The organism is Pseudomonas sp. P4_C8 (assembly GCF_056401975.1).
The window spans coordinates 167,305-211,991 of record NZ_JBFUIH010000002.1 but is presented as its reverse complement, the minus strand read 5'-3'; the positions used below and the strand labels follow the sequence as shown (position 1 = coordinate 211,991).

Below are 44,687 nucleotides of genomic sequence, written 5' to 3'. Positions count from 1 at the left end.
ATTTGAGGCGTTCTTCATAAAGCACCTGGCCCAGAGCGTCTTCGCCTGCGACCTGAAAGACCTGCTTGGCAAGATCGACCGCCACTGTCGTACAGGCCGACACATCGGTTGAAGACAGGGACTGTTTAAGCGTCGTATTCTTTTTCATGGACTCGCCCTCGCTGCCGTTGGCTTCTTAGACTGCCACCGTGGCGCATTGACGCCTCGGCGTGGGCGAGTCCATCCAATTACAAAAGGCGGTGTGAGTCAGAGACTGTCGCTGATCGGCAGCACGTAGTTCTTGAACTCGGTGTCTTCCTTGAACCCGATGGATTCGTAGGTTTTGCGCGCGACTTCGTTGTCGCTGCTGGTGGAAACACGCATGCGCACGGCATTGGTTTCCTTGGCCATTTTCTTGGCGGTGCGGATCAGATTGTCGGCCACCAATTGGCGGCGGGCGTCTTCGGCGACATAGATGTCGTTGAGGATCCACACGCGTTTAAGCGAAAGAGAGGAAAAGCTCGGGTACAACTGGCAGAAGCCCATCAGTTTGTTGTTGTCGTCGTCGGACACGGCGAGATAAATCACCGATTCCTTGCGGCGCAGGCGTTTTTCGAGGAACGCACGCGACGAGTCCGGGTAGGGCAGGGATCCATAAAACTCACGATATTTCACGAACAGTGGCGTCAGAAGGTCCAGGTGTTCGAGGGTCGCTTGAATAATCCGCATGGTAGGTCTCGACTTCAAGTGGCTGTCTTACGTGACGGCGATGGGAAACCCGTGGCGGCCGTTCGTCGATCCTGCCTGAAACCGGCGCAGAAACGCAATGCGGGAACGGTTCACGTATCTGTCTGATCCAACAGGAAGTTGCGTTTCATGTCCGCTCCTGCGTCTGAATCCAGTGTCTGAAGCTGGGCTTCGTCCTTGAGATTGACCCCTGACAACTGTCTGCGACAGGCCTCGCGCATTAAATAAAGCAAACGATGTGCCGCCATGCCGTAACTCAGGCCTTCGAGCCGGACATTGGAGATGCAATTGCGAAAAGCGTCTGTCAGGCCGATCTTTGGATTGTAAGTGAAATATAAGCCCAGACTGTCCGGGGAGCTGAGTCCAGGACGTTCGCCGATCAGGATCACCGTCATTTTTGCCCCTATCAGCTCGCCAATCTCGTCGGCCACCGCGACGCGACCCTGCTCGACCAGTATCACCGGCGACACGGACCAGCCTTCGGCCAGCACCTGTTCTTCCAGGCGCGTGAGAAATGGCAGGGTGTGGCGATGAACGGCCAGTGCCGACAGCCCATCGGCCACCACAATCACCAGATCGACGCCGTCGGGATTGGCTGAGGCATAAGTGCGCAGCCTCTGCGCCGACTCATCGCTCAATTTTCGCCCCAAATCAGGGCGCTGCAAGTAGCTGTTTCTGTCCGTGGCGGCGCTGTGCAGCAACACACTGTCGCGCCCGATCTCGGCCAGTTGCGAGCTGAGCCCTGCCGAGTCGAACGGCAGATGCACCGCATCCCGCGCCTGAGCGTGGGCGTACTGGAAATCCAGTTGGGCGCTGGTCGGCATGCTGGTGCCCGTGCGCCCCAGGGCAATTCGTGCTGGTGTCAGACGCCGCAATTCCAGCAATGGATTCTGTGGATCTACGGGTGGTTTTTCCATGAAAGCACTCATCCCAATTGCGCCATCGCCTGGCGGAAGGCCGGGGGCAGGCTGTCGCCGAAGTGAATTTTGCCGTCTGCCTGGGTAAATATGCCCATTTTTGTCAGCCACTGTTCGAATTCAGGTGCGGGTTTCAGGCCCAGGGTCTGACGGGCGTAGAGGGCATCGTGGAACGAGGTGGTCTGGTAGTTGAGCATGATGTCGTCAGAACCGGGGATGCCCATGATGAAGTTGATTCCGGCCACGCCCAGCAGGGTCAACAGGGTGTCCATATCGTCCTGGTCGGCTTCGGCGTGGTTGGTGTAACAGATGTCGCAGCCCATCGGCACGCCCAGCAATTTGCCGCAGAAGTGGTCTTCGAGGCCGGCGCGAATGATCTGTTTGCCGTTGTAGAGGTACTCCGGGCCGATGAAGCCGACAACCGTGTTCACCAGGAACGGCTTGAAATGTCGCGCCACGGCGTAGGCGCGGGTTTCACAGGTCTGTTGATCGATACCGTGGTGGGCGTTGGCCGACAGTGCGCTGCCCTGACCGGTTTCGAAATACATCAGGTTCTGACCCAACGTGCCGCGATTGAGGCTCAAACCGGCGTCATAACCTTCCTTTAAGACATTCAGGTTGATGCCGAAACTGGCATTGGCCGCTTCGGTGCCGGCAATCGACTGGAACACCAGATCCAGCGGAACCCCGCGATTGATCGCCTCGATCGACGTGGTGACGTGGGTCAGCACGCAGGCCTGGGTCGGGATTTCATAGCGCTGGATGATCGCGTCAAGCATTTCCAGCATCGCGCAGATCGACGCGATGCTGTCGGTAGCCGGGTTGATGCCGATCATCGCGTCGCCGTTTCCGTACAGCAGGCCGTCGAGGATGCTCGCCGCGATGCCGGCCGGCTCGTCGGTGGGGTGATTGGGTTGCAGGCGGGTGGATAGCCGGCCACGCAATCCCATGGTGCCGCGAAACCGGGTGACCACGCGGATTTTTTGCGCCACCAGCACCAGGTCCTGGACGCGCATGATCTTCGACACGGCGGCCGCCATTTCCGGTGTCAGGCCGGGGGCGAGCGCGCGCAGGGTCTGTTCATCGGCGGCATCGCTGAGCAGCCAGTCGCGAAACCCGCCAACGGTGAGATGGCTGACCACGGCGAAGGCGTGTTTGTCGTGAGTATCGATGATCAGTCGGGTGACCTCATCGGCCTCATAAGGAATCAGTACTTCCTGCAGGAAGTGAGTCAGCGGGATGTCAGCCAGGGCCATCTGCGCGGCCACACGCTCGCCATCATTAAGCGCAGCGACACCTGCCAGGAAATCACCGGAACGCGCTGGACTGGCCTTGGCCATGACGTCCTTGAGGCTCTCGAAGCGATAGGTCTGAGCGCCGACAGAGTGGGCAAATGTGGCCATGGGATGGTGTCCTCCTGAACCTCTGAATAACTCAAATTCATTACTAACCCCCTTGTGGGAGCAGCATGCACTTCAATATGGCAGGCGCCGGGTGATTGGCCCGGCGCCGGTGCAACTCAAATGCCTTCGAGCATCGCGTCTGCCGGCGCATCGGCACGTTGTTTGGCGGTCAACTGGAAGTACAGGTAACCGGCCGCCATAAAGCCGAGGAACACACAGCCGATCAGCGTGTTGAACCAGGCCATTGCTACCAGGCACACCACCGCCAGAAACAGCGCRATCCCCGGGACAATCGGATAGCCCGGTGCGCGGAAGGTGCGCTCCAGGTTCGGTTCGGTTTTACGCAGTTTGAACAGGCTCAGCATACTGATGATGTACATCACGATGGCACCGAATACCGACATGGTGATCATCGCCGCCGTCAGCGTCATGCCTTGCAGGTTGACCAGGCCATCGCTGTATATCGCCGCGATGCCGATCACACCACCGGCCAGAATGGCGCGGTGCGGGGTCTGGAAGCGCGAGAGTTTGGCCAGACCGCTGGGCAGGTAACCGGCACGCGCCAGGGCGAAGAACTGTCGCGAGTAGCCGAGGATGATCCCGTGAAAGCTCGCCACCAGGCCAAACAGACCAATCCAGACCAGCATGTGCATCCAGGTCGAATTGTTGCCGACCACGGCTTTCATCGCCTGGGGCAGCGGGTCGTTGATGTTCGACAGTTGACGCCAGTCACCGACGCCGCCGGCCATCACCATCACGCCGATGGCCAGGAACACCAGGGTCAGAATGCCGCTGACGTAAGCCTTGGGAATCGTGCGTTTCGGGTCCTTGGCTTCTTCAGCTGCCATCGCCGCCCCCTCAATCGCGAGGAAAAACCAGATCGCGAAGGGAATGGCGGCAAAAATTCCGGGAATGGAAGCGATGGTGAACTCATTGGAACCCGACCAGCCATTGAGTACGAAGTTACTGAAGCTAAAGCCCGGCGCAACCACGCCCATGAACACCAGCAACTCGGCGACCGCCAGCACGGTGACCACCAGTTCAAAGGTGGCGGCGATGCTGACGCCAAGGATGTTCAGGCCCATGAACACGAAATACGCGCCAACGGCGGCGATCTTGGGGTCAAGTTCCGGGTATTGCACGTTGAGGTAAGCGCCAATAGCCATCGCAATGGCCGGGGGCGCAAACACGAATTCGATCAGGGTGGCGATACCGGCGATCAATCCGCCTTTCTCACCAAACGCCCGCCGGCTGTAGGCGAATGGCCCTCCCGCGTGGGGAATCGCGGTCGTCAGTTCGGTGAAGCTGAAGATGAAGCAGGTGTACATCGTCGCCACCATCAGGGCGGTGACGAGAAAGCCCAATGTGCCTGCGGTACCCCAGCCGTAACTCCAGCCGAAGTACTCGCCAGAAATCACCAGGCCGACGGCAATACCCCATAGATGCAGGGTGCCGAGTGTGGGTTTGAGCTGTGTAGAAGAAGTCATAAGTCCTCGCTGTCTTTTTATTGTTTGATCTTTTGGACTTGCGGTACGACGTTTTAGCTGTGAAGCGGGCACGCAAAGCCCGTGCCAGAGCGGCCAGGGCGATGTTTTGGGTGCCTTCGATGACGCCATCGCGAGCAGGCTCGCTCCCACAGGGGGAACGCGGTGCAAATGTGGGAGCGAGCCTGCTCGCGATAGCTATAGAAAGGGCGATGCAGAACTCCCTGCACCGCCCCCGGTTTTTAGAAGAAGCCCAGCGGATTGATGTCGTAGCTCACCAGCAGGTTTTTGGTTTGCTGATAGTGATCGAGCATCATTTTGTGGGTTTCACGGCCGACGCCGGACTTTTTGTAGCCACCGAACGCGGCGTGCGCCGGGTACAGGTGGTAGCAGTTGGTCCACACACGACCGGCCTTGATGGCGCGGCCCATGCGATAGGCGCGGTTGATGTCGCGGGTCCAGAGGCCGGCGCCCAGGCCGAACTCGGTGTCGTTGGCGATGGCCAGGGCTTCGGCTTCGTCCTTGAAGGTGGTGATGCTCACCACCGGGCCAAAGATTTCTTCCTGGAACACGCGCATTTTGTTGGTGCCCTTGAGCAGGGTCGGCTGGATGTAATACCCGGTCGCCAGGCTGCCCTCGAGTTTTTCTACCTTGCCGCCGGTCAGCAGCTCGGCGCCTTCGCCCTTGGCGATTTCCAGGTACGAAAGAATTTTGTCGAATTGCTGTTCGGACGCCTGGGCGCCGACCATGGTGTCGGTGTCCAGCGGGTCGCCACGTTTGATCGACAGGACTTTTTTCATCACCTCTTTCATGAAGTCGTCGTAGATCGACTCTTGCACCAGCGCGCGAGACGGGCAGGTGCAGACTTCGCCTTGGTTGAAGAATGCGAGCACCAGGCCTTCAGCGGCTTTTTCGATGAAGGACGGTTCGGCCTTCATGATGTCTTCGAAGAAGATGTTCGGCGATTTGCCACCCAGCTCCACGGTGGACGGAATGATGTTTTCGGCGGCGCATTTCATGATGTGCGAGCCGACCGGGGTCGAGCCGGTGAAGGCGATTTTGGCGATGCGTTTGCTAGTGGCCAGCGCTTCGCCGGCTTCTTTGCCGAAGCCTTGCACGATGTTCAGCACGCCGGGTGGCAGCAGGTCGCCGATCAGCTCCATCAGTACCGTAATGCCCAGCGGGGTTTGCTCGGCAGGCTTGAGGACCACGCAGTTACCGGCGGCCAGGGCCGGGGCGAGTTTCCAGGCGGCCATCAGGATCGGGAAGTTCCACGGGATGATCTGCCCGACCACGCCCAGTGGCTCGTGGATGTGATAGGCGACGGTGTTGCCGTCGATCTCGGCAGCGCTGCCTTCCTGTGCGCGGATGCAACCGGCAAAGTAGCGGAAATGGTCAGCAGCCAGCGGGATGTCGGCGTTGAGGGTTTCGCGAACGGCTTTGCCGTTGTCCCAGGATTCGGTGATTGCCAGCAGTTCCAGGTTTTGCTCGATGCGGTCGGCGATTTTCAGCAGCACCAGCGAACGCGCCTGGGCGGACGTAGCGCCCCAGGCATCGGCAGCGGCGTGGGCAGCGTCCAGGGCCTTGTCGATGTCTTCGGCGGTGGAGCGCGGGAATTCGGCAATCGGTTGGCCATTCACTGGCGAGGTATTGGTGAAGTACTGACCTTTGACAGGCGCGACGAACTCGCCGCCGATGTAGTTACCGTATTTGCTCTTGAACGAAACGATAGCGCCTTCAGTACCGGGGTGAGCGTAACGCATGATGTTGTCTCCTTGGCTTTTGTATTTATAAGAAGAGGCGCATGTGCGCTTGTTATAAGCGTAGAGCAAAGGTCGGGCCACTGCCTTGCAAGTCAGGCAAATCAAGGCCTTGCGTGGTTTTTGTCGGACCGGCGGGTGTGGTCTGTGACGCTTTCGATACAGTCCCCGTGACACTTTGTACCGCTTGTGGCACAGCGCGTGACTGGCGAGTCTTGCGAGCATTGCAATGTGCGTCGGGCTGGAGGATGCTCGGAGCCCATATGACTAAGTCATAGCGATTCATGCACCTTTGATGGCTGCTGCATAACCCTGTAGGAGCTGAGCTTGCTCGCGATGACGCCTTTACAACCAACATCAACGTTGAATGTCAGGACGCCATCGCGAGCAAGCTCTGCTCCTACAAGGGGTGTAAGCCGCTCGGGGAGAATAATAAGAAATGCACGACAACCATTTGAGTCGCCATGCCCAGCAAGTCCTGACCGTGACTCAGGGCAAATCGCACCTGCACGGCCCTGGCAGCGATCCGTCCATCGCCCGATCCTGGCTGCGTTGTCTTGAGGACTATCACCTCGACCCGGCCCTGACGATGGCGCCCACCGTGTTGGAACATGGCCGCGTGCTGGAAAGCCGCGAGCGTTTGCAGCAGGTGCTGCACATCGCCGGCAATGAAATGTCCAGCCTCCACCAACAGCTCTCCGGCGCTGGTCACGCGGTGCTGCTGACGGATGCCCGTGGTGTGATCCTCAATTGCGTCACCGCTCCCGCCGAACGGAAGATTTTCGAACGCGCCGGCCTTTGGCTTGGTGCCGACTGGAGCGAAGCCTGCGAAGGCACCAACGGCATCGGCACCTGCCTGGTGGAGCGTCAGTCGCTGACCATTCATCAGGACGAACACTTTCGCGGACGCCACACCGGCCTGACCTGCTCGGCGAGCCCGGTGTTCGACCCACACGGCGAACTGCTGGCGGTGCTCGACGTGTCCTCGGCGCGCCACGATGTATCGCGCCAGAGCCAGTTCCACACCATGGCCCTGGTCAATCTGTCGGCGAAGATGATTGAGAGCTGTTATTTCCTGCGCTACTTCGACAATCAATGGTTGCTGCGTTTTCACTTGCAGGCCGAGTCCGTCGGGTTGTTCAGCGAGGGGCTGCTGGCATTCGACGGGGAAGGGCGGATTTGCGCGGTCAATCAAAGCGCACTGAACCTGCTCGGGCACATTCGCGGTGGCTTGTTGGGTAAACCGGTGGAAGCGTTTTTCGATTGTTCGCTGGATGAGTTGCTTGGCCGTGCCAGTGTGAATGCCAATGCCAGTTGGCCCCTGCGCACCCGCGACGGCCGTAGTCTGTTTGCCGTGTTGCGTGGGCAGCCGCGCAGCATTCCAGTACCCGTTGTGCAAAGCCCGACGATTGCCGAACGTCCACGGCTGTCGGGCATCTGCATCGGTGATACCGCGTTGCAGGAGGATTTTCGCAAGTCGCTGCGGGTATTCGAGCGCGATGTCCCGCTGCTGATCAACGGCGAAACCGGTTCCGGCAAAGAGGCGTTCGCCAAAGCCGTGCACCAGGCCAGTCAACGGGCGGAAAAAGCCTTCGTCGCCCTTAACTGTGCGGCCATTCCTGAAAGCCTGATCGAGAGCGAATTGTTCGGCTATCGCGGCGGCAGCTTCACCGGCGCGCGCAAGGAAGGCATGCGAGGCAAGTTGCAGCAGGCCGATGGCGGGACCCTGTTTCTCGACGAAATCGGCGACATGCCGCTGGCCTTGCAGACCCGGCTTTTAAGGGTGTTGGAAGACCGGCAGGTGGTGCCGATTGGCGGGGAGCCGGAAGCGGTCAACGTGCGAATCATCAGCGCTACTCACCGTAATCTGCTGGATCGGGTGCAGGACGGCAGCTTCCGTGAGGATTTGTATTACCGGCTCAATGGGCTGGAAGTGGCGTTGCCGGCGTTGCGCGAGCGTAGTGATAAATCCCAGCTACTCGATTTCTTGTTGGCGGAAGAGGCGGGCGGGGAAACCGTCGTGATCGACGGGCCGGCGCGGGAAGCTTTGTTGGGTTTTGCCTGGCCGGGCAACGTGCGGCAATTGCGCAATGTGCTGCGCACCTTGGCGGCATTGTGTGACGGCGGGCGGATCGGGCTGGAGGATTTGCCAGCGATGATTCGTCAGGCGCGGCCGGCGGTTGCATGGGCGGTGGAAGAGCCGTCCGAACATCCGTTGGACGATGCCGAGCGGCTGGCGTTGTTGAATGCGCTGGAGCACACGCGTTGGCATATGACCCATACCGCTGAGCGCTTGGGTGTCAGCCGTAACACGCTATACAGAAAGCTGCGTAAACACGGTATTGCCCGCTAAATTGCGTCGCGCCCCATCGCGGGCAAGCCCGCTCCCACAGGATTTTCGGTGACCTGTGGGAGCGGGCTTGCCCGCGATGGCGTCCGTGAGACCGAAACACAAGGTGCGATTTTCCCCTCCCTACGCTAACCTGCGGCCATGTTTTACGAGGTCGACTATGCACATTCATATTCTGGGTATCTGCGGCACTTTCATGGGTTCGATGGCGGTGTTGGCCAAAGAGCTGGGCCATCACGTGACCGGCTCCGATGCCAACGTCTATCCGCCGATGAGCACTCAACTTGAGGCTCAGGGCATTGAGTTGACCCAAGGCTACGACCCTTCCCAGCTCGATCCGGCACCGGACCTGGTGGTGATCGGCAACGCCATGTCGCGCGGCAACCCGGCCGTCGAATACGTGCTGAACAAAGGTCTGCCGTACGTTTCCGGCCCGCAATGGCTGGCCGATCATGTGTTGCAAGGTCGCTGGGTGCTGGCCGTCGCCGGTACTCATGGCAAAACCACCACCAGCAGCATGCTCGCCTGGGTGCTGGAGCACGCGGGCATGAGCCCGGGCTTCCTGATCGGCGGCGTGCCGCAGAATTTCTCGGTGTCGGCGCGCTTGGGCGGCACACCGTTCTTCGTGATCGAAGCCGACGAATATGACAGCGCCTTCTTCGATAAACGCTCCAAGTTCGTTCACTACCGCCCGCGCACGGCGATCCTGAATAACCTTGAGTTCGATCATGCGGACATCTTCCCTGATCTGCCGGCCATCGAGCGGCAATTCCACCATTTGGTGCGGACCATTCCAAGCGAAGGCCTGGTGATCCATCCGACCACCGAACCGGCGTTGCAACGTGTCATCGAAATGGGCTGCTGGACCCCTGTGCAGACCACCGGTGCTGGCGGTCAGTGGCAGGTCAAACTGCTCAGCGAAGACGGTTCGAAGTTTGAAGTGATGTTCGAAGGCGTCGCCCAAGGCGTGGTCGAGTGGGACATGACCGGTCAGCACAACGTCGCCAATGCCTTGGCTACATTGGCGGCCGCGCGTCATGTCGGCGTAGTGCCTTCCATGGGCATCGCCGCGTTGAGCGCGTTCAAAAGCGTGAAGCGCCGGATGGAAAAAGTCGCCGACGTACGCGGCATCACCATTTATGACGACTTCGCGCATCACCCGACCGCCATCGCCACCACCCTTGATGGCCTGCGCAAACGCATCGGCGATGCGCCATTGATCGCGATCATCGAGCCGCGCTCCAATTCCATGAAGCTCGGCGCGCACCGCGACGGCTTGCCGGAAAGCGTGGTCGATGCCGATCAGGTGATCTGGTATGGCCCGGCCAACCTCGGTTGGGACCTGGCCGGCACGGCAGCGCTGTGCACTGTGCCGTCGGTTGTCAGCGATTCGCTGGAAGGCATCATCGAACGCGTGAAGAGCCAGGCCCAGCCCGGCACCCACGTGGTGATCATGAGCAATGGCGGCTTCGGTGGCCTGCACGGCAAACTCGCCGAGGCGCTGCAATGAGCAGCGGCCCGGATCGCATCACGCTGGCCATGACCGGTGCTTCCGGCGCCCAGTACGGTTTGCGCCTGCTCGATTGCCTGGTGCGTGAAGATCGCGAAGTGCACTTCCTGATTTCCAAGGCGGCACAACTGGTGATGGCGACCGAGACGGATGTTTCGTTGCCGTCCAAACCGCAGATGATGCAGGCCTTCCTCACCGAATACACCGGCGCTGCAGCCGGGCAAATCAAGGTGTATGGCAAGGAAGACTGGATGTCGCCGGTGGCTTCGGGCTCCGGTGCGCCCGCAGCGATGGTCGTGGTGCCATGTTCCACGGGGACGCTGTCGGCTATTGCGACCGGTGCCTGCAACAACCTGATCGAACGTGCCGCCGACGTCACCTTGAAGGAGCGTCGCCAGTTGATTCTGGTCCCGCGTGAAGCGCCGTATTCGAGCATCCATCTGGAGAATATGCTCAAGCTGTCGAACATGGGCGTGACGATCATGCCGGCTTCGCCGGGCTTCTATCATCAGCCGCAGACGATTGATGACCTGATCGACTTTGTCGTGGCGCGGATTCTCAATCTGTTGAACATTCCGCAGGACATGCTGCCACGCTGGGGTGAGCACCATTTGAGCAGCGATGAATAAGCTACTGATCCTTCTGCTGGTGTTGCAACTGACAGGCTGCGCCACGGCGCGCACCCTTGATGCCGCCAAGCCTGGGGCGCCGCTGGTGTATTCCGGGACGCGTCTGGATTTGTACGCCATGAACGGTGGGTGCTGTGCCAAGGACCACTTTGGTGCAGAGGCGCCGAGTTACCCTGGCTTGGACCTGCCAGCCAGCGCGTTGCTCGACACGCTACTATTGCCGTTGTCGTTACTGACGGTGATAGGGGTGAGTTTTCAGGCGACGGGTGGGTTGTAGGAGAGCGCTTCGCGCTCTATCGCGAGCAGGTCGAATCGTCGCACCGTCGCTCCCACATTGGATTTGTGGCCCACGCGGATCAGTGTGGGAGCGAGCCTGCTCGCGAAGACGGACTTATAGGCGCCGCAGAGTTATTTGCCGAGCTTGCGCAACTCATCCGATTCAACAATCCGAACCCCATCCTGCTCTTCCAGCGCCAAGCGCCACATCGCCCGGGCCAGTTGGCAGGCTTCGATGCCGTGATATTTGCCCGGGATCAGGCGTGACAGAGGGCCGGCAATTTTCTCGCCCAGACGTGGCGTGACGCGATCACCGAGCAGCAGAGAAGGGCGGCAAATGGTCAGTTGCGGCCAGTCCTGCGCGCGCAATGCGTGTTCCATCTCGCCTTTAACCCGGTTATAGAAAATCGAGGATCTGCGATCGGCGCCCAATGCACTGATCACGATCAGGTGCCGTGCGCCCATTTCTCGCGCACGTTTGGCAAACGCCACGACCATGTCCAGGTCCACTGCACGAAATGCTTCTTCGGAGCCGGCCTGTTTGATCGTGGTGCCGAGGCAGCAGTAGGCGATGTCGACGCGGCCGTTCAGTTGCGGCAGAAACACCGTCGGGTCGCCGACCGGGTTTTCCAGGTGCGGATGTGTGGCCAATGGTCGCCGTGAAGGGGCCAATACCCTTGAAATTGTGGGCTCATTGAGCAAGCGATCAAGCAAGTGTTCACCGGTCAACCCGGTAGCTCCGGCAAGCAATACATGCTGAGGCGTCAAGTACATAGTGTTTCTCCCTTGATACTGTTCAGCTTAGTTGCTCTTTGAATCCTTGCTATTGGTAGAGCTACTTTGTAGCGCTTTTCGTGCCTGCTGCTTGCGTAACAACTGCCAGTGCGAGATCACCCCTTTAGGCGCCCACATCTGCGGCTCGGAGGCTTCGAAGCTGTCCGCCAGTTCGCGTTCGGCGACAGTAGCCTTGGCCAGTTTGAAGGCTTGCTCCAGGTCGTCGGTCTGGTTCAGTGCCTGGGTGAACAGTGCATCGCCGAAGTAGGTAGAGTTGGCTTCTTCGGAGCAACCAAAGGACACGCGGTCTGCCCGCGAGGCGGTGATGATCAAGGTGCGTTCGTCCTTGAGGGCGGGAATGAAACCACCGGAATAGCAGGCCGAAATCACAATGATCTTGTCGCGATTCTTCAAGGGTGCAAGCACCGCGGCGAGTTCATCGGCCGGTAGATCGGGCAGTTCCATTCGCGGTTGATCGAGCACCAGTTCGTGTTCGCTGGTGCCGTGGCTGGTCAGGTAAATGAAGATCAAATCTTCCGGGCCGCTGCGCTCGGCCAGCGTCAGCGCGGCGCGGCGCAGGTTTTCCCGGGTGGCCATCGGCCGGTCGACGAGGTGGTCGCGATGATTGACCAGGCGGATCTGGCCAAACGCACCGAAGCGGCTGCTGAGCATGTTGCTGACGTAATCGGATTCGCGCAGGAACACGCTTTGTTTGCCGTCACCACCGAGGGTCAGGGTGTACAACTCGACGGCCGGAGTCGAGCTCGGAACGTTAAGCAGTGCGTCGTCGAGCAAGCGGCCCTGAGCCAGCAAACCGAGCTCCAGGCTATCGGGCAGCAGCTTGCCATCGGCGTCACGCACACGTTGGCCATTGAGCCACGTGCCGCTTTGCACGGTGCCGTCAGTCAGCACCAGCGTGCCGCGTCCCGAGTAACTGTCATTGTCGAACTGGCCGGTGTAGAAGCTGCCGTCCGCCAGGTTCAGTCGCCCTTGGCCGGTGAAGCGCCAGTCGCTGAACCGGCCGACGTAGTGGCTGCCGTCGGCACCGATCAACTCGCCCTTGCCATTCAGCGAGCCTTCCTTGAACTGGCCCAGCCAGACATCGCCATCGGCATTCTCGTAGCGGCCCTTGCCGTGCAGTTGATTGTTCTTGAAGCCGCCGACGTAAATGTCGCCCTCGGCGCTGTTGAAGGTGCCGTTGCCTTCCAGTTGTCCGTTGACAAAATGTCCGGTGAATTGATTGCCGCTGGCGTCGCCGCGCTGGCCTTCACCGTTGGGTTTGCCCTGGGTGAACTGGCCCTGGTAGGAGCTGCCGTCGTCGAGTTCGAGACGACCGAGCCCTGAATATTGATCGGCCTTGAATTCGCCGCGATAGGTCATGCCGTTTTCTTTGAGCGTGCCTTCGCCATCGCGCCGACCGAGTTTGAACCCACCGGTGTAATTGCTGCCTGGTGTGGTCAGCGTGCCTTGGCCGTCGAACAGGCCCTGATTGAATTGCCCGCGAAAGACCTCGCCGTTGCTGCCATGCCATTCGCCTTGGCCATGCCATTGACCCTTGTCGAACTCGCCGGCGTACCAGCTTTTGTTCGGGTAGTCGATGCGGCCCTGGCCTTGCAGCAAGCCGTCGACCAGATCCCCGCGATAGCGTCCACCGTCCGGCAAGCGGGCATCGGGGGGCAGCAGCGATTCGCCATCGCCGCAAGCGGTGAGCAACAGGGTCAAGGCAAGGAGTGCAAGTGAGCGCATAGCGGGATCCGGGCAATTAGGCGACGGAGTATGCCGTAGCTATGTGTCGTATATATAGAGACGGTCGCGAAACAGCGTGAGCTGCTTCGCATCCGAGAGGATTACACGAAACAGAGGGACAGGGATTCAGCGACATAGGCCGGCTTGTCCGAGCCTTCTATCTCAAGGGTGGTGGTGGCCTTGAGCAGCCATTGGCCGGGCTTTTTCTCGATGGCGTCGGAGAGGTCAACCTTGAGGCGCACTCTCGAATCGACCTTGACCGGTTGAATGAAACGCACGCCGTCGAGACCGTAGTTGACTACCATCTTCACGCCTTCGGGGAGGATGAGGATGTCTTCCATCAACTTGGGGATCAGTGACAGCGACAGGAATCCATGTGCGATGGTGCTGCCAAATGGCGTTTGCGCGGCTTTGACCGGGTCGACATGAATAAACTGGTAATCACCAGTGGCTTCTGCGAACAGGTTGATGCGCTCCTGATCGATGGTGAGCCATTCGGAACGTCCGAGTTCCTTGCCGACATAATCTTTGAGCTCTGCAACGGGAACATAGGGCATTGAGACTCTCCTTGGGTTTCATCGGATTTATAGTTTTTCGAGTGGGGGGATTTGACCTCCCTGCGAACCACTGTAGATCAACATGGGTAATTGCTCCGGTCAACTGTCCATGCTTTTGGCGAATGCCGATCCATAGCGTTGACGTGCTTATAATGCGCGGCCCCTTCTTGGTGGGGAGAGCGCGGGAGATGCCGGATGTTGTTACGTGGCCTGACCTGGCTGGTGCTGTTCCAATTGCTGGGCACAGCCATCAACCACTTGTTTTTACCGGTGCTGCCGGGGCCGATTATTGGCTTGCTGCTGTTACTGGTGTACCTGATTTCACGCGGACAAGTCGGCGAGCCGCTGAGCCTGGCGGCCAGCAGCCTGCTGCGTTACTTGCCGTTGCTGCTGGTGCCACCGGCCGTGGGCGTGATGGTGTATGCCAAGGATATTGCCGCGGACTTCTGGGCCATCGTCGGTGCGCTGGTGTTGTCGCTGCTGCTGTCCATGGCCTTCGCCGGCGTACTGATGCAGCGCATGGTCAAGCGCCACGCCCATCGCGGAGATGACCAATGATCCTTGATTGGCACGGCGCACTCGACTCGGTGATTCATCATCCGTTGTTCGGCATCGGCATCACGTTGGGCGCTTATCAGTTGGTGCTGGCGGCCTTCGAGAAAACCCGCTGGATCTTTTTGCAACCGGTGCTGGTCTCGATGCTGGTGGTGATCGGTGTTCTGGTGACCTGTGGCCTGACGTACGCCGAGTACCGCAAGAGCACCGAGATCCTCAGTATCTTGCTCGGGCCTGCGACAGTCGCGCTGGCGGTGCCGCTGTACCTTAATCTGCGACGTATTCGGCAGTTGTTCTGGCCGATATTTACTACGCTGGTGATAGGTGGCGTGGTGGCCACGGGCATGGGCGTGTTGCTGGGCTGGTGGTTCGGTGCCGAGCACATGATCCTGATGACCATGGCGCCCAAGTCGGTGACGTCACCGATTGCCATGCTGGTGGCCGAGCAGATCGGCGGTGTCGCGGCGTTGGCTGCGGTGTTCGTGTTGATCACCGGCGTAATCGGTGCGATCTTCGGCCCGAGCCTGTTGACCCGGCTCGGTGTCCACAGTCCTGAGGCGCGCGGTATGGCACTGGGCATGACCGCCCATGCGGTCGGCACCTCGGTGGCCTTGCAGGAAAGTGAAGAGTGCGGCGCCTTTGCGGCGCTGGCGATGAGTCTGATGGGTGTGGCCACGGCGGTGTTCCTGCCGTTGGCGGTGTCGATGGTGGTGTAAGGAAATGTCTATGAGCTTGCCGCTTTTCCCACTGAACACGGTGCTGTTTCCTGGCTGCATCCTCGACTTGCAGATCTTCGAGGCGCGCTACCTGGACATGATCGGCCGCTGCATGAAACAGGGCGGCGGCTTCGGCGTGGTGTGCATCCTCGACGGCGAAGAAGTCGGCATCGCTCCGGCAGGGTATGCCTTGGTGGGGTGTGAAGCGCTGATCACCGATTTCAAGCAGCAGGACAACGGCCTGCTGGGGATTCGGGTGCAGGGCGGGCGGCGTTTTCATGTCTTGCGCACCGAGGTGCAGCGCGACCAGTTGACCGTCGCCGACGTTGAATGGCTTGAAGACGAACCTGAACAGCCGCTGCAGGAAGAAGACGCCGATTTGGTGGCGCTGCTCAAGGCGTTGGCCGAACACCCGATGGTCGAAGCGTTGAACATGGGCACTGAGGCGACCGGGCAACAATCATTGGCTAATCAGTTGGCCTATCTTCTGCCGTTTGCCGAAGTGGACAAGATCGATCTGCTGCAACTCGATGATCCGCAGCAGCGACTGGATGCGATTCAGGCGCTGCTGGATGAGTTGCAGGGGGAATTGTTTGCCTGATTGCGGCCGATAAGTCGCACGTCAATACGCATACCGCAACATCGCGTGTGGCAAATGCCGCAACGCAAAGAACCCAAACAACGCCATCAGCGCCGGCAACACCAGCCACCAGACCTTGGGTGGCATGGCGTTGAGCGGTGTCTGGCGCTGACTCAGCCACAGGCACACCGCACAAACACAGGCGGCCAACATAGCGCCGGCCAATACATCTGTCGGCCAATGTGCGCCCAGGTACACCCGCGATAGCGCAATCGCCAGCGCGGGCAAGCAGCCCAGCAGCAACCAGGTCAGGCGCATCCGCGGTGGTTGTCCTCGGCCCGCCAGCACGGCGAGGGTCAGGAACAGCGCGAATGCCCCCGAGGCATGGCCGCTGGGCATGCTGTAACTGGTCAGTGGATCGCTCAGTACTTCCGGGCGCACGCGGGCGAAAAATTGCTTGGTGAAGGTGTTGCCGAGGGCGGTGACGAGCAGGGTACTACCGGCAAAAATTGCCTGCCGCCATTGTCGCGTGATCAGCAGCAGGCCGGTCAGCAGTGCGCTGAACAGCAGCATGTTGCGAAACTCGCCAATCAGCGTAAAGACCACGGCCACTTCATCGAGCATCGGGCTGCGGTGTTCTTGCACCAACGTCATTAAGCCCTGATCAAGCGCGGTCAGGTGCGGATAGCCGATAAACAGTCCCGCCAGAATCAGAAGGCTCATCCCGGCAATCAGCATCGTCGCCTTGCGATGGCGGCGCAGGCTGCTGGTGACGCTCAAACCAACCATGACGGCAATAGCACCAGCGACGACTCCCGCCTCAGGCCAGAAACCTTCCGGCAACGGCAAACGAATCGCCGCACCCGTCGCCCAGCCGGGCAGCAGATACGCGACACTCCAGCCAGCGGCAGCCAGCAGGCTGACGGCGAAAAATCGCGGGAATGGCATATCGAACATCCCGGCAACCATCGGCAACATCGGGCGCAGCGGTCCGATAAAGCGTCCGACCAGCAGGCTGGCGATGCCATAACGCTGGAAATACGCCTCGGCGCCGGCAATCCATTCCGGGTGATGGCGTAAGCCGGGCAGGCGTCGGATGTTCTGGTGGAAATGCCGTCCGACGAAGTACGAAATGACGTCACCCAGCACCCCGGCAACGAACCCCAGCAGCAGCGTTTCACTCAACGACAGCGCGCCACTGCCGGCCAGGACCGCCACGGCAAACAGCAACACCGTGCCGGGCACGATCAGCCCGGCAATCGCCAGGCACTCCACAAAGGCCACTATAAACACCGCCGCAGCCAGCCATTGCGGGTTGACCGTCAACCAACCGGTGACGCTATCGAGCCATGGGCCCATAAAAACAACTCCATAAATGTTCATTGGTCCCATGAGGGACGACCGCAATCTTCAAAAAACTACAGATCCCTTGTGGGAGCGAGCCTGCTCGCGAAAGCAGGCTGTCAGTCGACATGGATGTCGCCTGATACTCCGCTATCGCGAGCAGGCTCGCTCCCACAGGAGATATCAATCTTCAAGGCAACAAAAAATAATCGCGACCTTCGATCTGCCCCCGTCGCAGCGGGTTACGCGTGCAATACGGCGCGTAAGCCGCATCGACAAAGCGGTACATCAAGTGTTCATCACGGCCATGGGGGATGCCCAAGCGGGTGGTCTGGATGATGTGGGCGGGCGCCGGGCCGATGTCTTCCACGAGAAGCACTTCATGATCGAAACGCTTGGCGTCCCAGACCGGCACCTTCAAACCCAGGGCCTTGCACAACAGGGTCTGCCCGGCACACAGCTTTTGCGAGGGGCGAGGGCGGCCTTGGGCGTCAGGATTGTTCAACAGCATTTGCGCCAGGCTCGCTGGGCCGCTCAGTTCATCCACCCATGGATAGGCTGATTTGATCAGCACCGCGTTGCCGGGGCCTTTGGCACTGAAGTTCAGCGAATCACCGCCACGGGCGTAATACATATAGATGTGCCCGCCATCCAGAAACAAAGCCTTACGTTTTTCTGTGTAGCCGAGGGAGGCGTGGCTGCCTTTTTCCTCGAAATAATAGGCTTCGGTTTCGATAATCCGGGCGCTGAGCCACAGGTCGCCGACCCGGTGGCGAATGACTTTGCCGAGTAGATCCCGGGCCAGCGTTTGCGCGTCACGGTCGAAAAACGCGTCCGCAAGCCCGGTGGGCAGGCTAGTAGCGGACGCTCGAACAGTCAGGTTGGACATGATGAGCGGCGTTTATCAGGGCTTATAGAGCGGTGATGATAACAATTTGCAGCTTAATCACGGCTGAACGTCGGCAAATTGCCCTCGATTTCGACCATCCGCCCGTCACCGCTGTTAGTCGGGAGTCGCGACAGCTATAATCTGCCGCTTTCCTCTTTGCCAAGACCACCGCAGACAATGACTGAGTCCGTTCTTGACTACATGACCCGCCTGGGTCGCGCTGCCCGCGAAGCTTCTCGCGTCATCGGCTGCGCCAGCACCGCGCAGAAAAACCGCGCCTTGCAGGCTGCTGCCAATGCGCTGGACGCTGCACGCGCCGAGTTGACGGCGGCCAACGAACTGGATTTGGCCGCTGGTCGCGCCAATGGTCTTGAGCCGGCCCTGCTGGAGCGTCTGGCGCTGACCCCGGAACGCATCGACGGCATGATCGTCGGCCTGCGCCAGGTGGCCGCATTGCCGGACCCGGTCGGCGCTATTCGCGACATGAGCTTCCGCCCGTCGGGCATTCAGGTCGGTAAAATGCGCGTGCCGCTGGGCGTGATCGGGATCATCTACGAATCCCGTCCCAACGTGACCATCGATGCCGCCAGCCTGTGCCTCAAGTCTGGCAATGCAACCATTCTGCGTGGCGGCTCCGAAGCGATCCATTCCAATCGCGCCATCGCCGCCTGCATCCAGCGCGGTCTGGCCGAAGCCGAACTGCCAGCCGCCGTGGTTCAAGTGGTCGAAACCACCGATCGTGCCGCCGTTGGCGCACTGATCACCATGCCGGAATACGTCGACGTCATCGTGCCCCGTGGTGGCCGTGGCCTGATTGAACGCGTCAGCCGTGACGCCCGCGTGCCGGTGATCAAACACCTGGACGGCATCTGCCACGTTTACGTGAGTGAACATGCCGATCTGGCGAAAGCCCAGCGCATCGCGTTCAACGCCAAGACGTACCGTTATGGCATCTGCGGCGCCATGGAAACGCTGCTGGTGGATCAAGCCGTTGCCAAAGATTTCCTGCCATCGATGGCTGCCCAGTTCCGCGAAAAAGGCGTCGAGCTGCGTGGTTGCGAGCGCACGCGGGCGATTATCGATGCTGTAGCGGCCACCGAAGAAGACTGGACTACCGAATACCTGGCGCCGATTTTGTCGATCCGCGTAGTCGACGGGCTGGACCAGGCGATCGAGCATATTAATAAGCACGGCTCCCATCACACCGACTCGATCGTCAGCGAAAACCTCGCTGACACACGGCGTTTTGTCGCGCAGGTCGATTCGTCGTCGGTGATGATCAACACCCCGACGTGCTTCGCCGATGGCTTCGAATACGGATTGGGTGCCGAGATTGGCATTTCTACTGATAAGCTGCACGCCCGCGGCCCGGTGGGTCTCGAAGGTTTGACCTGCGAGAAGTACATCGTGGTCGGTGATGGCCAGTTGCGCGGCCAGGCGTCGGTCTGACTTGGGCGACCTCGACCCGACAGTCCCAGCCACCGCAAGCGAGCCTCAACCTCGCCGGGTTGGCATGCTGGGCGGTACGTTCGATCCGGTGCACATCGGCCATCTGCGCGGTGCGCTGGAAGTCGCCGAATCGCTGGCGCTCGATGAGTTGCGTCTGACACCCAGTGCCAGACCGCCGCATCGTGGTACGCCGCAGGTGTCGGCCAAAGACCGCCTGGCGATGGTCGAATGCGCGGTGGCCGGTGTGGCGCCGTTGGTGGTGGACGCCCGCGAATTGCAGCGGGACAAACCGTCCTACACTATCGATACCCTGGAGCTGATGCGCGCCGAACTGGCCGCCCAGACCCAGGTTTTTCTACTTTTGGGCTGGGACGCATTTTGCGGCCTGCCCACTTGGCACCGCTGGGAAGAGTTGCTCCAGCATTGCCACATCCTGGTGCTGCAACGCCCGGATGCCGACAGCGAACCGCCGGATGCCTTGCGCAACCTGCTGGCAGCGCGCTCGGTGAGCGACCCGCTGGCCCTCAAAGGGCCGAGCGGACAGATTGCATTCGTCTGGCAGACACCGCTCGCGGTATCCGCCACCCAGATCCGTCAACTGCTGGCCAGCGGTAAGTCGGTACGTTTCCTGGTGCCCGACGCGGTCCTGGCCTACATCGATGCGCACGGACTTTACCGTGCGTCGAACTGAAAAGAGGCGCGCTTCAAGGCACGTGAACACGTGTATCGAAGCCCCCGAACATACGAGCAAAACGAGTTTTATATGACGAACAAAGACGTAACTAAAGTAAAGCGCAAAGGCACATTCAAAAGCGCCCCACTGCCAGTAGTAGCACCGACCGGCCCGGAGCTGGCCGGTGAAGAACTGGTCAAGGTTGCCGTTGCGGCCCTGGAAGACGTCAAGGCCCAGGACATTCAGGTGATCGACGTTCGTGAAAAGCAGAGCATCACTGACTTCATGATCATCGCTACCGGTACGTCCAACCGCCAGATCGGCGCGATGCTGGACAAGGTTCGCGAAGCCGTCAAAGCCCAGGGCGTCAAGCCATTGGGTGAAGAAGGCAAGGGCGACAGCGACTGGGTTCTGCTGGACATGGATGATGTCATCGTGCACATGATGACCGCCTCGGCTCGCCAGTTCTACGACCTGGAGCGTCTGTGGTCCGGCGCTGAACAGAGCCGTGCCCTGAACGCGGCTCACCACAGCCCGGAAAATACCCACGAGCATTTCATCAAGCTCAACAAAGACCAGCAATAAGGGCCCGCTGTGCGACTGCGACTGATCGCCGTCGGTTCACGGATGCCCAAGTGGGTGGAAGAAGGCTGGCATGAATATGCCAAGCGTCTTCCGTCCGAGCTGGCGCTGGAACTGGTGGAAATACCGCTCAATACCCGTGGCAAGAACGCCGACGTGGCGCGCTTCATCCGTCAGGAAGGCGAAGCCATGCTGGCCAAGGTCGGGCCGAATGAGCGTGTTGTCACCCTCGAAGTCCACGGCAAGCCCTGGAGCACTGAGCAGTTGGCGGTCGAACTCGATCGCTGGCGCCTGGACTCGCGCACGGTGAATTTCATGGTCGGCGGCCCCGAAGGGCTGGCGCCGGAAGTCTGTGCCCGAGCCGATCAGCGCTGGTCATTGTCGCCGTTGACGTTGCCGCACCCGCTGGTGCGAATCCTGATCGGCGAACAGCTGTATCGTGCCTGGACAGTCTTGTCCGGCCACCCTTACCACAAGTAGTTCTGCCCTCATGTCTCAGCCGATCCGTATCAAGGACCACGAAAAAGACGCCCGTCTGGTGCGTGGTCGCGTCGTGTTCGGTGCAATTGCGGTAGTAGCGCTGATTTGTGTGCTGATTGCGCGGTTGTATTTCCTGCAGGTGATCCAGTACGAGTACCACTCGACCCTGTCGGAAAACAACCGGGTCCATGTGCAGCCGATTCCACCCACCCGTGGGCTGATCTTCGACCGTAATGGCGTGGTGGTGGCAGATAACCGGCCCAGCTTCAGCCTGAGCATGACCCGCGAGCGCTCCGGCGACTGGCAGCAAGTGCTCGACGTGATTGTCGAAGTGCTGGAGCTGACACCCGAGGACCGGGTGATCTTCGAGAAACGCATGCGTCAGGGGCGTCGGCCATTCGAGCCGGTGCCAATTCTGTTCGAGCTGACCGAAGAACAGATCGCCCGGATCGCCGTGAACCAGTTCCGCCTGCCGGGCGTGGAAGTGGTCGCGCAGCTGGTTCGTCACTATCCGCAGGGCGCGCACTTTGCGCACTCGGTGGGTTACATGGGGCGAATCAACGAGAAAGAGCTCAAGTCACTGGATCCTGTGAGTTACAGCGGCACCCATCAAATTGGCAAAACCGGCATCGAACGTTTCTACGAGCCGGAATTGCACGGTCAGGTCGGTTACGAAGAAGTCGAAACCAACGCTCGGGGCCGCGTATTGCGTGTGCTCAAGCGTACCGAACCGATTTCCGGCAAGGACATCGTCCTGAGCCTGGACATCAAATTGCAGGAAGCGGCCGAAGCGGCACTGGGCGGTCGTCGTGGTGCCGTCGTGGCGCTGGACCCGAAAACCGGCGAGGTGCTGGCGATGGTCAGCCAGCCGAGTTTCGACCCGAACCTGTTCGTCACGGGCATCAGTTCCAAGGCCTATTCCGAACTGCGCGACTCCATCGACCGGCCGCTGTTCAACCGCGTGCTGCGTGGTCTGTACCCACCGGGTTCGACCATCAAGCCGGCGGTGGCGATTGCCGGCCTGGATTCGGGTGTGGTCACCGCGTCGACCCGCGTGTTCGACCCCGGTTACTACCAACTGCCCAATTACGATCACAAATACCGTAACTGGAACCGTACCGGCGATGGTTACGTGGATCTGGACACGGCGATCATGCGGTCCAACGACACCTACTTCTATGACTTGGCTCACAAGCTGGGGATCGATCGTTTGTCGGCGTATCTGGGCAAATTCGGCATCGGCCAAAAGGTCTCGCTGGACATGTTCGAAGAATCGCCGGGCCTGATGCCGTCCCGCGAGTGGAAACGTGCGACCCGTCGCCAGGCCTGGTTCCCGGGCGAAACCCTGATCCTGGGGATCGGTCAGGGCTATATGCAGTCCACGCCGCTGCAACTGGCCCAGGCCACGGCACTGGTGGCCAACAAAGGTGTGTGGAACCGTCCGCACCTGGCCAAGACGGTCGAAGGTGAGAAGCCCAAGGATGAAAATCCGATGCCGAATATCGTTCTGCGCGATCCGTCGGACTGGACCAAGGTCAACCACGGTATGCAACAGGTGATGCACGGCGCTCGCGGTACGGCGCGCAAGGCCTCGATTGGCGCGCAATACCGGATCGCCGGGAAAAGTGGTACGGCCCAGGTGGTCGCGATCAAGCAGGGCGAGAAGTACGACCGCTCCAAGGTTCAGGAACGTCACCGCGACCACGCCTTGTTTGTCGGCTTTGCGCCGGCCGACAACCCGCAAATCGTGGTGTCGGTGATGGTCGAGAACGGCGAGTCCGGTTCCGGGGTCGCCGCGCCAGTGGTGCGTCAAATCATGGATGCCTGGCTCCTGGACCAGGACGGCCATCTCAAAGCCGAGTACGCCAGCCCTATCAGTGCGGAGGTTACGGCCCATGATGAATAATTTTGATCGCATGCTCTCAAGCGAAGATGTGATGCGTCGCCGCGCGACGCTGTTGCAACGCCTGCACATCGATGGGCCGTTGCTCATTTTGTTGCTGACCCTCGCAGCCGGCAGCCTGTTCGTGCTGTATTCGGCCAGCGGCAAGAGCTGGGACCTGCTGGCCAAGCAAGCCACTTCGTTTGGTATTGGCCTGGTGTCGATGGTCGTCATCGCGCAGTTCGAGCCGCGTTTCATGGCGCGGTGGGTGCCGGTCGGTTATGTGCTCGGTGTGCTGTTGCTGGTGGTGGTGGACGTCATGGGCCACAACGCCATGGGCGCCACGCGCTGGATCAACATCCCCGGCGTGATCCGCTTCCAGCCCTCGGAATTCATGAAGATCCTGATGCCGGCGACCATCGCCTGGTATTTGTCCAAGCGCACCTTGCCGCCGCAGCTTAAGCACGTTGCGGTCAGTCTGTTTCTGATTGGCTTGCCATTTATCTTGATCGTGCGTCAGCCGGACCTGGGGACATCGCTACTGATCCTCGCGGGTGGCGCGTTCGTCTTGTTCATGGGGGGCTTGCGCTGGCGCTGGATCATCAGCGTGCTGGCGGCTGCCGTGCCGGTGGCCGTGGCGATGTGGTTTTTCATCATGCATGACTATCAGAAGCAGCGAATCCTGACGTTCCTCGACCCGGAGAGCGATCCGTTGGGGACTGGCTGGAACATCATTCAGTCGAAAGCCGCCATCGGTTCCGGTGGTGTGTTTGGCAAGGGCTGGCTGCTGGGCACCCAGTCGCACCTGGACTTCCTGCCGGAAAGCCATACCGACTTCATTATTGCGGTATTGGGCGAAGAGTTCGGTCTGGTCGGCATTTGCGCGTTGCTGTTGATTTACCTGCTGTTGATCGGTCGCGGGCTGGTGATTACTGCTCAGGCCCAGACATTGTTCGGCAAATTGCTCGCGGGCAGTTTGACCATGACGTTTTTTGTTTATGTTTTCGTCAACATCGGTATGGTCAGTGGCCTGTTGCCGGTGGTGGGGGTGCCGTTGCCGTTCATTAGCTACGGAGGAACTTCGCTGGTAACGCTGCTGTCAGCGTTTGGGGTTTTGATGTCGATCCATACCCATCGTAAGTGGATCGCACAGGTTTGAATAAGGTGAAGATTTCAATGCAAGTAATGCGTGGCTGGGTGACTCGATACGCGCCATGGGTCGGCCTGGTAAGCATCCTTGGCACAACGCAGCACGCGTTGGCCGGCGAGTACGAAGGCTCACCCCAGGTGGCTGAATTCGTCGGTGAAATGACCCGCGATTACGGTTTCGCCGGTGAACAGCTGATGGGCGTGTTCCGCGAAGCCGAGCGCAAGCAGTCGATCCTGGACGCGATCTCGAAACCCGCCGAACGGGTCAAACAATGGAACGAATACCGCCCGATGTTCATCACCGATGCGCGTATCGCCCGTGGTGTGGACTTCTGGCGTCAGCACGAAGCGGTGCTGGCGCGTGCCGAGCAGGAATACGGTGTGCCGGCGCAGGTGATCGTCTCGATCATTGGCGTAGAAACCTTTTTCGGCCGCAATACCGGCAATTACCGGGTGATCGACGCATTGTCGACCCTGGGCTTCGACTATCCTCCCCGCGCTGAATTCTTCCGTAAGGAATTGCGTGAGTTCTTGCTGCTGGCCCGGGAAGAGCAGGTCGATCCGTTGACCCTCAAGGGCTCCTACGCAGGTGCCATGGGATTGCCGCAGTTCATGCCGAGCAGTTTTCGCGCGTATGCGGTGGACTTCGACGGTGACGGTCACATTAATATCTGGACCAATCCCGACGATGCCATTGGTAGTGTCGCCAGTTACTTCAAGCGTCACGGTTGGGTCGCCGGCGAACCGGTGGTCAGCCGCGCCGATGTCCGTGGCGAGCAGGTGGACGACGGTTTGACCACAGGCATCGAGCCGACTAAAACCGCAGGGGAGTTGCGGGCTCTGGGGTGGTCAAGTCATGATGCGCTGCGCGATGATATGCCGGTTACGGCTTTCCGCCTGGAAGGTGACAATGGCCCCGAATACTGGATGGGCCTGCAGAATTTTTATGCGATCACGCGTTATAACCGCAGCGTGATGTACGCCATGGCCGTACATCAACTGTCTGAACAGCTGGTCCAAGCACGGGGCGTCAAGTAATGCGGGCATTGCCTATGAATAAACCCCTGAAGTTCATGGCTTTCGCCGCGTTGGCGGTGCTGCTCGCCAGTTGCTCGACCAGTCGCGCACCCGCTCAGAAATCCTCGTCCACTGCCGTGCGCCCGGCGCCGGGGCTGGACATCAACCGCGCCCACAAAGATGGCGCGCCGTGGTGGGATGTCGACGTATCACGCATCCCGGATGCCACGCCGACCCTGCACTCCGGCCCTTATAAGGCCAACCCGTACACGGTTCTGGGCAAGACCTACTTCCCGCTGCAAGAATCCAAGACTTACGTCGCCTCGGGCACGGCGTCCTGGTATGGCACCAAGTTCCACGGCCAGAACACCGCCAATGGCGAGGTCTACGACCTGTATGGCATGAGTGCCGCGCACAAGACGTTGCCACTGCCGAGTTACGTCCGGGTGACCAACCTGGACAACAACAAGAGCGTGATCCTGCGGGTCAACGACCGTGGGCCGTTTTATTCGGACCGTATCATCGACTTGTCCTATGCCGCCGCCAAAAAGCTCGGTTATGCCGAAACCGGCACGGCGCGGGTCAAGGTCGAGGGTATCGACCCGCAACAGTGGTGGGCCCAAAAAGGCCGCCCAGCGCCTTTGATGCTCAACGAGCCGAAAGTCGCGCAAAATAGCGCCCCGGTGATTACGGCTTCGGCCGGTACCGTCGAGCAATGGACGCCTCCGGCGCAGCAACACGCTGCGGCCGTCGTGCCTGTTCAGCTGGATGCAAAAAAAAACGCTTCTGTACCAGCCTCTGGCCAGTATCTGCAGGTGGGCGCGTTCGCCAACCCGGACGCTGCAGAACTCCTGAGATCGAAGCTCAGCGGGATGGTGAGCGCCCCGGTGTTCATCAGCTCGATCGTGCGCAACCAACAGACACTGCATCGGGTGCGCCTGGGGCCGATAGGCTCTCCGGGTGAAATCCAGCAAGTGCAGAACAGCGTGCGCATGGCTAATCTCGGTTCGCCGAGCGTGGTCACCGCCGAGTAATACGTAGTACTTGATTGACGGTTCACTTGCGGTTTAAGGGGGTGAACCTGGTTGTTGGCTCGTTAAAGAACAAAAGCCCGGCAAGGGTTCTGAGTGAACAACTGAACACGCGACAGCTCGTTAGAAAGCTGTCTGATTAGTTTTGCCCCTGGGCAGTTTCCATTAGCGATTTCGAGAGACGGATGAACATCACCACCTTTGCCAAACGCCTGTTCCTGTTAGTCCCGCTGCTCCTCTCACCGGCTGCGTTCGCGCTCGAGGTGATGCCAGCTCCACCACAACTGGCCGCCAAAGCCTACGTGCTCATGGATGCCAGCAGCGGCAACGTGCTGGTCGAGAACAATGGTGACCAGCGTCTGCCGCCAGCCAGCCTGACCAAGCTGATGACCGCGTACATCGCGACCCTGGAAATCCGTCGTGGCCAGATCGGCGAAAACGACCCGGTGACCGTCAGCGAAAATGCCTGGCGTACCGGCGGTTCGCGGATGTTCATCAAGGTGGGCTCGCAGGTGACTGTCAGCGACCTGCTGCACGGCATCATCATTCAGTCGGGTAACGACGCCAGTGTTGCGCTCTCCGAGCACATCGCCGGCAGCGAAGACGCCTTCGCCGACGTGATGAACAAAACCGTGGCCGATCTGGGCATGACCAACACCCACTTCATGAACCCGACCGGTCTGCCGAACCCGGAGCACTATTCGTCGGCTCATGACATGGCCGTACTGGCTCGCGCAATCATCCACGAAGACCCGGCTCACTACGCGATCTACTCGCAGAAAGAGTTCTTCTGGAACGGCATCAAGCAACCTAACCGCAACCTGTTGCTGTGGCGCGACAAGACCGTCGATGGTCTGAAAACCGGTCACACCGACGAAGCCGGCTACTGCATGGTGTCTTCGGCTGTACGTGATGGCATGCGTCTGATCGCCGTGGTGTTCGGCACGAGCAGCGAAGTGGCTCGCGCCGCCGAAACCCAGAAGCTGCTGACTTACGGTTTCCGCTTCTTCGAAACCCAGACCTTCTATCAGAAAGGCGCCGAGCTGGCTCAGGCCCCTGTCTGGAAAGGCGCGACCAATCAAGTCAAGGCCGGCCTGGCTGAAGACCTGACCATGACCCTGCCAAAAGGCCAGCTGAAAAAGCTCGCTGCCAGCATGACCATGAACCCGCAGCTGATTGCGCCAATCGCCAAGGGCGACGTGATCGGTAAAGTCGAAGTGAAGCTGGAAGACAAGGTGGTGCACAGCGCCGACCTGATCGCCCTGGACGCTGTCGAGGAGGGTGGTATCTTCCGCCGTATGTGGGATAGCATCCGTCTATTCTTCTACAGCATGTTCAACTGATAGTGTGCTCCTGCAAGGCCCCGTGCTGATCCGGCGCGGGGCTTTGTTGTCGCCACGGCTTACGCTTACGAGGCCGTTACGCCATGACCGATACCGAAGTAAAGGCACCAAAGATCGAATTCCCTGCCACTGATTACCCGGTTAAGGTGATCAGCGACACGGGCGTGGGTAACAAGGACAAGATCATCAATATCGTCAGAAAACACGCCACCATCAACGATGAGCGTGTTGACGAGCGCCAAAGCAGCAACGGCAAATACACCACCATCCAATTACACATCGTCGCCACCGACCAGGACCAGCTGTACAACATCAACAGCGAACTGCGGGCTACCGGCTTCGTGCACATGGTGTTGTGATGTCTGGCACGCTGGGCTTTCGTGAGCTCGGCCAGATGGCTTACGAGCCGGTCTGGCACGCCATGCAACGCTTCACCAACGAACGCGGCACCGACGCCGCCGACGAGATCTGGCTGGTCGAGCACCCGCCGGTGTTCACCCAAGGGCAAGCCGGTAAGGCCGAGCACCTGTTGCTGCCGGGGGATATTCCGGTGGTACAGGTCGACCGTGGAGGTCAGGTAACCTATCACGGGCCTGGCCAACTGGTGGCTTATCTGCTGCTGGATGTGCGCAAGCTGGGGTTTGGCGTGCGTGACCTGGTCACCCGCATGGAACTCTGCCTGATCGAACTGTTGGCAAGTTACGGCGTCACTGCCGCCGCCAAGCCGGACGCGCCGGGTGTCTACGTCAACGGGGCGAAAATCGCTTCCCTGGGTCTGCGGATCCGCCATGGTTGTTCCTTTCATGGCTTGGCCCTGAACGTGGACATGGACCTGGAACCGTTTCGACGGATTAATCCCTGCGGATACGCCGGGCTGGCGATGACCCAGCTGAGCGATCACGCAGGATCGATTGAATTTGCCGAGGTAAGTGCCCGGCTGCGCGCGCAGCTCGTCAAACACCTCGACTATGCTGAGCAGACGACCCTAACGGGCGGAATCGACTGATATGACTACTGATGCAGTGCAAACCATGATCCCGACGCTTGATGTTACCGAGCGTCCGGCCCCGCGTGCCAAGGTTGAAGCCGGCGTCAAGCTGCGCGGCGCCGAGAAGGTTGCACGTATCCCGGTGAAGATCATTCCGACCACCGAACTGCCGAAGAAACCCGACTGGATTCGCGTGCGCATCCCGGTTTCGCCGGAAGTCGACCGCATCAAGGCCCTGCTGCGCAAACACAAGTTGCACAGCGTGTGCGAGGAAGCGTCCTGCCCGAACCTGGGCGAGTGTTTCTCCGGCGGCACCGCGACGTTCATGATCATGGGCGACATCTGCACCCGTCGCTGCCCGTTCTGCGACGTCGGCCACGGCCGTCCGAAACCACTGGACGTCAACGAGCCAGAAAGCCTGGCCATCGCCATCGCCGACCTGAAGCTCAAATACGTAGTGATCACCTCGGTAGACCGCGACGACCTGCGTGACGGCGGTGCCCAGCACTTTGCCGACTGCATCCGCGAGATCCGCAAGCTGTCGCCGAACGTACAGCTCGAAACCCTGGTCCCGGATTACCGTGGCCGTATGGACGTGGCGCTGGAAATCACCGCTGCCGAGCCACCAGATGTGTTCAACCACAACCTGGAAACCGTGCCGCGCCTGTACAAGGCTGCGCGTCCGGGTTCGGATTACCAGTGGTCGCTGACCCTTCTGCAGCGCTTCAAGCAGATGATGCCGCACATTCCGACCAAGTCCGGCCTGATGCTGGGCCTGGGCGAAACCGACGAAGAAGTCATCGAAGTCATGAAGCGCATGCGCGAACATGACATCGACATGCTGACCCTGGGCCAGTACCTGCAACCGTCCCGCAGCCACTTGCCGGTGCAGCGTTTTGTGCACCCGGACACCTTCGCCTGGTTTGCCGAGGAAGGTTACAAGATGGGCTTCAAGAACGTCGCGTCCGGCCCGTTGGTACGCTCCTCGTACCATGCCGATGAGCAGGCGAAGTTGGTCAAAGCTGAGCTGATATCGTCCTTGTAATTTGGCGGTGACATAAAAGGCGCCCGCATGGCTTTTCAGGCCTTGCGGGCGTTTTTTTGCCTGGCCTACGCCAGCCAGTGTTTTTTCCTGCAACCTGCGGGCGACTGACCCTCTTCTGTTTGTCCCCGTTCCTGACTACTGTGTGCTGAAGATTTTCGCGCAGGGAGATTCATGGATGACCGTTCGACCGACCCACACGCTGTATCCGCATAAACCTGTTCCGGCCTTGCCGTCGGAAGGGCTGATCGGCGTGATTGCACCCGCCGGTCCCGCCGGGCTGGACACTGACAAAGCTATCGCCTGGATGCGCGCTCGCGGCTATGCGTTGCGGGTGTTTCCCGGGGTGTATGAACAGGATGGGTATCTGGCCGGTAGTGACGAGGTGCGGCTCAATGATCTGCACGCGGCGTTCGCTGACACAGAAGTCGATGCGATTATCTGCCTGCGTGGCGGTTACGGCACACCGCGTTTGCTCGACCGAATTGATTTCGAACTGCTGCAAAACAGCGCCAAACCGTTCATCGGCTACAGCGACATCACGGCGCTGCACTTGGCGATCAGCCGTTATGCCGGTTTTGTGACCTTTCATGGCCCGCTGCTCAATGCCGATTTGCTGGGCGACAAGCAGAAGCCTACCGAGTCGTCGTTTTTCAACATGCTCAGAGGGCAGGTGAAGGCCGGCAGCGTACTTTCGCACCCGGTAGCCTGGCCGTTGACCACGATCGAGCCCGGTATCGCTCACGGGCGTTTGCTGGGTGGCAACCTGTCGATGATTGCCGCGACCATGGGCACGCCGTACGAGCTGGACGCCGAGGGCGTCATCCTGCTGATCGAGGACGTCAACGAGCCGCTGTATCGCATTGACCGGCTACTGACCCATCTGCGGCTGGCTGGCGCGCTGGGCAAGCTTCGTGGGGTTTTGGTGGGGGATGTGGCAGGGGTCGATGCAGCAGCGCTGGAGCAATTGCTAAAACAGACCTTCGAGCCGTTACGGATACCGGTACTGGCCGGGTGGCGTAGTGGTCATTGTGATCCGAACCTGACGTTGCCGATGGGGGCGTTGGTTCGATTGGATGCGGGGAAGAAGGAGTTGGTGTTGGAGCAGGATGTGGTGGTCAGGCGGTAAGCCCTTTAGCGTCTGATAGTCAGCTATCGCGGGCAAGCCCTAATGCCGATCAGTTAAGGCGCAAAACCTGTGGGAGCGAGCCTGCTCGCGATGGCGGATTGTCAGGCAACGCAAATGTTGACTGTGCCACCGCGNNNGTCAGGCAACGCAAATGTTGACTGTGCCACCGTCATCGCGAGCAGGCTCGCTCCCACAAGGATTGCGGCGTTCAATGCCTTAACTGATCGGCATTAGGGCAAGCCCGCTCCCACACTGGATCTGTAAACGACACAAAATCTGTGGGAGCGAGGCTTGCCCGCGATGCTTTTTAGCGGCTACGCAGTCCTTCCAGCAACTTGTGCGTCGGATACCCATCCGCCGGCCAGCCAAACGACTGTTGTGCACTGCGAATCGCCTTGCGCGTGTTGGCGCCAATGATTCCGTCAGGGATGCCCGCGTCGTAGTTCTGGGCACTCAGCAGGCTTTGCAGTTCCATGCGCTCGGTGCGGCTCAACGGCAAATCATCTTTGGGCCAGCTGCCGCTGATCAGTCCTGCACCGTCGAAGCGTTCGGACAACAAACTCACGGCCAACGCATAAGACGAAGAGTTGTTGTACTTGAGAATCGCGCGGAAGTTGTCGAGGACCAGGAACGCAGGGCCACGATAACCGGCTGGCAGCAACAGGGCAGCGGAGAGGTGTTCCGAGCCTGGCGGAACCTGAGCCCCTGGGGGCAGTGAAACGCCCAGCTGCTGCCACTCGGCGACGCTTTTGCGAATCGTGCCATCGGCCAAAACGTAGTTGAAACTGCTTGGCAGTCGTACTTCAAAGCCCCACGGCTGGCCTTTCTGCCAGCCGGAGCTTTGCAAGTAGTGCGCAGTCGAGGCCAATGCGTCGGCGGGGCTGTCCCAGATGTCGCGGCGGCCATCGCCGTCGAAATCCACGGCGTGGGTGTTGTAAGTGGTCGGGATGAACTGGGTCTGGCCCATGGCGCCGGCCCAGGAACCGAGCATTTTCTCGGGTGTGATGTCGCCTTGTTGCAGAATTTGCAGGGCGGCGATCAGTTGATCGTGCGCAAAGCCCGGGCGCCGGCCTTCGTACGCCAGGGTCGCCAGCGAGTTGATGACCGACTTGCTGCCCTGGAATTGGCCGAAGTTACTCTCCATGCCCCACACCGACACCAGTGCCTGGCGGTCGACGCCATAACGCTGTTCGATGCTTTGCAGGATGGTGGCGTTTTCGCTGATCAGCGCTTGGCCTTTACGTACTCGCAGTGGAGAAACGGCGCCATCGAGGTATTCCCACACCGGGCGGGAAAATTCCGGCTGGCTGCGATCGGCACGGATCACGCTGGGGTCGAAGCTGACATCGGCAAAGGCGCGGTCGAACAGATCGGCGCGGATACCGGCGGCCAGTGCGTCTTTGCGGAAACCCGCTTGCCATTCGGCGAACGACTGGGTGGGCTGGATGTCGGGGGTTTCACCCGTCGGCACCGCGGGCGGATAGACCGCAGGAGCTGTCGCGACAGGAAGGGTTTTGAGCGGCTGGGCGTCGGCGGCAGTCGGTTTTTCCGCGCAGGCGACAAGCAAAATGAGGCTGGAGGCAGCTATCAGTTGGCGAACGGGCCAACGACGGGAAAGACAAAGGGGCATGCACAAGTCCAGGGCAATCGATTCAAGTGCAGACCTTAACATGTAGAAGGGGTGTTCTGCTTTACGCAGCCAGAAAGTAAGAAGCCTCCCAGCTATTAGACTGGAAGGCTTCGCGGCGGTAGCTGCCTTTGCCCTTGCCGGCTCGTTCCTGACGGCTGCGGAACAGTGGCTGGGCGATGATGGATTTGGCCTTGTTGGGGCCATGCGTTGATGGCTTTTTACTCATGATGATTTCTCGCAAGTGAGGGGATTTTGCGGGGCAAATCATCGGCCGAAGTTGTGGTTCTGTCTAGTCCCCACATTGTGTAGGACCTTTCGCTGATCACAGGGGAGTGTTTACTCGGAAGGCAAAGTCAGGCGCTGACCGGCCATCAACAGCGACAATCGACTGAGGCTCATCCACGGCGAACCGGCTGCCTGCCCTTTGATCTGTGCGTCGATCCGTTGCGCCTCCAGCAGCAATTGTGCCCAGCGTTGCGCCGAGTAGCGTTGCAGCGCCTTGCTCATCAGCGGCTTGCGCTTGTCCCAGATCGGCGGTCGGGCCGAGCTGAACGCCTTATCCAGCGGCACGCCCTGACTGTATTGCAGCGACAGGTTAGCCAGCAGGCGCAGTTCCCGGGCCAGCGCCCAGAGAATCACCGGTGGTTCGACACCTTCACCGCGCAGCCCTTCCAGCATGCGTAGCGCGTGGGCCGCTTCACCGTTGAGGATGGCATCGGTCAGGCCAAATACGTCGAAACGTGCACTGTCGGCTACGGCAGCCTGTACGGTTTCGACTGTGATCTGCCCACTTTCGGCCATCAATTTGAGCTTTTCGATTTCTTGCGCGGCGGCGAGCAGGTTGCCCTCGACGCGGGCTGCAATCAGTTCGACCGCGTCCTGGCTGGCCGACAACCCTGCCTGAGACAGGCGCTGGCGGATCCAGCTTGGCAACTGGTTGGCATCCACCGGCCAGATCTGCACGAACTGAGTCTGCTGACCTTCGATCAGCGCCTTGCCCCACTTGGTTTTCTGCGCACTGGCGTCGAGCTTGGGCAGGCTGATCAGCAATATCGTGTCTTCGGCCGGGCGTGAGCAGTACTCGATGAACGCGGCGGCGCCTTTGTCGCCGGGTTTGCCGGACGGCAGGCGCAGTTCCAGCAGGCGTTTTTCGGCAAACAGGGACATGCTTGCCCCCGCCTGCAACAACGTTCCCCAGTCGAAACTGGCGTCGGCGGCGAAGACCTGACGTTCGTCGAAGCCCTGTTGGCGCGCGGCCGCGCGAATGGCATCGGCCGCTTCCTGGCACAGCAGCGGGTCATCGCCACTGATGATATAGACCGGCGCGAGGGCACCTTGCAGGTGTTTACCGAGTTGGGCGGGGGCAAGTTTCATAAGAGAGGCCAAACGGGGCGCCGGAACGCCCCGAAAGTTTTACTGCTGAGGGATCTGGACAGGCGACTGGCGCGGAGTATTCGCTTCAGCCTTCTGTGCGGCTTCCAGCGCCTGGGCTTCGGCCTTGGCCTTGGCTTCTGCGGTCTGTTGCAGTTGGTCCAGTTGCGCCGGGGTGATCTGTTGCAGGCGCAGCATCATGCGTTGAACCAGCTCGCGACGGCTTTCGTTGCGCGCGCCGCTCGCTTCCTGATCCGAACCCAACAGGTTGTTGCCGTCGTGAACGTAGGTCTTCTGCACTTCGAGCTTGTCGCTCATCAGCGGCAGGTTATGTGCCCCACGAATGTCGTAGTTCAACACGGTGATCAGTTCATATTCGCCGGTACCGCCACCGCCTGTGTAACTGAGGACGCGCTGGTTGTTCTGCTCATTGGTCAGCACCAATTTGTAAGGTGCGCCGGCGTAGACCTTGACGCCACTGCTTTCCAGCGCCTGACGCAGCATCACCACGGTTTCGCCGTAGGCGTTGCGGGCGCTCAGGTCGATTTCCGTAATCGCCAGTTCGGTGGTGCCGGTGCCGCGCAGCTGGAAACCGCAGGCGCTCAACAGGACCGCAAGGCCCATCACCAGCAGATTGCGTTTGATCATTTTGTTGCTCCCCTTGAAACCATGTGGGCCGATCTGGCGGCCCGAAAGGTTTTACTCGGCGCCGGGCATGGCCCGGCGCCTGGTCCAATTAGCTGGCGACGATATTGACCAGTTTCCCGGGCACGACGATCACTTTGCGAATAGTCAGGCCGTCGACAAAGCGCAGCACGTTTTCGTTGGCCCGCGCGGCGGCTTCGACTTCTTCACGTGTCGCGCTGGCCGGCATTTCGATCTGGCCGCGCAGTTTGCCGTTGACCTGGATCACCAGTGTCAGGCTGTCCTGCACCAGCGCGCTGTCGTCCAGCACTGGCCAACCGGCGTCGATCACAGGCTCAGAGTGACCCAGTTGATTCCACAGCTCGTGGCAGATGTGCGGGGTGATCGGAGCCAGCAGCAGAGTCACGGTTTCCAGACCTTCGTGAACCAGTGCGCGATCCTGTTCGGTGCCTTGGGCCGCTTTTTCCAGCACGTTCATCAGCGTCATCACCTGGGCGATGGCGGTGTTGAATTTGTGGTTCTGGCCGACGTCATGGCTGGCCTGCTTGATGGCCTGGTGGATCGAACGGCGAATGGCTTTCTGCTCGTCGTTCAGGCTGGCGACGTCCAGTTTGCCCGGCAGGCCCTGAGTGACGTGCGCTTGAGCCAGGCGCCAGACGCGCTTGAGGAAGCGGTGCGAACCTTCTACTCCGGAGTCGGACCATTCGGCGCTCATGTCCGGTGGCGAGGCGAACATCATGAACAGGCGGCAGGTGTCTGCGCCGAACTGGTCAATCATCGACTGTGGGTCAACGCCGTTGTTCTTGGACTTGGCCATCTTCTCGGTGCCACCGATTTCCACCGGCAGGCCGTCTGCGATCAGCTTGGCGCTGATTACCTTGGCCTTGCTGTCGCGTTCGAGTTCGACGTCCGCCGGGTTGAACCACGTGTAGGCACCGTTGGCTTCGCGACGATAGTAAGTCTCGGCGATTACCATGCCTTGGGTCAGCAGGTTCTTGAATGGCTCATTGGAGCTCACAAGGCCTTCGTCGCGCATCAGCTTGTGGAAGAAGCGTGCATAGAGCAGGTGAAGAATTGCGTGTTCGATGCCGCCAATGTACTGATCCACCGGCAACCAATGGTCGGCCGCGGATTTTTCCACCAGGCCACCTTGGTAGTTTGGCGAGGCGTAACGGGCGTAGTACCACGAGGACTCGACGAAGGTGTCCATGGTGTCGGTTTCACGCTTGGCAGGCTGACCGCATTTCGGGCAGCTGCACTCGTAGAACTCCGGCATGCGTGCCAGTGGCGAACCGGCACCATCGGGCACGACGTCTTCTGGCAGCACAACAGGCAGTTGGTCTTCCGGGACCGGCACATCGCCGCAGGTGTTGCAGTGGATGATCGGGATCGGGCAGCCCCAGTAGCGCTGACGGCTGATGCCCCAGTCGCGCAGGCGGAACTGGGTACGCGAAGCACCGAGGTTTTTCTTGATCAGCGCGACTTCGATCGCATCGAACGCGCCGGCGAAATCGAGGCCGTCGAATTCACCGGAATTGATCAGCGTGCCGTGCTCGCCATAAGCGTCCTGCCACGGCGCCGGGTTGGTGTCGCCTGCGCTTGTACGCACCACGGACTTGATCGGCAGGTTGTACTTGGTGGCGAACTCGAAATCACGTTCGTCGTGAGCCGGTACGGCCATGACCGCGCCATCGCCGTAGTGCATCAGCACGTAATTGGCGACCCACACCGGGAGTTTCTCGCCGGTCAGCGGGTGCTCGACGAACAACGTGGTCGGCAGACCTTTTTTCTCTTGAGTGGCGACGTCGGCTTCAGCGACGCTGCCGCCCTTGCATTCAGCGATGAACGCTTGCAGCTCTGGATTGTTCTGCGCGGCCAGGGTGGCCAAATGGTGTTCGGCGGCCACGGCAACGTAGGTGGCGCCCATCAGGGTGTCCGGACGGGTGGTGAACACTTTAAGCGCGCCGGCTTCGCCGATGGAATCGACGTTGTACGGGAACTGCACTTCCATGCCACGAGACTTGCCGATCCAGTTGCGCTGCATGGTCTTGACCTGTTCAGGCCAGCCAGTCAGTTCGTCGAGGCTCTCCAGCAGCTCATCCGCATAAGCGGTGATCTTGAAGTAGTACATCGGGATTTCGCGCTTTTCGATCAGCGCGCCGGAACGCCAGCCGCGACCGTCGATCACCTGTTCGTTGGCCAGGACGGTCTGGTCGACCGGGTCCCAGTTCACGGTGCCGCTTTTTTTGTAGATCACACCTTTTTCGAACAGGCGAGTGAACAGCCATTGTTCCCAGCGGTAGTAATCCGGCTTGCAGGTGGTCACTTCGCGGGACCAGTCCACCGCCAGGCCCAGGCTGCGCAGCTGGGTTTTCATGTAGGCAATGTTTTCGTAGGTCCACTTGGCGGGCGCTACGTTGTTCTTCATCGCGGCGTTTTCCGCCGGCATGCCGAAGGCGTCCCAACCCATGGGTTGCAGAACGTTCTTGCCTTGCATGCGCTGGTAGCGGGAGATCACGTCGCCGATGGTGTAGTTACGCACGTGCCCCATGTGTAGCTTGCCGCTGGGGTAAGGGAACATCGACAGGCAGTAGAACGTCTCCTTGCCTGGCTGTTCACTGACTTCAAAGGACTTTTGCTCATCCCAGAATGACTGGGCGGCGGCTTCGATTTCACGGGGCTGATATTGTTCGTGCATGGCTACTTTTGAACTGAATAGGGGTGGCCTAATCCTCTTCAATGCAACGCTGGGCGGTGATCACGCCAAATCGGCGTTTTGGTGCCCAGACGAGCTGGAAGTGGAGTTACAGGAAGCGCCGTAGCATACATGACCGCACTCTACCGAGGGAAACCCTGATTACTGTCGCGCGTCTTGTAAAAACCGCTGCGAGGGCCGTTGGTCGCAGCGCTCAGCCGGTTTGTTCATGGAAGCTAAGCTCTAAATGGGGAGCAAGTCATATCTTCAATGAGGTGAGGGATGGTTGAGTCACGGCAAAAAGCTACAAAACCGGAGCTGTACGAAAGACTGATTGATCGTCTGGGCATGGCTCTGGACGTTGCAAAAACTGCTGGTCGGCTGCGCGATGAGCGTCCCCTTGAGCTGGAACTGCGTGGTCTTAGTCCCGCAGAGTTTGAATTGGTCAAAGCCTATCTGGATCGCAGTGAACGGGAAACACGTGGATGCTTGTCAGCAGCAGTGCAGCAACTCGACGCACCACGTTCGGCCAAAATCATCTGGCTCAAGGATAAAGTACCTGGCAGGGATGCGGTAAAGGTCCGGTCTCTGCAATTCAAGTAAGGGTGCTTGAGCCATTGGCCCCTTCTTTTGACACATTCCAAAGCGTAGTCCTTCCATATTTGTTGTCGCTTTGCGTCAACCCACTTAGGCTTCGGGCATCTCTGGAGATGCTCGATGCCTTTTCGATATTTCGTGAAACAACTTCTGTTGCCGCCCGGCCTTCTTTTGCTGTTGCTGGTTCTTGCGTGGTGGTTGCGCCGCTCAAGGCCAAGACTTGCGGGTGTGTGCTTTGTCTTGGGTTGCGGGGGCTTCTGGCTGATGAGTTTGCCCGTGGTGGTGCAGTGGAGCGCTAAAGCGCTTGAGCGCGAACCGCCGCTGGCGCGCGACGAGTGGGCGACACTGGGTCAGCGCGCGGACGCCATCGTGGTGTTGGGTTCCGGGCGTGAGCGTGGCGACCTGGCCTGGGACTCCGACCAGCCGACTGGCGTGGGGTTGGAGCGCGAGCGTTATGCGGCGCGTCTGGCCAAGGCTTCCGGTTTGCCGGTTCTGACCAGCGGTGGTCTGCACTACGGCACGCCACCTACCGAAGCGAAGTTGATGGCGGACTCGCTGCTCGATGATTTCGGCGTGACGGTACGCTGGCAGGAAGGGCGCAGCCGTACGACGTGGGAGAACGCGCAGTTCAGTGCCGAAGTGTTATTGCCTCTAGGCATCAAGCGGGTCGTGGTCGTGACTCAGGCCTGGCACATGTCGCGGTCTGTCTGGAGTTTCCAGAAGGCAGGATTTGAAGTGGTACCCGCGCCGGTAGGGTTTTTAGGCGTGGACAATGCCCGACCGCTGGGCGGCTGGATGCCGGAATTCAAATCGATCTGGCAGTCCGGGCTATTGATGAATGAGGCGGTGGGGCAGATCGGGTATTCGCTTTTCTATCGCTGAAGATTAAAAGATCGCAGCCTCGTTTCACTCGACAGCTCCTACAGAGTACGCAATCCCCTGTAGGAGCTGTCGAGTGAAACGAGGCTGCGATTTTTTTCAGGCGCAGCGATACTTAAACAATCTTGGCCATCCGGCTGGCAATCAACGCCCAGCCAAACAACAGCACGCAAACGATGATCAGCGGCCACGAGCGCCATTGCAGGTAAGGCGTCAGGTTGTGCATCGGCACGACTTCGCCGTACAGGATGCCGCGTTCGAACTGCGGGATCTGCGCGGTAATCTGGCCAAACGGGTTAATCAGGCCGGACACGCCGTTGTTGGTGGCGCGGATCATCCAGCGGCCCGCCTCAAGCGCGCGCATCTGCGCCATCTGCAAATGTTGCAGTGGACCGATGGAGGTGCCGAACCAGGTGTCATTGCTGATGGTCAGCAGCAAGTCACTGCGGGCCGCGAGGCTGGCGGCGAATTCCGGGTAGACCACTTCGTAGCAGATGAATGGCGCAATCTGATAACCCTTGGCCTGCAACATCGGCTGATCGGCCGGTCCTCGCGCGAAGTCGGACATTGGCAGGTCGAAGAATGCGATCAGCCCGCGCAGTACATCCTGCAACGGTACGTATTCGCCAAACGGCACCAGTTTCTGCTTGAGGTAAGTGCCTTCGCCTTCACCGACGACAGTAATGCCGTTGAAGAAGCGTTTCTCGTGGTGCACTTCCTGACGGATCGGTATGCCAGTAATCAGCGCCGAATTACGCTCGGCGGCGAAGTTACCCATCATGTTCAGGTAGCTCTCGGCGGACTCCTTGAGTACCGGCACGGCGGTTTCCGGCCAGATCAACAGGTCGACGCGTTTGGAGCGAAAGCTCATGTCACGGTACAGCCCCAATTGCGCATTGAGCTGCGCCGGGTCCCACTTCATGCTTTGTTCGATGTTGCCTTGAATCGCTGCGACGCTTAACGGCGGGCCCGCCGGGCTGGTCCAGGCGTGTTCTTTCAGTGCCATGCCGGCCACCCATGGGCCAATCAGCAGTAACGCGCCGACCGCGATAAACCCTTTGCGCCCGGTGCGTACCAGGCGCAATGCGTTGTAGATCAGCGCGGCCGTCAGGGCGAGGGTGAAGGAAATCAGCCACATCCCGCCCACGGGGGCGAGCCCGGCCAATGGGCCATCAAGCTGGCTGTAACCGGAATAGAGCCATGGGAAACCAGTGAGGAACCAGCCACGAAACGCTTCCTGGCCAACCCACAGCGCCGCAAATGCCAAGGCATCCGCCAGTGGCGCTTCATTGCGACGCAGCCAGCGCGCCCAAATCCAGGCGGGCAGGGCGAAGAACCAGGCAATCGCCGCCGTGAAGATCAGCATCAGGAAACCGGCCAGCAGCACCGAAGCACCACCGAAATGGTGAATGCTGTAGTAGATCCAGCTGGTGCCGGCGCCAAACAGACCGAAACCGAAACACCAGCCACGGCCCAGGGCCTGACGTGGGTTTAGTTCACGTAAACCGGCATAAAAGAAACCGACCGCCAGCAATGCCAACGGCCAGATATCGAACGGCGCCAAGGCCAGAGTGGTGAGTGCACCGGCCGCCACGGCCAGCAGGTTACCGGGCCAGCCGGGGCGGGTTATCCAGCGCATTTCTATCCTTAGTTTTTACCGAGCAATAGGCGTCAGGCGAAGCAAGTGAATCCGACGGCTGTCGGCGTTCAGGATGCGGAAGCGATAAGGGCCGATTTCAGTGATTTCGTTGCGTTTTGGCAAGTGCCCGAACGCGCTCATCACCAGGCCGCCTACCGTATCAAATTCATCGTCGGAGAATTCGCTGTCGAAGAACTCGTTGAAGTTTTCGATCGGCGTCAGGGCCTTGATCAGGAAATCACCGCTGGGCAGCGGCTTGATGTAGCTGTCTTCCTCGACGTCGTGCTCGTCTTCGATGTCGCCGACGATTTGTTCCAGCACGTCTTCGATGGTCACCAGCCCAGCCACACCGCCGTACTCGTCAATGACGATGGCCATGTGGTTGTGGTTGGCGCGAAATTCACGCAGCAGCACATTCAGGCGCTTGGACTCGGGCACGAAGGTGGCTGGGCGCAGCAGGTCCTTGATGTTGAAGCGGTCGCCGTTCTCCTTGAGGATCAACGGCAGCAAGTCCTTGGCCAGCAACACACCCATCACGTCATCGTGGCTTTCGCCGATGACCGGGTAGCGGGAGTGGGCCGAGTCAACCACGGCGGGCAGGAACTCGCGAGGGGTCTGGGTCGCCTTGATGCTGATCATTTGCGAGCGCGGGACCATGATGTCCCGTACTTGCAGGTCCGCAACCTGGATGGCGCCTTCGACGATGGCCAGCGCTTCGCTGTCCAACAGTTTGTTCTGGTGTGCATCGCGCAGGAGCTCCAGCAGCTCCTGACGGTTTTTCGGCTCGTGGGCAAAAGCCTGGGTGAGCTTACCCAGCCAAGACTTCTGCCCGTTGCTCGATCGATCTTCGCTCATAGCGATTACTCTGAATCCTTTGTTGTAACGATAGGGGATGTTTCGGTTTCGTCGTCCGCGTACGGGTCCGGATAGCCCAATTCTGCAAGCAACGTTCGTTCCAGTGCTTCCATTTCTTCGGCTTCGTCGTCATCTATATGGTCGTAACCCAGCAGATGCAAGCAGCCGTGAATGACCAGATGTGCCCAATGGGCCTTCAGTTCCTTGCCTTGTTCGGCCGCTTCGCGCTCAACCACGGCCACGCAGATCACCAGATCGCCCAGCAGCGGGATATCCAGAAACTCGTCGGGTACATCGGCGGGGAACGATAGAACGTTAGTGGCGTAATCCTTTTGCCGCCAGGTGTGATTCAGTTCGCGGCCTTCTGCTTCGTCGACCAGGCGAATGGTCATCTCCGAATCGGCAGTGCGTTGGCGCAAGGCCAGTTCGCACCATTGGCGGAACTCGGCTTCAGTGGGGGCGGACGCTTGTGTCGCCAGTTGCAGATCAAGCTCAAGCATCGCGGCGGTGGTCCTTGGGGGCTTCTTCGGCCACGCGGTTCTCGAAGCGCTCGTAGGCTTCGACGATGCGCTGCACCAGTGGATGGCGCACAACGTCCTTGGGCATGAAATGGGTGAAGCTGATGCCCGGCACGTCTTTGAGCACCTCGATCACATGGTGCAGCCCTGACTTGGTGCCTTTCGGCAAGTCGACCTGGGTAATGTCACCGGTGATGACAGCTGTGGAGCCAAAGCCGATACGGGTCAGAAACATCTTCATCTGCTCGACGGTGGTGTTCTGGCTTTCGTCGAGGATGATGAAACTGTTGTTCAGCGTGCGACCGCGCATGTAAGCCAGCGGCGCGACTTCGATGACCTGGCGTTCGATCAGCTTGGCGACGTGTTCGAAGCCGAGCATTTCGTAGAGGGCGTCGTAGAGCGGGCGCAGGTACGGGTCGATCTTCTGCGACAAGTCGCCGGGCAGGAAGCCGAGCTTCTCGCCAGCTTCAACCGCCGGGCGAACCAGCAGGATGCGGCGAATCTGCTCACGCTCCAGCGCGTCTACCGCGCAGGCAACGGCCAGATAGGTTTTGCCAGTACCGGCAGGGCCGATGCCGAAGTTGATGTCGTTGCCGAGAATTTCCTTCACGTAACGCAGCTGATTCAAGCCGCGAGGGCGAATCATGCCTTTTTTGGTGCGCAGCGCTACGGAGGGTTCTGACGGGGACACATTGTCCAGCTCTTCGACGGCCGATTCCTGCAGGAACAGGTGAACCATGTCCGGCGACAGGTCGGTACCTTTGGTTTCCCGGTACAGGCGGCGCAGGAGGTTTTCCGCGGAGGTGGTGTGTTTGGGCTCGCCGATCAATTCGAACTGGTTTCCGCGGTTGCGGATCTCGATGGTCAGGCGCTGTTCGATCAAGCGCAAATGCTCGTCGAATTGCCCGCACAGATTGGCGAAGCGGCGAGCCTCAAAGGGCTCGAGGATGAAACGATGCGGTTCTATGGGTGCGTTCAAGGTCGTATTTAGCCGCCCTGGGGCAATTAAGATGAAATCAAGGATAACGCCAGTGGGCTGGGTGCGAAAGCTCTTAAATATCCCAACCTCAAACACCATCTCTGTAGGAGCCGAGCTTGCTCGCGATGGCTGCCAGGCATTCAACATGATTGTCGTCTGACTTGGCGTCATCGCGAGCAAGCTCGGCTCCTACAGTGATGTGTGGTGTTATTGAATGAGCGAGCCCCGTAGCGAGTGCGGTTGTGCGGCATCGATGTGCACGTCGGCGAACTGGCCGATCAAGGTTGGATTGTCGCAGCGGAAGTTGACGATACGGTTATTCTCGGTCCGGCCTTGTAGCTCGCCAGGGTCTTTTTTCGAATAATCGGTGACCAGAATCCGCTGGATCGAGCCGACCATTTGTCGGCTGATCTCGAAACCTTGCTGGTTCAGGCGATGTTGCAGCGCATTCAGTCGCTCTTTTTTCAGCTCTTCCGGTGTTTCGTCAGCCAGATCGGCAGCCGGAGTGCCCGGGCGCTGGCTGTAGACGAATGAATAGGAAAAGTCGAAGCCGACGTCTTCAATCAACTTCATGGTCTGCTCGAAGTCTTTCTCGGTTTCGCCCGGGAAGCCGACGATAAAGTCCGAACTGATGCAAATGCCTGGCACGGCGGCCCGCAATTTGCGCAGTTTGGATTTGTATTCCAGCGCGGTGTGGTTGCGTTTCATCGCCGAGAGAATTCGGTCTGAACCCGACTGCACCGGCAGGTGCAAGTGTTTCACCAGTTCCGGCACATCGGCGTGGGCCTGGATCAGGCTGTCGGAGAATTCCAGCGGGTGCGACGTGGTGTAGCGAATCCGGTCGATGCCGTCGACAGCGGCCACAACGCGGATCAGTTCGGCCAGATCAGCCAAGCGCCCGTCGTGCGTAGTGCCGCGATACCCGTTGACGTTCTGACCCAGCAGCGTCACTTCGCGCACGCCGTTTTCGGCCAGGTGAATGATCTCGGCAATCACGTCGTCGAACGGGCGGCTGACTTCTTCGCCACGGGTGTAGGGCACCACACAGAAGGTGCAGTACTTGCTGCAACCTTCCATGACCGACACGTAGGCACTCGGGCCATCGATGCGCGGCTCGGGCAAATGGTCGAATTTTTCGATTTCCGGGAACGAGACGTCGACTTGCGGCAATTTGGTGGCGCGTGCGGCGTCGATCATTTCCGGCAGGCGGTGCAGGGTTTGCGGGCCGAAGACCACATCCACGTACGGCGCGCGATCACGAATGGCGGCGCCTTCCTGACTGGCCACGCAACCGCCGACGGCGATCACCATGTCCGGGTTGGCGAGTTTCAGTTCGCGCCAGCGGCCGAGCTGGGAGTACACCCGGTCCTGGGCGCGCTCGCGAATCGAGCATGTGTTGAGCAGGATCACGTCGGCGTCTTCAGCGCGAGCGGTGACTTCCAGGGCCTGGTGTTCACCCAGCAAGTCGACCATGCGCGAGCTGTCGTACTCGTTCATCTGGCAACCGTGGGTTTCGATGTAAAGCTTCTTGGCCATGGATACAGTCATCACGTGATTCAAAGAACCGCGCATTATAGGGAACATGTCCCAAGGTTCCTACCGTTGTGCGTCCGGTGGCTATGCTATAGTTCGCGCCCTCATTTTTATCCCAAATGTGTTGCTCGCCCACCATGACCAAACGTGAAGCTCCAATCTACAAGGTGATTTTCCTCAACCAGGGCCAGGTGTACGAAATGTATGCCAAGCAGATCTATCAAAGTGATCTGTGGGGCTTTCTGGAAGTGGAAGAGTTCGTCTTTGGCGAGCGCACGCAAGTGGTCGTCGATCCGAGCGAAGAAAAGCTCAAGGCTCAGTTTGAAGGCGTGGTGCGCAGTTTTGTGCCGATGCATTCGATTGTG

General features: G+C 59.8%; 43 protein-coding genes (1 of these 43 running past the window's edge). 23 read left to right on the top strand and 20 right to left on the bottom strand.

The genetic code is table 11. From position 1 onward, the window contains the following. Positions 1 to 246 precede the first annotated feature (246 nt). The 5 genes from AC1DWM_RS02215 to exaC all read right to left on the bottom strand — a co-directional run bounded on the left by AC1DWM_RS02215 (position 247) and on the right by exaC (position 6,293). A complete protein-coding gene (locus tag AC1DWM_RS02215; protein WP_223521926.1) occupies positions 247 to 708 on the bottom strand; it encodes a GNAT family N-acetyltransferase in 462 nt (153 codons plus the stop codon). A gap of 110 nt (positions 709 to 818) precedes the next feature. After that, entirely contained in the window at positions 819 to 1,643 is an 825-nt protein-coding gene (gene eutC, locus AC1DWM_RS02210; RefSeq protein WP_477794534.1) for an ethanolamine ammonia-lyase subunit EutC, read from the bottom strand. 8 nt (positions 1,644 to 1,651) lie between these two features. Further along, on the bottom strand, positions 1,652 to 3,046 hold the full coding sequence (locus tag AC1DWM_RS02205) for an ethanolamine ammonia-lyase subunit EutB (protein WP_223521930.1): 1,395 nt from the start codon (positions 3,044 to 3,046) through the stop codon (positions 1,652 to 1,654). 116 nt (positions 3,047 to 3,162) lie between these two features. Beyond that, positions 3,163 to 4,533, bottom strand: coding sequence for an ethanolamine permease (gene eat, locus AC1DWM_RS02200; protein WP_223521932.1), 1,371 nt, complete (start codon positions 4,531 to 4,533; stop codon positions 3,163 to 3,165). Between the two features lie 239 nt (positions 4,534 to 4,772). Continuing rightward, complete coding sequence (gene exaC, locus AC1DWM_RS02195; protein WP_223521934.1) at positions 4,773 to 6,293, bottom strand: acetaldehyde dehydrogenase ExaC; 1,521 nt, start codon at positions 6,291 to 6,293, stop codon at positions 4,773 to 4,775. 436 nt (positions 6,294 to 6,729) lie between these two features. Here exaC and AC1DWM_RS02190 point away from each other — a divergent pair, with 436 nt between their 5' ends. The 4 genes from AC1DWM_RS02190 to AC1DWM_RS02175 all read left to right on the top strand — a co-directional run bounded on the left by AC1DWM_RS02190 (position 6,730) and on the right by AC1DWM_RS02175 (position 11,056). Further along, positions 6,730 to 8,643: a sigma-54-dependent Fis family transcriptional regulator gene (locus tag AC1DWM_RS02190; RefSeq protein ID WP_223521936.1), complete on the top strand. Its 1,914-nt coding sequence runs from the start codon at positions 6,730 to 6,732 to the stop codon at positions 8,641 to 8,643. A gap of 157 nt (positions 8,644 to 8,800) precedes the next feature. Then, a complete protein-coding gene (gene mpl, locus AC1DWM_RS02185; protein WP_223521938.1) occupies positions 8,801 to 10,150 on the top strand; it encodes a UDP-N-acetylmuramate:L-alanyl-gamma-D-glutamyl-meso-diaminopimelate ligase in 1,350 nt (449 codons plus the stop codon). Further along, complete coding sequence (ubiX, locus tag AC1DWM_RS02180; protein WP_223521940.1) at positions 10,147 to 10,779, top strand: flavin prenyltransferase UbiX; 633 nt, start codon at positions 10,147 to 10,149, stop codon at positions 10,777 to 10,779. Before mpl ends, ubiX begins: the two co-directional genes overlap by 4 nt. Further along, positions 10,772 to 11,056: a YceK/YidQ family lipoprotein gene (locus AC1DWM_RS02175; RefSeq protein WP_223521942.1), complete on the top strand. Its 285-nt coding sequence runs from the start codon at positions 10,772 to 10,774 to the stop codon at positions 11,054 to 11,056. The genes ubiX and AC1DWM_RS02175 overlap by 8 nt, the downstream gene beginning before the upstream one ends. Before the next feature lie 131 nt (positions 11,057 to 11,187). Here AC1DWM_RS02175 and AC1DWM_RS02170 read toward each other — a convergent pair whose 3' ends face one another. The 3 genes from AC1DWM_RS02170 to AC1DWM_RS02160 all read right to left on the bottom strand — a co-directional run bounded on the left by AC1DWM_RS02170 (position 11,188) and on the right by AC1DWM_RS02160 (position 14,132). Then, on the bottom strand, positions 11,188 to 11,829 hold the full coding sequence (locus tag AC1DWM_RS02170) for an oxidoreductase (protein ID WP_223521944.1): 642 nt from the start codon (positions 11,827 to 11,829) through the stop codon (positions 11,188 to 11,190). Positions 11,830 to 11,856: 27 nt separating this feature from the next. Further along, positions 11,857 to 13,575, bottom strand: coding sequence for a C13 family peptidase (locus tag AC1DWM_RS02165; protein ID WP_223521946.1), 1,719 nt, complete (start codon positions 13,573 to 13,575; stop codon positions 11,857 to 11,859). 101 nt (positions 13,576 to 13,676) lie between these two features. Further along, positions 13,677 to 14,132, bottom strand: coding sequence for a MaoC family dehydratase (locus tag AC1DWM_RS02160; protein WP_223521948.1), 456 nt, complete (start codon positions 14,130 to 14,132; stop codon positions 13,677 to 13,679). 195 nt (positions 14,133 to 14,327) lie between these two features. Here AC1DWM_RS02160 and AC1DWM_RS02155 point away from each other — a divergent pair, with 195 nt between their 5' ends. Genes AC1DWM_RS02155 through AC1DWM_RS02145 form a run of 3 tightly spaced genes read left to right on the top strand, consistent with a single transcriptional unit; the run spans position 14,328 to position 16,004 of the window. Next, entirely contained in the window at positions 14,328 to 14,690 is a 363-nt protein-coding gene (locus AC1DWM_RS02155) for a CidA/LrgA family protein (RefSeq protein WP_223521950.1), read from the top strand. After that, entirely contained in the window at positions 14,687 to 15,403 is a 717-nt protein-coding gene (locus AC1DWM_RS02150) for an LrgB family protein (RefSeq protein ID WP_140669527.1), read from the top strand. The genes AC1DWM_RS02155 and AC1DWM_RS02150 overlap by 4 nt, the downstream gene beginning before the upstream one ends. 10 nt (positions 15,404 to 15,413) lie before the next feature. Further along, the gene (locus AC1DWM_RS02145; RefSeq protein WP_223521952.1) at positions 15,414 to 16,004 is read left to right on the top strand and encodes an LON peptidase substrate-binding domain-containing protein; all 591 of its coding nucleotides are present in this window, start codon (positions 15,414 to 15,416) and stop codon (positions 16,002 to 16,004) included. A 21-nt stretch (positions 16,005 to 16,025) separates the two neighbouring features. On the opposite strand, the gene AC1DWM_RS02140 is transcribed toward AC1DWM_RS02145, so the two are convergent. Together AC1DWM_RS02140 and AC1DWM_RS02135 are read right to left on the bottom strand one after the other, a co-directional pair. Beyond that, positions 16,026 to 17,342 (bottom strand): bifunctional DedA family/phosphatase PAP2 family protein, encoded by a 1,317-nt coding sequence (locus tag AC1DWM_RS02140; protein ID WP_223521953.1) that lies wholly within the window; start codon positions 17,340 to 17,342, stop codon positions 16,026 to 16,028. Positions 17,343 to 17,517: 175 nt separating this feature from the next. Continuing rightward, positions 17,518 to 18,216 carry a DNA-3-methyladenine glycosylase gene (locus AC1DWM_RS02135; RefSeq protein WP_223521954.1) on the bottom strand — a complete coding sequence of 233 codons (699 nt, stop codon included), beginning with the start codon at positions 18,214 to 18,216 and terminating at the stop codon, positions 17,518 to 17,520. A 177-nt stretch (positions 18,217 to 18,393) separates the two neighbouring features. Here AC1DWM_RS02135 and AC1DWM_RS02130 point away from each other — a divergent pair, with 177 nt between their 5' ends. The 13 genes from AC1DWM_RS02130 to AC1DWM_RS02070 all read left to right on the top strand — a co-directional run bounded on the left by AC1DWM_RS02130 (position 18,394) and on the right by AC1DWM_RS02070 (position 30,981). Then, positions 18,394 to 19,665, top strand: a complete 1,272-nt coding sequence (locus AC1DWM_RS02130) for a glutamate-5-semialdehyde dehydrogenase (RefSeq protein ID WP_223521955.1) — start codon at positions 18,394 to 18,396, stop codon at positions 19,663 to 19,665. Position 19,666: 1 nt separating this feature from the next. Then, positions 19,667 to 20,356, top strand: coding sequence for a nicotinate-nucleotide adenylyltransferase (gene nadD, locus AC1DWM_RS02125; RefSeq protein WP_477794533.1), 690 nt, complete (start codon positions 19,667 to 19,669; stop codon positions 20,354 to 20,356). A gap of 72 nt (positions 20,357 to 20,428) precedes the next feature. After that, complete coding sequence (rsfS, locus tag AC1DWM_RS02120; RefSeq protein WP_223521957.1) at positions 20,429 to 20,923, top strand: ribosome silencing factor; 495 nt, start codon at positions 20,429 to 20,431, stop codon at positions 20,921 to 20,923. Between the two features lie 9 nt (positions 20,924 to 20,932). Beyond that, complete coding sequence (gene rlmH / locus AC1DWM_RS02115; protein ID WP_007937439.1) at positions 20,933 to 21,400, top strand: 23S rRNA (pseudouridine(1915)-N(3))-methyltransferase RlmH; 468 nt, start codon at positions 20,933 to 20,935, stop codon at positions 21,398 to 21,400. A gap of 10 nt (positions 21,401 to 21,410) precedes the next feature. Continuing rightward, on the top strand, positions 21,411 to 23,306 hold the full coding sequence (mrdA, locus tag AC1DWM_RS02110) for a penicillin-binding protein 2 (RefSeq protein ID WP_223521961.1): 1,896 nt from the start codon (positions 21,411 to 21,413) through the stop codon (positions 23,304 to 23,306). Positions 23,307 to 23,337: 31 nt separating this feature from the next. Then, the gene (gene rodA / locus AC1DWM_RS02105) at positions 23,338 to 24,441 is read left to right on the top strand and encodes a rod shape-determining protein RodA (protein WP_223522044.1); all 1,104 of its coding nucleotides are present in this window, start codon (positions 23,338 to 23,340) and stop codon (positions 24,439 to 24,441) included. Between the two features lie 17 nt (positions 24,442 to 24,458). Further along, on the top strand, positions 24,459 to 25,469 hold the full coding sequence (mltB, locus tag AC1DWM_RS02100) for a lytic murein transglycosylase B (protein WP_223521963.1): 1,011 nt from the start codon (positions 24,459 to 24,461) through the stop codon (positions 25,467 to 25,469). Continuing rightward, positions 25,469 to 26,482: a septal ring lytic transglycosylase RlpA family protein gene (locus AC1DWM_RS02095; RefSeq protein WP_223521964.1), complete on the top strand. Its 1,014-nt coding sequence runs from the start codon at positions 25,469 to 25,471 to the stop codon at positions 26,480 to 26,482. Before mltB ends, AC1DWM_RS02095 begins: the two co-directional genes overlap by 1 nt. Before the next feature lie 182 nt (positions 26,483 to 26,664). Continuing rightward, positions 26,665 to 27,822 carry a D-alanyl-D-alanine carboxypeptidase family protein gene (locus AC1DWM_RS02090; protein ID WP_223521965.1) on the top strand — a complete coding sequence of 386 codons (1,158 nt, stop codon included), beginning with the start codon at positions 26,665 to 26,667 and terminating at the stop codon, positions 27,820 to 27,822. 83 nt (positions 27,823 to 27,905) lie between these two features. Beyond that, complete coding sequence (locus AC1DWM_RS02085) at positions 27,906 to 28,181, top strand: DUF493 domain-containing protein (RefSeq protein WP_223521967.1); 276 nt, start codon at positions 27,906 to 27,908, stop codon at positions 28,179 to 28,181. Then, entirely contained in the window at positions 28,181 to 28,828 is a 648-nt protein-coding gene (gene lipB, locus AC1DWM_RS02080; protein WP_452628269.1) for a lipoyl(octanoyl) transferase LipB, read from the top strand. The genes AC1DWM_RS02085 and lipB overlap by 1 nt, the downstream gene beginning before the upstream one ends. 1 nt (position 28,829) lies before the next feature. After that, the gene (gene lipA, locus AC1DWM_RS02075) at positions 28,830 to 29,855 is read left to right on the top strand and encodes a lipoyl synthase (RefSeq protein WP_008035102.1); all 1,026 of its coding nucleotides are present in this window, start codon (positions 28,830 to 28,832) and stop codon (positions 29,853 to 29,855) included. A 175-nt stretch (positions 29,856 to 30,030) separates the two neighbouring features. Then, complete coding sequence (locus tag AC1DWM_RS02070) at positions 30,031 to 30,981, top strand: S66 peptidase family protein (protein ID WP_477794532.1); 951 nt, start codon at positions 30,031 to 30,033, stop codon at positions 30,979 to 30,981. Positions 30,982 to 31,288: 307 nt separating this feature from the next. Here AC1DWM_RS02070 and AC1DWM_RS02065 read toward each other — a convergent pair whose 3' ends face one another. From AC1DWM_RS02065 to leuS, 5 genes are all read right to left on the bottom strand, one after another. Beyond that, a complete protein-coding gene (locus tag AC1DWM_RS02065; RefSeq protein ID WP_223521973.1) occupies positions 31,289 to 32,611 on the bottom strand; it encodes a lytic murein transglycosylase in 1,323 nt (440 codons plus the stop codon). 61 nt (positions 32,612 to 32,672) lie between these two features. Continuing rightward, positions 32,673 to 32,837 carry an alternative ribosome rescue factor ArfA gene (gene arfA / locus AC1DWM_RS02060; RefSeq protein ID WP_007946659.1) on the bottom strand — a complete coding sequence of 55 codons (165 nt, stop codon included), beginning with the start codon at positions 32,835 to 32,837 and terminating at the stop codon, positions 32,673 to 32,675. 110 nt (positions 32,838 to 32,947) lie between these two features. After that, positions 32,948 to 33,985 carry a DNA polymerase III subunit delta gene (gene holA, locus AC1DWM_RS02055; protein WP_223521975.1) on the bottom strand — a complete coding sequence of 346 codons (1,038 nt, stop codon included), beginning with the start codon at positions 33,983 to 33,985 and terminating at the stop codon, positions 32,948 to 32,950. A 39-nt stretch (positions 33,986 to 34,024) separates the two neighbouring features. After that, positions 34,025 to 34,630, bottom strand: coding sequence for an LPS-assembly lipoprotein LptE (locus AC1DWM_RS02050; protein ID WP_223521977.1), 606 nt, complete (start codon positions 34,628 to 34,630; stop codon positions 34,025 to 34,027). Between the two features lie 88 nt (positions 34,631 to 34,718). After that, positions 34,719 to 37,325 (bottom strand): leucine--tRNA ligase, encoded by a 2,607-nt coding sequence (leuS, locus tag AC1DWM_RS02045; protein ID WP_223521979.1) that lies wholly within the window; start codon positions 37,323 to 37,325, stop codon positions 34,719 to 34,721. 279 nt (positions 37,326 to 37,604) lie between these two features. On the opposite strand from leuS, the gene AC1DWM_RS02040 reads away from it, so the two are divergent. Next, entirely contained in the window at positions 37,605 to 37,925 is a 321-nt protein-coding gene (locus AC1DWM_RS02040) for a hypothetical protein (protein WP_223521981.1), read from the top strand. A gap of 114 nt (positions 37,926 to 38,039) precedes the next feature. After that, the gene (locus AC1DWM_RS02035) at positions 38,040 to 38,801 is read left to right on the top strand and encodes a YdcF family protein (protein ID WP_477794531.1); all 762 of its coding nucleotides are present in this window, start codon (positions 38,040 to 38,042) and stop codon (positions 38,799 to 38,801) included. Positions 38,802 to 38,913: 112 nt separating this feature from the next. On the opposite strand, the gene lnt is transcribed toward AC1DWM_RS02035, so the two are convergent. The 5 genes from lnt to miaB form a co-directional block, all read right to left on the bottom strand. After that, positions 38,914 to 40,437: an apolipoprotein N-acyltransferase gene (lnt, locus tag AC1DWM_RS02030; protein ID WP_477794530.1), complete on the bottom strand. Its 1,524-nt coding sequence runs from the start codon at positions 40,435 to 40,437 to the stop codon at positions 38,914 to 38,916. 15 nt (positions 40,438 to 40,452) lie between these two features. Next, a complete protein-coding gene (locus AC1DWM_RS02025; protein ID WP_477794529.1) occupies positions 40,453 to 41,292 on the bottom strand; it encodes an HlyC/CorC family transporter in 840 nt (279 codons plus the stop codon). A gap of 5 nt (positions 41,293 to 41,297) precedes the next feature. After that, positions 41,298 to 41,792, bottom strand: a complete 495-nt coding sequence (ybeY, locus tag AC1DWM_RS02020; RefSeq protein WP_223521988.1) for an rRNA maturation RNase YbeY — start codon at positions 41,790 to 41,792, stop codon at positions 41,298 to 41,300. Continuing rightward, positions 41,785 to 42,789 carry a PhoH family protein gene (locus tag AC1DWM_RS02015; protein WP_223521989.1) on the bottom strand — a complete coding sequence of 335 codons (1,005 nt, stop codon included), beginning with the start codon at positions 42,787 to 42,789 and terminating at the stop codon, positions 41,785 to 41,787. Before AC1DWM_RS02015 ends, ybeY begins: the two co-directional genes overlap by 8 nt. Before the next feature lie 207 nt (positions 42,790 to 42,996). After that, on the bottom strand, positions 42,997 to 44,325 hold the full coding sequence (gene miaB / locus AC1DWM_RS02010) for a tRNA (N6-isopentenyl adenosine(37)-C2)-methylthiotransferase MiaB (RefSeq protein ID WP_033049358.1): 1,329 nt from the start codon (positions 44,323 to 44,325) through the stop codon (positions 42,997 to 42,999). Positions 44,326 to 44,459: 134 nt separating this feature from the next. Here miaB and AC1DWM_RS02005 point away from each other — a divergent pair, with 134 nt between their 5' ends. Beyond that, positions 44,460 to 44,687, top strand: the 5' portion of a protein-coding gene (locus tag AC1DWM_RS02005; protein WP_007894425.1) for a DUF1820 family protein. Its footprint extends 102 nt past the window's final position; only the first 228 of its 330 coding nucleotides appear in the window; it begins with the start codon at positions 44,460 to 44,462; its stop codon lies beyond the right edge, outside the window.

What these genes read in the sequence shown, in the direction of transcription:
- AC1DWM_RS02175 (WP_223521942.1), top strand. Translation starts at nt 10,772, where the DNA reads ATGAATAAGCTACTGATCCTTCTGCTGGTGTTGCAACTGACAGGCTGC.
- AC1DWM_RS02130 (WP_223521955.1), top strand. Translation starts at nt 18,394, where the DNA reads ATGACTGAGTCCGTTCTTGACTACATGACCCGCCTGGGTCGCGCTGCC.
- lipB (WP_452628269.1), top strand. Translation starts at nt 28,181, where the DNA reads ATGTCTGGCACGCTGGGCTTTCGTGAGCTCGGCCAGATGGCTTACGAG.
- AC1DWM_RS02090 (WP_223521965.1), top strand. Translation starts at nt 26,665, where the DNA reads ATGAACATCACCACCTTTGCCAAACGCCTGTTCCTGTTAGTCCCGCTG.
- leuS (WP_223521979.1), bottom strand. Translation starts at nt 37,325, where the DNA reads ATGCACGAACAATATCAGCCCCGTGAAATCGAAGCCGCCGCCCAGTCA.
- ubiX (WP_223521940.1), top strand. Translation starts at nt 10,147, where the DNA reads ATGAGCAGCGGCCCGGATCGCATCACGCTGGCCATGACCGGTGCTTCC.
- AC1DWM_RS02050 (WP_223521977.1), bottom strand. Translation starts at nt 34,630, where the DNA reads ATGATCAAACGCAATCTGCTGGTGATGGGCCTTGCGGTCCTGTTGAGC.
- AC1DWM_RS02205 (WP_223521930.1), bottom strand. Translation starts at nt 3,046, where the DNA reads ATGGCCACATTTGCCCACTCTGTCGGCGCTCAGACCTATCGCTTCGAG.
- AC1DWM_RS02190 (WP_223521936.1), top strand. Translation starts at nt 6,730, where the DNA reads ATGCACGACAACCATTTGAGTCGCCATGCCCAGCAAGTCCTGACCGTG.
- AC1DWM_RS02025 (WP_477794529.1), bottom strand. Translation starts at nt 41,292, where the DNA reads ATGAGCGAAGATCGATCGAGCAACGGGCAGAAGTCTTGGCTGGGTAAG.
- AC1DWM_RS02145 (WP_223521952.1), top strand. Translation starts at nt 15,414, where the DNA reads ATGAGCTTGCCGCTTTTCCCACTGAACACGGTGCTGTTTCCTGGCTGC.
- exaC (WP_223521934.1), bottom strand. Translation starts at nt 6,293, where the DNA reads ATGCGTTACGCTCACCCCGGTACTGAAGGCGCTATCGTTTCGTTCAAG.
- lipA (WP_008035102.1), top strand. Translation starts at nt 28,830, where the DNA reads ATGACTACTGATGCAGTGCAAACCATGATCCCGACGCTTGATGTTACC.
- AC1DWM_RS02070 (WP_477794532.1), top strand. Translation starts at nt 30,031, where the DNA reads ATGACCGTTCGACCGACCCACACGCTGTATCCGCATAAACCTGTTCCG.
- ybeY (WP_223521988.1), bottom strand. Translation starts at nt 41,792, where the DNA reads ATGCTTGAGCTTGATCTGCAACTGGCGACACAAGCGTCCGCCCCCACT.
- AC1DWM_RS02165 (WP_223521946.1), bottom strand. Translation starts at nt 13,575, where the DNA reads ATGCGCTCACTTGCACTCCTTGCCTTGACCCTGTTGCTCACCGCTTGC.
- holA (WP_223521975.1), bottom strand. Translation starts at nt 33,985, where the DNA reads ATGAAACTTGCCCCCGCCCAACTCGGTAAACACCTGCAAGGTGCCCTC.
- rsfS (WP_223521957.1), top strand. Translation starts at nt 20,429, where the DNA reads ATGACGAACAAAGACGTAACTAAAGTAAAGCGCAAAGGCACATTCAAA.
- AC1DWM_RS02095 (WP_223521964.1), top strand. Translation starts at nt 25,469, where the DNA reads ATGCGGGCATTGCCTATGAATAAACCCCTGAAGTTCATGGCTTTCGCC.
- AC1DWM_RS02035 (WP_477794531.1), top strand. Translation starts at nt 38,040, where the DNA reads ATGCCTTTTCGATATTTCGTGAAACAACTTCTGTTGCCGCCCGGCCTT.
- AC1DWM_RS02160 (WP_223521948.1), bottom strand. Translation starts at nt 14,132, where the DNA reads ATGCCCTATGTTCCCGTTGCAGAGCTCAAAGATTATGTCGGCAAGGAA.
- mpl (WP_223521938.1), top strand. Translation starts at nt 8,801, where the DNA reads ATGCACATTCATATTCTGGGTATCTGCGGCACTTTCATGGGTTCGATG.
- mltB (WP_223521963.1), top strand. Translation starts at nt 24,459, where the DNA reads ATGCAAGTAATGCGTGGCTGGGTGACTCGATACGCGCCATGGGTCGGC.
- AC1DWM_RS02065 (WP_223521973.1), bottom strand. Translation starts at nt 32,611, where the DNA reads ATGCCCCTTTGTCTTTCCCGTCGTTGGCCCGTTCGCCAACTGATAGCT.
- lnt (WP_477794530.1), bottom strand. Translation starts at nt 40,437, where the DNA reads ATGCGCTGGATAACCCGCCCCGGCTGGCCCGGTAACCTGCTGGCCGTG.
- miaB (WP_033049358.1), bottom strand. Translation starts at nt 44,325, where the DNA reads ATGGCCAAGAAGCTTTACATCGAAACCCACGGTTGCCAGATGAACGAG.
- rodA (WP_223522044.1), top strand. Translation starts at nt 23,338, where the DNA reads ATGCGTCGCCGCGCGACGCTGTTGCAACGCCTGCACATCGATGGGCCG.
- arfA (WP_007946659.1), bottom strand. Translation starts at nt 32,837, where the DNA reads ATGAGTAAAAAGCCATCAACGCATGGCCCCAACAAGGCCAAATCCATC.
- AC1DWM_RS02135 (WP_223521954.1), bottom strand. Translation starts at nt 18,216, where the DNA reads ATGTCCAACCTGACTGTTCGAGCGTCCGCTACTAGCCTGCCCACCGGG.
- eutC (WP_477794534.1), bottom strand. Translation starts at nt 1,643, where the DNA reads ATGGAAAAACCACCCGTAGATCCACAGAATCCATTGCTGGAATTGCGG.
- AC1DWM_RS02150 (WP_140669527.1), top strand. Translation starts at nt 14,687, where the DNA reads ATGATCCTTGATTGGCACGGCGCACTCGACTCGGTGATTCATCATCCG.
- mrdA (WP_223521961.1), top strand. Translation starts at nt 21,411, where the DNA reads ATGTCTCAGCCGATCCGTATCAAGGACCACGAAAAAGACGCCCGTCTG.
- AC1DWM_RS02040 (WP_223521981.1), top strand. Translation starts at nt 37,605, where the DNA reads ATGGTTGAGTCACGGCAAAAAGCTACAAAACCGGAGCTGTACGAAAGA.
- AC1DWM_RS02215 (WP_223521926.1), bottom strand. Translation starts at nt 708, where the DNA reads ATGCGGATTATTCAAGCGACCCTCGAACACCTGGACCTTCTGACGCCA.
- AC1DWM_RS02085 (WP_223521967.1), top strand. Translation starts at nt 27,906, where the DNA reads ATGACCGATACCGAAGTAAAGGCACCAAAGATCGAATTCCCTGCCACT.
- AC1DWM_RS02170 (WP_223521944.1), bottom strand. Translation starts at nt 11,829, where the DNA reads ATGTACTTGACGCCTCAGCATGTATTGCTTGCCGGAGCTACCGGGTTG.
- AC1DWM_RS02140 (WP_223521953.1), bottom strand. Translation starts at nt 17,342, where the DNA reads ATGGGCCCATGGCTCGATAGCGTCACCGGTTGGTTGACGGTCAACCCG.
- AC1DWM_RS02155 (WP_223521950.1), top strand. Translation starts at nt 14,328, where the DNA reads ATGTTGTTACGTGGCCTGACCTGGCTGGTGCTGTTCCAATTGCTGGGC.